Origin of the sequence: Clostridium sp. AF23-6LB, from assembly GCF_003461085.1 — a bacterium.
GTDB classification, from domain to species: domain Bacteria; phylum Bacillota; class Clostridia; order Lachnospirales; family Lachnospiraceae; genus Coprococcus; species Coprococcus ammoniilyticus.
The window spans coordinates 116,643-174,313 of sequence record NZ_QTWK01000002.1 but is presented as its reverse complement, the minus strand read 5'-3'; the positions used below and the strand labels follow the sequence as shown (position 1 = coordinate 174,313).

The 57,671-nt window shown below is 42.3% G+C and carries 55 protein-coding genes and 1 other RNA gene (1 of these 56 only partly in view); 42 read left to right on the top strand and 14 right to left on the bottom strand.

Going from position 1 to position 57,671, the window contains the following annotated elements:
- Positions 1-1,583, top strand: partial view of a phospho-sugar mutase gene (locus DWY07_RS05265; protein ID WP_021944177.1) — the 3' portion only. 169 nt of this gene lie to the left of the window's left edge; only the last 1,583 of its 1,752 coding nucleotides appear in the window; its start codon lies off the left edge, out of view; it ends in the stop codon at positions 1,581-1,583.
- 470 nt (positions 1,584-2,053) lie between these two features.
- Here the strand turns inward: DWY07_RS05265 and DWY07_RS05260 are convergent, their stop codons facing one another.
- Positions 2,054-2,269: a cold-shock protein gene (locus DWY07_RS05260; protein WP_008402359.1), complete on the bottom strand. Its 216-nt coding sequence runs from the start codon at positions 2,267-2,269 to the stop codon at positions 2,054-2,056.
- 281 nt (positions 2,270-2,550) lie between these two features.
- Between DWY07_RS05260 and DWY07_RS05255 the strand changes: the two genes are divergently transcribed.
- From DWY07_RS05255 to DWY07_RS05245, 3 genes are all read left to right on the top strand, one after another.
- A complete protein-coding gene (locus DWY07_RS05255; RefSeq protein ID WP_117822413.1) occupies positions 2,551-3,612 on the top strand; it encodes a glycoside hydrolase family 5 protein in 1,062 nt (353 codons plus the stop codon).
- A gap of 118 nt (positions 3,613-3,730) precedes the next feature.
- Complete coding sequence (locus DWY07_RS05250; RefSeq protein WP_021944179.1) at positions 3,731-4,843, top strand: SpoIID/LytB domain-containing protein; 1,113 nt, start codon at positions 3,731-3,733, stop codon at positions 4,841-4,843.
- Positions 4,844-5,060: 217 nt separating this feature from the next.
- Positions 5,061-5,789 (top strand): M23 family metallopeptidase, encoded by a 729-nt coding sequence (locus DWY07_RS05245; RefSeq protein ID WP_117784540.1) that lies wholly within the window; start codon positions 5,061-5,063, stop codon positions 5,787-5,789.
- Positions 5,790-5,858: 69 nt separating this feature from the next.
- Here the strand turns inward: DWY07_RS05245 and DWY07_RS05240 are convergent, their stop codons facing one another.
- A complete protein-coding gene (locus DWY07_RS05240; RefSeq protein ID WP_021944181.1) occupies positions 5,859-6,632 on the bottom strand; it encodes an ABC transporter permease subunit in 774 nt (257 codons plus the stop codon).
- Positions 6,625-7,557 (bottom strand): ABC transporter ATP-binding protein, encoded by a 933-nt coding sequence (locus DWY07_RS05235; protein ID WP_021944182.1) that lies wholly within the window; start codon positions 7,555-7,557, stop codon positions 6,625-6,627. The genes DWY07_RS05240 and DWY07_RS05235 overlap by 8 nt, the downstream gene beginning before the upstream one ends.
- Positions 7,558-7,871: 314 nt before the next feature.
- Here DWY07_RS05235 and DWY07_RS05230 point away from each other — a divergent pair, with 314 nt between their 5' ends.
- Positions 7,872-8,600, top strand: a complete 729-nt coding sequence (locus tag DWY07_RS05230) for a hypothetical protein (RefSeq protein ID WP_117822412.1) — start codon at positions 7,872-7,874, stop codon at positions 8,598-8,600.
- Between the two features lie 50 nt (positions 8,601-8,650).
- Complete coding sequence (locus DWY07_RS05225) at positions 8,651-9,091, top strand: DUF6796 family protein (protein WP_117822411.1); 441 nt, start codon at positions 8,651-8,653, stop codon at positions 9,089-9,091.
- Between the two features lie 265 nt (positions 9,092-9,356).
- On the opposite strand, the gene DWY07_RS05220 is transcribed toward DWY07_RS05225, so the two are convergent.
- The 3 genes from DWY07_RS05220 to DWY07_RS05210 are packed head-to-tail and all read right to left on the bottom strand — an operon-like array spanning position 9,357 to position 11,234.
- Complete coding sequence (locus tag DWY07_RS05220; protein ID WP_117822410.1) at positions 9,357-10,325, bottom strand: DUF4097 domain-containing protein; 969 nt, start codon at positions 10,323-10,325, stop codon at positions 9,357-9,359.
- A 2-nt stretch (positions 10,326-10,327) separates the two neighbouring features.
- The gene (locus tag DWY07_RS05215; RefSeq protein ID WP_117822409.1) at positions 10,328-10,921 is read right to left on the bottom strand and encodes a DUF1700 domain-containing protein; all 594 of its coding nucleotides are present in this window, start codon (positions 10,919-10,921) and stop codon (positions 10,328-10,330) included.
- The gene (locus DWY07_RS05210) at positions 10,914-11,234 is read right to left on the bottom strand and encodes a PadR family transcriptional regulator (protein WP_021944187.1); all 321 of its coding nucleotides are present in this window, start codon (positions 11,232-11,234) and stop codon (positions 10,914-10,916) included. Before DWY07_RS05210 ends, DWY07_RS05215 begins: the two co-directional genes overlap by 8 nt.
- A 429-nt stretch (positions 11,235-11,663) precedes the next feature.
- On the opposite strand from DWY07_RS05210, the gene ileS reads away from it, so the two are divergent.
- From ileS to DWY07_RS05135, 14 genes are all read left to right on the top strand, one after another.
- A complete protein-coding gene (gene ileS / locus DWY07_RS05205) occupies positions 11,664-14,834 on the top strand; it encodes an isoleucine--tRNA ligase (protein WP_117822408.1) in 3,171 nt (1,056 codons plus the stop codon).
- Between the two features lie 194 nt (positions 14,835-15,028).
- Positions 15,029-16,747 carry a sodium:alanine symporter family protein gene (locus tag DWY07_RS05200; RefSeq protein ID WP_117822407.1) on the top strand — a complete coding sequence of 573 codons (1,719 nt, stop codon included), beginning with the start codon at positions 15,029-15,031 and terminating at the stop codon, positions 16,745-16,747.
- A gap of 577 nt (positions 16,748-17,324) precedes the next feature.
- A complete protein-coding gene (locus DWY07_RS05190; protein WP_117784524.1) occupies positions 17,325-17,615 on the top strand; it encodes a GIY-YIG nuclease family protein in 291 nt (96 codons plus the stop codon).
- 57 nt (positions 17,616-17,672) lie between these two features.
- Positions 17,673-18,236: a flavin reductase family protein gene (locus tag DWY07_RS05185; RefSeq protein WP_117808016.1), complete on the top strand. Its 564-nt coding sequence runs from the start codon at positions 17,673-17,675 to the stop codon at positions 18,234-18,236.
- Between the two features lie 5 nt (positions 18,237-18,241).
- A complete protein-coding gene (gene ispE, locus DWY07_RS05180; RefSeq protein ID WP_021944190.1) occupies positions 18,242-19,105 on the top strand; it encodes a 4-(cytidine 5'-diphospho)-2-C-methyl-D-erythritol kinase in 864 nt (287 codons plus the stop codon).
- 59 nt (positions 19,106-19,164) lie between these two features.
- The gene (locus DWY07_RS05175; RefSeq protein WP_117808017.1) at positions 19,165-19,842 is read left to right on the top strand and encodes a GntR family transcriptional regulator; all 678 of its coding nucleotides are present in this window, start codon (positions 19,165-19,167) and stop codon (positions 19,840-19,842) included.
- Positions 19,843-20,053: 211 nt separating this feature from the next.
- On the top strand, positions 20,054-20,401 hold the full coding sequence (locus DWY07_RS05170; RefSeq protein ID WP_021944192.1) for a PadR family transcriptional regulator: 348 nt from the start codon (positions 20,054-20,056) through the stop codon (positions 20,399-20,401).
- A complete protein-coding gene (locus tag DWY07_RS05165) occupies positions 20,376-20,852 on the top strand; it encodes a hypothetical protein (protein WP_117822406.1) in 477 nt (158 codons plus the stop codon). The genes DWY07_RS05170 and DWY07_RS05165 overlap by 26 nt, the downstream gene beginning before the upstream one ends.
- 21 nt (positions 20,853-20,873) lie before the next feature.
- Positions 20,874-21,338 carry a hypothetical protein gene (locus DWY07_RS05160; RefSeq protein WP_117822405.1) on the top strand — a complete coding sequence of 155 codons (465 nt, stop codon included), beginning with the start codon at positions 20,874-20,876 and terminating at the stop codon, positions 21,336-21,338.
- 4 nt (positions 21,339-21,342) lie between these two features.
- Complete coding sequence (locus DWY07_RS05155; protein WP_117822404.1) at positions 21,343-21,897, top strand: hypothetical protein; 555 nt, start codon at positions 21,343-21,345, stop codon at positions 21,895-21,897.
- A 293-nt stretch (positions 21,898-22,190) separates the two neighbouring features.
- On the top strand, positions 22,191-22,583 hold the full coding sequence (locus tag DWY07_RS05150; RefSeq protein ID WP_117822403.1) for a hypothetical protein: 393 nt from the start codon (positions 22,191-22,193) through the stop codon (positions 22,581-22,583).
- Between the two features lie 98 nt (positions 22,584-22,681).
- Positions 22,682-23,929: a hypothetical protein gene (locus DWY07_RS05145; RefSeq protein ID WP_117784518.1), complete on the top strand. Its 1,248-nt coding sequence runs from the start codon at positions 22,682-22,684 to the stop codon at positions 23,927-23,929.
- A 16-nt stretch (positions 23,930-23,945) separates the two neighbouring features.
- Positions 23,946-24,668 (top strand): ATP-binding cassette domain-containing protein, encoded by a 723-nt coding sequence (locus tag DWY07_RS05140; RefSeq protein WP_021944196.1) that lies wholly within the window; start codon positions 23,946-23,948, stop codon positions 24,666-24,668.
- Positions 24,669-24,730: 62 nt separating this feature from the next.
- Positions 24,731-26,917, top strand: coding sequence for a hypothetical protein (locus DWY07_RS05135; protein WP_147340243.1), 2,187 nt, complete (start codon positions 24,731-24,733; stop codon positions 26,915-26,917).
- A gap of 110 nt (positions 26,918-27,027) precedes the next feature.
- On the opposite strand, the gene DWY07_RS05130 is transcribed toward DWY07_RS05135, so the two are convergent.
- A complete protein-coding gene (locus DWY07_RS05130; protein ID WP_117822401.1) occupies positions 27,028-28,089 on the bottom strand; it encodes a Gfo/Idh/MocA family oxidoreductase in 1,062 nt (353 codons plus the stop codon).
- A gap of 501 nt (positions 28,090-28,590) precedes the next feature.
- Here DWY07_RS05130 and DWY07_RS05125 point away from each other — a divergent pair.
- The 6 genes from DWY07_RS05125 (at position 28,591) to DWY07_RS05100 (ending at position 35,077) form a co-directional block, all read left to right on the top strand.
- Positions 28,591-30,171 carry a spore germination protein gene (locus tag DWY07_RS05125; RefSeq protein WP_117822400.1) on the top strand — a complete coding sequence of 527 codons (1,581 nt, stop codon included), beginning with the start codon at positions 28,591-28,593 and terminating at the stop codon, positions 30,169-30,171.
- Positions 30,172-30,195: 24 nt separating this feature from the next.
- Complete coding sequence (locus DWY07_RS05120) at positions 30,196-31,899, top strand: hypothetical protein (protein WP_147340242.1); 1,704 nt, start codon at positions 30,196-30,198, stop codon at positions 31,897-31,899.
- Between the two features lie 130 nt (positions 31,900-32,029).
- Positions 32,030-32,824, top strand: coding sequence for a hypothetical protein (locus tag DWY07_RS05115; RefSeq protein ID WP_117784513.1), 795 nt, complete (start codon positions 32,030-32,032; stop codon positions 32,822-32,824).
- A gap of 108 nt (positions 32,825-32,932) precedes the next feature.
- A complete protein-coding gene (locus tag DWY07_RS05110; RefSeq protein WP_021944201.1) occupies positions 32,933-33,991 on the top strand; it encodes a D-alanine--D-alanine ligase family protein in 1,059 nt (352 codons plus the stop codon).
- A gap of 3 nt (positions 33,992-33,994) precedes the next feature.
- Positions 33,995-34,432, top strand: coding sequence for a DUF1934 domain-containing protein (locus DWY07_RS05105; RefSeq protein ID WP_021944202.1), 438 nt, complete (start codon positions 33,995-33,997; stop codon positions 34,430-34,432).
- Between the two features lie 6 nt (positions 34,433-34,438).
- Positions 34,439-35,077, top strand: a complete 639-nt coding sequence (locus tag DWY07_RS05100) for a hypothetical protein (protein WP_021944203.1) — start codon at positions 34,439-34,441, stop codon at positions 35,075-35,077.
- A gap of 190 nt (positions 35,078-35,267) precedes the next feature.
- Here DWY07_RS05100 and DWY07_RS05095 read toward each other — a convergent pair whose 3' ends face one another.
- The 4 genes from DWY07_RS05095 to malQ all read right to left on the bottom strand — a co-directional run bounded on the left by DWY07_RS05095 (position 35,268) and on the right by malQ (position 39,165).
- Positions 35,268-36,053, bottom strand: coding sequence for a CPBP family intramembrane glutamic endopeptidase (locus DWY07_RS05095; protein WP_117822398.1), 786 nt, complete (start codon positions 36,051-36,053; stop codon positions 35,268-35,270).
- Positions 36,054-36,055: 2 nt separating this feature from the next.
- On the bottom strand, positions 36,056-36,613 hold the full coding sequence (locus tag DWY07_RS05090) for a hypothetical protein (protein WP_021944205.1): 558 nt from the start codon (positions 36,611-36,613) through the stop codon (positions 36,056-36,058).
- A 269-nt stretch (positions 36,614-36,882) separates the two neighbouring features.
- Positions 36,883-37,620 (bottom strand): lysophospholipid acyltransferase family protein, encoded by a 738-nt coding sequence (locus DWY07_RS05085; protein ID WP_021944206.1) that lies wholly within the window; start codon positions 37,618-37,620, stop codon positions 36,883-36,885.
- Positions 37,621-37,635: 15 nt separating this feature from the next.
- Positions 37,636-39,165, bottom strand: coding sequence for a 4-alpha-glucanotransferase (malQ, locus tag DWY07_RS05080; protein ID WP_117822397.1), 1,530 nt, complete (start codon positions 39,163-39,165; stop codon positions 37,636-37,638).
- A gap of 783 nt (positions 39,166-39,948) precedes the next feature.
- Here malQ and DWY07_RS05070 point away from each other — a divergent pair.
- From DWY07_RS05070 to DWY07_RS05055, 4 genes are all read left to right on the top strand, one after another.
- Positions 39,949-41,172 (top strand): ATP-binding protein, encoded by a 1,224-nt coding sequence (locus tag DWY07_RS05070; protein WP_117784507.1) that lies wholly within the window; start codon positions 39,949-39,951, stop codon positions 41,170-41,172.
- A gap of 242 nt (positions 41,173-41,414) precedes the next feature.
- Positions 41,415-42,611 carry a pyridoxal phosphate-dependent aminotransferase gene (locus DWY07_RS05065; protein WP_008402408.1) on the top strand — a complete coding sequence of 399 codons (1,197 nt, stop codon included), beginning with the start codon at positions 41,415-41,417 and terminating at the stop codon, positions 42,609-42,611.
- A 15-nt stretch (positions 42,612-42,626) separates the two neighbouring features.
- The gene (locus DWY07_RS05060) at positions 42,627-43,244 is read left to right on the top strand and encodes a Maf family protein (protein WP_117822395.1); all 618 of its coding nucleotides are present in this window, start codon (positions 42,627-42,629) and stop codon (positions 43,242-43,244) included.
- Positions 43,245-43,330: 86 nt separating this feature from the next.
- The gene (locus tag DWY07_RS05055; protein WP_117822394.1) at positions 43,331-44,782 is read left to right on the top strand and encodes a nicotinate phosphoribosyltransferase; all 1,452 of its coding nucleotides are present in this window, start codon (positions 43,331-43,333) and stop codon (positions 44,780-44,782) included.
- 30 nt (positions 44,783-44,812) lie between these two features.
- On the opposite strand, the gene DWY07_RS05050 is transcribed toward DWY07_RS05055, so the two are convergent.
- A complete protein-coding gene (locus DWY07_RS05050) occupies positions 44,813-45,466 on the bottom strand; it encodes a hypothetical protein (RefSeq protein WP_117822393.1) in 654 nt (217 codons plus the stop codon).
- Between the two features lie 329 nt (positions 45,467-45,795).
- Between DWY07_RS05050 and DWY07_RS05045 the strand changes: the two genes are divergently transcribed.
- The 9 genes from DWY07_RS05045 (at position 45,796) to DWY07_RS05005 (ending at position 52,527) form a co-directional block, all read left to right on the top strand.
- On the top strand, positions 45,796-46,674 hold the full coding sequence (locus tag DWY07_RS05045) for a DegV family protein (protein WP_117822392.1): 879 nt from the start codon (positions 45,796-45,798) through the stop codon (positions 46,672-46,674).
- A 204-nt stretch (positions 46,675-46,878) separates the two neighbouring features.
- On the top strand, positions 46,879-47,277 hold the full coding sequence (locus DWY07_RS05040) for a hypothetical protein (RefSeq protein ID WP_117784502.1): 399 nt from the start codon (positions 46,879-46,881) through the stop codon (positions 47,275-47,277).
- Between the two features lie 19 nt (positions 47,278-47,296).
- Complete coding sequence (locus DWY07_RS05035) at positions 47,297-48,085, top strand: TatD family hydrolase (protein WP_242997307.1); 789 nt, start codon at positions 47,297-47,299, stop codon at positions 48,083-48,085.
- A 57-nt stretch (positions 48,086-48,142) separates the two neighbouring features.
- A complete protein-coding gene (rsmA, locus tag DWY07_RS05030) occupies positions 48,143-49,006 on the top strand; it encodes a 16S rRNA (adenine(1518)-N(6)/adenine(1519)-N(6))-dimethyltransferase RsmA (RefSeq protein ID WP_021944635.1) in 864 nt (287 codons plus the stop codon).
- A gap of 125 nt (positions 49,007-49,131) precedes the next feature.
- Entirely contained in the window at positions 49,132-50,232 is a 1,101-nt protein-coding gene (locus tag DWY07_RS05025; RefSeq protein WP_117822390.1) for a DUF6128 domain-containing protein, read from the top strand.
- A 50-nt stretch (positions 50,233-50,282) separates the two neighbouring features.
- A complete protein-coding gene (gene tadA, locus DWY07_RS05020; RefSeq protein ID WP_347465211.1) occupies positions 50,283-50,900 on the top strand; it encodes a tRNA adenosine(34) deaminase TadA in 618 nt (205 codons plus the stop codon).
- A gap of 82 nt (positions 50,901-50,982) precedes the next feature.
- An RNA gene (gene ffs / locus DWY07_RS05015) (signal recognition particle sRNA large type) lies at positions 50,983-51,246 on the top strand.
- A 189-nt stretch (positions 51,247-51,435) separates the two neighbouring features.
- Positions 51,436-52,026, top strand: coding sequence for an HD domain-containing protein (locus DWY07_RS05010; protein ID WP_021944638.1), 591 nt, complete (start codon positions 51,436-51,438; stop codon positions 52,024-52,026).
- Between the two features lie 33 nt (positions 52,027-52,059).
- Positions 52,060-52,527 (top strand): hypothetical protein, encoded by a 468-nt coding sequence (locus DWY07_RS05005; protein ID WP_021944639.1) that lies wholly within the window; start codon positions 52,060-52,062, stop codon positions 52,525-52,527.
- Positions 52,528-52,661: 134 nt separating this feature from the next.
- Here the strand turns inward: DWY07_RS05005 and DWY07_RS05000 are convergent, their stop codons facing one another.
- Together DWY07_RS05000 and DWY07_RS04995 are read right to left on the bottom strand one after the other, a co-directional pair.
- Positions 52,662-53,732 (bottom strand): undecaprenyldiphospho-muramoylpentapeptide beta-N-acetylglucosaminyltransferase, encoded by a 1,071-nt coding sequence (locus tag DWY07_RS05000; protein ID WP_117822389.1) that lies wholly within the window; start codon positions 53,730-53,732, stop codon positions 52,662-52,664.
- A gap of 4 nt (positions 53,733-53,736) precedes the next feature.
- Positions 53,737-53,982 (bottom strand): TIGR03905 family TSCPD domain-containing protein, encoded by a 246-nt coding sequence (locus DWY07_RS04995; protein WP_008402427.1) that lies wholly within the window; start codon positions 53,980-53,982, stop codon positions 53,737-53,739.
- A 223-nt stretch (positions 53,983-54,205) separates the two neighbouring features.
- Here DWY07_RS04995 and DWY07_RS04990 point away from each other — a divergent pair, with 223 nt between their 5' ends.
- The 3 genes from DWY07_RS04990 to DWY07_RS04980 all read left to right on the top strand — a co-directional run bounded on the left by DWY07_RS04990 (position 54,206) and on the right by DWY07_RS04980 (position 57,628).
- Positions 54,206-55,159 (top strand): hypothetical protein, encoded by a 954-nt coding sequence (locus DWY07_RS04990; protein WP_117822388.1) that lies wholly within the window; start codon positions 54,206-54,208, stop codon positions 55,157-55,159.
- 133 nt (positions 55,160-55,292) lie between these two features.
- Positions 55,293-56,198 carry a polysaccharide deacetylase family protein gene (locus tag DWY07_RS04985; protein WP_242997306.1) on the top strand — a complete coding sequence of 302 codons (906 nt, stop codon included), beginning with the start codon at positions 55,293-55,295 and terminating at the stop codon, positions 56,196-56,198.
- Between the two features lie 74 nt (positions 56,199-56,272).
- Complete coding sequence (locus DWY07_RS04980) at positions 56,273-57,628, top strand: glucose-6-phosphate isomerase (RefSeq protein ID WP_008402430.1); 1,356 nt, start codon at positions 56,273-56,275, stop codon at positions 57,626-57,628.
- Positions 57,629-57,671: the final 43 nt, after the last annotated feature.

Genomic DNA, 57,671 nt, shown 5'->3' with positions numbered 1-57,671 from the left:
GTGCCGGAACAAACAGAATGAACAAGTACGTTGTCCGTAAAGCAACACAGGGTCTTGCAAATTATATCATCAAGCAGGGCAAACAGGATAAGGGTGTTGCTATTGCATATGATTCCAGAAGAATGTCACCGGAGTTTTCCATGGAAGCAGCATTATGTCTTGCAGCAAATGGAATCAAGGCATACAGATTCGAGTCTTTACGTCCGACACCGGAGCTGTCATTTGCAGTTCGCTATCTGGACTGTGTAGCAGGTATTAATGTAACAGCCAGCCACAATCCACCGGAGTACAATGGTTATAAAGTATACTGGGAAGACGGTGCGCAGATCACACCTCCACATGATACGGGAATCATGGCAGAGGTTAAGGCCATTACAGATTTTGCAGATACCAAGACAATGGAAATGATCGATGCGATCAAAGCAGGACTTTTGGTAACGATCGGTGCAGAAGTTGATGATGCATATATGGGCGAACTGAAGAAGCTGGTTCTTCATCAGGATGCTATTGATAAATATGGTAAGGATCTGAAGATCGTATATACCCCACTTCATGGTACCGGAAATATTCCTGCAAGAAGAATTCTTTCTGATCTTGGATTTGAAAATGTATATGTTGTTCCGGAACAGGAACTTCCGGATGGTAACTTCCCAACAGTTGATTACCCAAATCCGGAAGCAAAGGAAGCATTTGCCCTTGCTCTTGATCTTGCAAAGAAAGTAGATGCAGACCTCGTTCTTGCAACTGACCCGGATGCAGACAGACTTGGTGTATATGCAAAGGATTCCAAGACAGGCGAATATAAGGTATTTACCGGTAACATGTCAGGAAGCCTTCTGTGTGAATATGAAGTAAGTCAGATGAAAGCACGCGATGGCAAACTGCCGGAGGACGGTGCAATCATTAAGACGATCGTTACAACAAATATGGTTGATGCGATCGCAAAATATTACAATACAGACCTGATCGAGTGCTTCACAGGTTTCAAGAACATCGGACGTGAGATCTTACGTTTCGAGCAGGAAGGAAAGGGAACTTACCTCTTTGGTTTCGAAGAGAGCTACGGCTGTCTGATCGGAACACATGCAAGAGATAAGGATGCCATCGTAGCAACAATGGCACTTTGCGAAGCTGCTGCATTCTATAAAGGACAGGGTAAGACTTTATGGGATGTTATGATGGATATGTATGAGAAATACGGCTACTATGTAGATGATATCAAGACTGTAACTCTGAAGGGAGTAGAAGGTTCCAAGAAGATCGGACACATCATGAATGTACTTCGTGACAATACACCGGCAGAGATCGCCGGATATAAGACAAAGGTTGTCCGTGACTACCGTCTGGAGACGATCAAGAACCTTGAGACAGGCGAAACTGTTAAGACCGGTATGCCGAACTCAAATGTTCTCTACTATGAATTAGAGAATGATGCATGGCTTGCAGTAAGACCATCCGGTACAGAGCCAAAGATCAAGTTCTACTATGGAATCAAGGGCAGCTCATATGATGAGGCTCAGAAGATGTCCGCAGAAGCAGGCGACAAGATCATGGATCTGATCTATGATATCTTAGAGAAATAATAAAAGCTTAATTTAAATATAAAACACAGGAATTGCCCCTGTACAGACTATAAGCCCCATTATAAATGACTCGCTACGGTTTCTGTTCAATGCATATGCCTGATTCGTAAATACTCCTGCGCTAACTCGCCAACTAAACGTTGGCTCAGACAAGCGCTCGTATTTACTGGCAATATGCATTTCACGACGGAACCTTCGTTGATGTCATATTATAATGGGGCTTATGGTCTGTACAGGGGCAATCCCTGTGTTTTCTGTTAAAAAAGAAGGGCACAATGTCCCTAAAATATCAAAATGAAAATAGCCTTGATCTGTAAATGTTAGATATCGATATCTTAGAGAAATAATAAAAGAAAAACTTAATAAAAGACTGAGGCTCTATATAATTTATGAAGCAGACCTGTTCGAACGAAAGTGTTCTGCGGAATAAATTGATATAGAGCCTCAGCCTTTTTATTCAAAGTAGAAAATTATTTAACGATTACAACGTTAGTAGCTCTTGTTCTTGAACCACCCTTAGGATCTTCCTCTGTGTCGAATGTAACCTGCTGACCTTCAACAAGTGTCTTATATCCTTCACCCTGGATAGCTGAGAAATGAACGAATACATCTCCGCTTCCATCATTGTTTGAGATAAATCCATAACCTTTTTCTGCGTTAAACCATTTTACTGTACCGTTGTTCATGTGGGTACCTCCTTATATATTTCTTGCTTGTACCCAATGAAAACGTGCATCATTTATGAGAGAAATACGATTAAAACCTTAATCCATACGTCCGCTTAAAAGCGATTACATAGTTAATCTTGAATACGCTCTCATAATAGTATGGGCGCACCTATTTGTCAAGAAAAACAAGGTAAAAATAATGATCAAATCCGGTAAAAAATGATCCATGGGTTCTTGGCAGAAAAGGAAAAGTAGGATACTATAAATACAGGAAAAATGCAAAAACAGGAGGAGAGCGTATGAGAAAGGGAAAACGTCTGATTGCATGGATCATGGCAGTTGTTATGCTGTTTACAATCTGTGTATTTGGTGGAAATGGAACGGCGGAAGCGGCAGCTACAACACCGGTTGCAAAGCATGGAAGACTGTCTGTAAAGGGAGCAGACCTGGTCGACAGTAAGGAAAATAAATTCCAGCTTCGCGGTATCAGTACACATGGAATCAACTGGGATGTCGGATCGCCATATGTGAATAAGAAAGCATTCAAGACACTCCGTGACGATTGGGGCGTGAATGCGATCCGGCTGGCAATGTATACTGAAGAATACAATGGCTATTGCAGTGGCGGAAGTCAGGCAAAGCTTCGGAAACTGGTGGATAAAGGTGTCGGGTATGCGACTGATCTTGGTATGTATGCGATCATCGACTGGCATATCTTAAGTGACGGAAACCCGAATAAGAACAAGTCACAGGCGAAGAAATTCTTTACCACGATGGCAAAGAAATATAAGAACAATAAAAATGTTATTTATGAGATCTGCAATGAGCCAAATGGCTGTAGCTGGAAAGAGATCAAATCCTATGCGACAGACATTATCAAAACGATCCGCAAATACGACAAGAAAGCAGTTATTATCGTGGGAACACCAACCTGGTCACAGCTTGGAACGGATGGAACGTCAAATGAAGTTGCAGACAGCCCAATCAAGGGATATAAGAATATCATGTACTCCCTGCATTTCTACGCAAGTGAGTGGGCGCACAATGAATATCTTCCGGCAAAGGTTGCTTATGCAAGAAAGAAGAAGCTTCCGATCATTGTATCTGAGTTTGGTTTATCACCGGCCAGTGGCGACGGAGCCATTAACAAGGCATCCGCAGACAAATGGATGAAGCTGCTTAACAAATATAACATCAGTTATTTCTGTTGGAGCCTCAGTAATAAGAACGAGTCGGCATCTTTGCTTAAACCATCAACAAAGAAAACCTCCGGCTGGAAGTCAGGTGACTTATCCACAGCAGGAAAGTATATCAAGAAGAAATATCTTGCGAGAAAGAAAGCTCTTGGCAAGAAAGCATAGTGATTATGTATATGAGATAAACAGTAATATCGGCAAACAGCCGGATGGTCTGTTTGTATAATGAATCAATCATATTTTGCACCTGTGCATCATAGAATAAATAATACAGGAAAATCGTATGAAGCGAATCGGGTTTTTCCGGAATGATGACAGGACAGGATGTGATGGTATGAAGAAAAATAACAGGATTCTAGCCTGGTTCACCATGGTTTTGTTAGCATTTGCAATTCCATATGTGGGAACCAGGCTTTTTGTGCGTTATCGGGATGTGTCGGATGCACGGATCGCGGCACTTAGTAGCAGCCGGGATGTGTGTATCCTGCAGAATGGCAATTACAGGCTGATCGACTGTGAAGAATATATTTTGTATGTCCTTGCCGGATTGTATGATCCGTCGTGGAATGTGGAGATGGCAAAGACAATGGCAGTTCTGACCCGGACTGCGATCTATTATGAAATGAACGATCAGGCGGATACTGCTAATGGCGGAGGCAAGATCATCAATGAAGGAGACTTGAAAGAGATCCGGATAGAGAAAGATGAATTAAAGCAAAAATGGGGGAAAGAATATAAGCAGAATATGGAAATGGTATATCAGGCTGTGAAGGATACAATGGGACAGGTTATCGTTTATGATGGCAGGCTTATTATTCCTGTCAGTCATGCAGTCAGCATCGGTGTGACCGTCAGTGCAGAGGAATTATATGGTACTGCGATTCCATATCTGGTATCCGTTGACAGCAGCCAGGATATCCAGTCACCGGAATTCTCATCGACAAAGATCTACAGTGCGCTTCGTATAAAGAAAGAATTTGGCATGAATGGAGAGGGGAAAGCGTTCGACGGATCGGAAAATCTGGGTCAGACCGGCGTGGATGGTGAAAAAAACAAATCAGAGACGGCTGGTTCAGCACAGAACGAGGAACAGGCAGTGGATGCGGATGCACTGACTGTGCTTGAGGCGACGAAATCAGGATTTGTCCGAAAGGTAAATGTATTCGGTACGGTCGTGACGGGAGAGACATTTGCACAGACCCTGTCACTTGGAACGACAAATTTTCATATCGATCAGGTCGAGGAGGGATATCGGATCATCTCGATCGGTAAAGGCTCATCCCTTGGAATGTCGATGTACGGAGCCGGATGGAAAGCCGATCAGGGCAGTACATATCGTGAGATCATCACATATTATTACCCGGAAACTTCGATCGCAGATGGGGCGGCATATTAAATATCCGCGAAAACATATAAGGATAATTACCAATATATTAAGGATATTTGAAAGCATACAGATGGAATTGCAAAAGTGGTTGCTTTGCAAATCATTTCATTTCGCTGGTGGCAGGATACGACAAAATGCATAAGATATAAATAAAAAGCTTGTGGAAAATATTTGCCTGTGTATATAATCCGGAAGTTCAGGCAACAATATCCATGAGGTGATAAACATGAAGAAATTTTTGAATGTTATTAAGAGAAATATTTTCTACATTGCCCTGATCGCCGGAATGGTGGCACTTGTAGGACTTGTAGCTCTATATAATGTGAAAACCCAGTCAGATGATGAAAATGCTGTCAGCTCGGAGGCAGTAGAAGAAACCGCAGACAGAAGTAATCTCGGAACAACAGAAGCAGTAAAGGAAACACTTGGCGGTACCGCCAAAGCAGAGGACAAGACAGAAGCAACAACAGAGAAAAGCTCAGAAGTAGAAACCGGAGCAAATGCTGCCAAGGTGGAAGAACAGATCGAACTGAATTATGACGGCAGTACAGCTCTTATGTGGCCACTAAACGGAAATGTGATCATTCCATTCAGCATGGACACCACAGTATTCTACGAGACATTAAACCAGTACAAATGTAATGCCGGTATTGTATTGGAAGCAGCCGAAAATGATAAAGTATCAGCCGCTTACAAATGTAAGATCACAGAGATCACAAGCACACCGGAATTTGGAAATGTGGTAAAGGCATCCCTTGGAAATGGCTATGAAGTCATGTATGGACAGCTTAAGGATATCAATGTATCCGTTGGTCAGGTGGTAGATGCCGGCTGCACCATCGGCACTGTAGCAGAACCAAGCCGTTATTATTCAAAAGAAGGAACAAATCTGTATTTCGCAATCACCAAAGATGGCAAACCGGTCGATCCTGTATCATTGATCGAAGGGGAATAATCAGAACAATCCATATAAAGTATAAGAACAGATGCATGTCGTGCCGCAGGGTAGGGTGTGTGTCTGTTTTTATTTTATCTCCTTCCTCTGGAACACCAACAGGGAAATAACAGTTGGCAGGATCAGAAGTACAGCGGCGATCTCCATAGCGTGAACAATCAGGCTGGTGGTTAGTGTCTGCCATGCAACAGCGGTCAGGCAGACGGTAGGAAGATTGGTGTAGATGATACGGAGTGCTTCTACTTCCGGGAAAATAGCATAGAAAAGCATGATGCCATTTGGCAGCAGGGCAACGACTACAGCATAGATACCGCACCACAGAAGGTCTGTGGAGAAGAACATGCACAGGGAGGATGCCATTGTCTGTCCGGCGATGATCATAGGAAGCATGATCACAAAACGCAGAAAATAATTCTGATATGCCGAAGCGGTCAGACTTCCATCATGACGGAAACAGATGTAATTCGTCAGCAGATAGGCTGCAGATACCACAACGATTCCGATAAGCAGCAATAGTGTATTCACGATACATTTGCCAAAAAAAATTGTGTTTCGGCTGGTTCCGAATGACACGATATTCTTCATCGTATTATTTCTCCATTCACCGGAGAAACCGATATCGGTGGTGAAAATAATGCAGTACCAGACGATCGTTGCCATCATATACAGACCGGCATTCATAATATCTGCACCTTCAATCGTAAATGGGATTCGGATGACATGGATGGCATACCAGACAGATACGTTGATCAAAATAGCAATGACCACTCCGATTATGAGCAGGGTATATGGATAAGCCCGATGACTTACTTTGTAACATTCGCTTTTGAGGAAATTATTCAATCGTTGTCCCTCCTAACAGTTCAATAAAGAAATCTTCCAGTGTGGTTTTCACAATCTCCAGTGAGTACAGATCATATCCCTTTTCAAATAAGAAACGGCTGATCTTCTCAGTTGGGTAAACCGTGTTGTTTTCAAAATAAATATAAATGGTATCATCATCTGCATTGTAGGATGCGTCGAGTTGGAGCTCTTTTGAAAGACATTCAGCAGCTTTTTCACCATTACTGGTACGCATCTTTACATAGCTTTTTTCTTTTGCTTCTAGTTCTTCAGCAGACATTTCCTGTAAGATCTGACCATGATCGATGAATCCGTAGCAGGTTGCCATATTTGCAAGCTCGGATAGAATATGGGAGGAAATGATGATTGTGAGTCCGTTCTCTTTGTTTAGTCGCAGCATCAGCTTTCGCATCTCGACGATGCCGGCAGGATCCAGACCATTGATCGGTTCATCTAAGATCAGAAATTCCGGATCGTGCATGAGCGACAGGGCGATTCCCAGACGCTGCTTCATGCCGAGAGAGAAATTTTTGAATTTCTTATCCTTAGCTTCATAGAGTCCCGTTTCTTTCAGAACCGTTTCTACAATGGATGGATCGTCGATTCCACGCTGGATACGATAATATTCCAGATTGCGTTCCGCAGAGAAAAATGGATAAAATGCCGGAGTTTCGATGATAGCACCGGTTCTTTTCCGGGCTTCATTTAACCCATGTGTACCTTTCTTTCCAAAAAGTTCGATGCTGCCATAATCAGGGGCATTCTGTCCGGTAAACAGGCGGAGAAGTGTCGTTTTTCCTGCACCGTTTTTACCGATCAGAGCATAAATGTCGCCCTTTTTCACGGACATATTTATCTTATCAAGTGCAGGCTTATCACCGTATATTACTTCTACATCTGTTGCTTTTGCAATGACTTCTGCCATGGAACAGCACCTCCTGATTCAACCGAATTTTCCTATAATCAGCATACTGTTTTGCCGCAGGAAAGTCAATTCATGGAGCAGACTCCAAGTTGAAACATTTTTAATTTTTTTCAAAATTAAAAATGTGCAGTTTGTAAGTTTATATATGTGCTGGTACAAGGTAACAATTATACAGAATCATCTAATGAAAGTGCATAATGAAAAATAGTGAAAATTAGTGAAAAAATAGTGAAGATATAATGGAGAAAAAAGCCCATATTTATTATAATAAAGAAAATGTCCTGCCAGACAGGACGACAAGGGGAGAGCTGCAAATGATGCAAATGTTAAAAATCATGTTCATTATTCTAGTGGGAATTGGCATGTTGATCATGGGGATATACACATTTATCCGGTTGAAAAAACGACGCAGGAAATTAAAGCGGCTGTTGGATAATATTGCTTCGGGATCAACGGTGGATCAGTTGTTAAAGGAAAACCATCCGAAGCTGTCAGCTATGGATGAGATGGAAAAATATATCTATATCATAATGGGACTTGGAGCCGGGTTTGTTTTGTTTGGAGCATTTTTCATGGCGCAGGAGCTGATGGAGAGAAATGTCATACCGGATATGACAGGAACGACCGGGTGGATGCTTGTGCAGCGGCTGGTTGCATTTGCATCTGGCATCATTCTCCTTTTTACAGGAAGTGGCATGAAGAAGAAACAGGTAAAAGAAAATGATTACATGGATATGATGATTCCGGGGAAGGTAGTCGGAGAAGTGCCGGGTGCTAAGACGCTGACACCGGGAAAGGCGATCCTTACGATCCAGTATACCGATCCTTATGATAGCAGTGTGCATAACTACCAATTGGCGCAGGAATTAAGCCGGAAGAAGCATCCGGTTGGCAGCGAATATCCGTTGTACTATTCCAGAGAGCAGCGCAAGGTATATGATCCGGGATCAAACAAAGTGAACCGGAAAACAGAACTGTTTCTCAAATGGCTGGGGATTATCATATGTCTGGTGTCCGTGTTGAGTATGTTCACGGCATTTTGACGAGGATAAGATAATATGCTAGAATGACATTGGTTAGCAAACACTAACCGATGCCATTTTACGTTAAAGGAGAGAAAATTTATCATTATCTGAATGCATTTGGTCTGACACCATGGATGTGTCTGCACTTGTTCTATATTATGATCCTGTATCTGTATACATGGATGACCGGATATGGATATGCCGATGCTGCACTTCCGGCATGCGAAGCCTTATTTGATCACCTGTCATGGGTTATCATAGTAAGCGAAGTCGTTATGCTTCCGGTATTCTTATACTGGTTTTATGTGGTCGTGTGTGGCAAAACCACATTGCCAAGATGGATGGCAGCAGGAAATGTACTTGTATTCTACTGCATTCTCTATGTTATAAAATCAATACTTCCGGATACAGCATTCCGCCTTGGTTTCACAAACGGCTTGATGAGCGAAAGCATGATTTTCTTCTTCATCCTGATATGGATTCTGGGAAGCAAAACTGCGGAGAAATAATAAAAAGGGATTGCCCTGTTAATCAGATTTACTGCTGTCTCTGAAATGACTAACTGCGGTTTCTGTTCGATGCACATGTCTTATTCGTAAATACTCCGGTGCTAACTCGCCTTCGGCTCAAACAAGCACTCGTATTTACTGACAATGTGCATCTCTCAACGAAATCCTCGTAATGTCATCTACAGAGACAGCGGTAGATCTGTTTTAACAGGGCAATCCCTTTTTCGTTTTTATAGACTTTTTTTTAAAATAATATTCACTAATATTACTTCTGTCTGATGCTAATATCGCCGCTGGTTGTGCTGACGCCACATTCATATTCGGAATAATTTGCGCCATGTGGAATATCAACATCGCCATTTTGTGTATCTGCTAAGAAACTGTAGTTTCGGTCAGAAGCAAGAGCCAGATCAATGTCGCCGCTCGTAGCAGAAATGCTGATCGTATCAGCGGCCGTGATGGACATATCAATATCGCCACTCGTCGTATTACTGGAAAGACTGGTATTAGCAGTAATGTCACTGGCTGATACATAGCCGCTTGTGGTATAGAATTCTGCCTGATCTGTTGTTATGCGGTTCAACTGGATATCACCGCTTGAGGCATGAAGCTCTAGCTTAGTTGTAAATGAACCATTGCTGATAGAGATATCACCCGATGTAGTTTTGACTGTGAGGGTATTAGCTTCGATATCTGCGATATGGATGTCACCGCTGTTTGTCTTAAGACTGGTATATGAAGAGTTAAACACTGGCTTGCTATCAGTCTTGTGAGAATACAGATAGTCGATATCTCCACTTGCTGTGGTTACCTGGATAGATTCGTATTCTTTATCTGCCAGATAAACAACGGTAGTAGTATCCTGACCAAATCCGAGTGAGATTGTCGGATGGTGGGTACGTTTGTCTTCGCAGCGGAAGGTGAGCACGCCGTCAACAACCTCTGCATGGTTGGTCAGACCATCTGTATCATAATATTCGATGTAATTCGTTCCGTTGTCGGAGTTTTTGATTATGACGTCGGTAGATGCTTCGCCTGCGATGTCAACGGCGTTGAAATCATCTTTGATCTGAACTGTTTTCTTCACATAGTCCGGCAAGGCTTTCATACCGAGCAGGTCGACAGAACCATTTGGAAAATGGAATCCGTTAATTGCAAAACTTAAGAATGCGATAATGACGCCGACCACTATAAATATAGAAGCAACAATAACTGCTTTTTTGGATTTACTCATAATTATCTCTCCTTTACAAACATTCTCTTAATTCCATTGATGGATGCCTTGTACAGCTTGAAAATGCCGATCGTAACAGGCTTCACGGCTACGACGAACAGGATCGCAAGTCCGATTCCGGCAAATGCAGCTCCAAGCATGAAAAGGGCAGCCGGAACATTCTGTGTAATGAAAAACGGAATGACGCCCAGCAGTCCGCCGATACCTGCAACTGCCATCGAGAGTACGATCGCATAGAAGGACAGAAGAAGTGCCAGTATGACAACCGCCATGGTGATGATCAGAACGATCGCGGTCAGTAACAGTGGAGCCCATATAGGAGAACCAAGAATCAGCAAAATGATCTCCCATGCTTTTAACCGGTGGGATGGTTTGATCTTTTCTTTTACAAGTTTCGTCAGTGGCATATCTGCCAGAATCTGATCAACGACATCGTCCGGGGCATCCATATCGGCAACCGCATCTTCCTCCGACAGACCATCTTCCATACGGTCATCGATCATTTCACTATAATAATCCATAAATTTATCAATATCGTCTGCCGGCATTTTCCGGATCTTTCCCCGGATCGCTGACAAATATTCCTGTTTAGTCATTGTCATTCTCCTCTCTGATAATAAAACGATATATAGATTCAAGTTCTTTCCATTCTTCTTTAAATTCCTCGATTCGTGCTTTGCCTGCATCGGTAATATGATAGTATTTCCGAAGTCGTCCGTTGTGTTCTACGGAGCGAACGGTGAGGAATGCGCCGGTTTCCAGTCTTCGCAGGATCGGATACAATGTAGATTCTGATATCGTTACAAAGGGTTTCATGTCCTTGATGATCTGATATCCATAAGAATCTTCATCCTTGATCGCAGCCAGTACACAGACATCCAGCATACCGCGTTTTAATTGAATATCCATATGTATACCTCCTTATGCACTATACTATATGACGTATAGTATAATATGTCAAGAGGTATTTTATAAAAAATAATTTGACAAGAACGCTCATGGTTGCTATACTCAAGGTTGATAAAAATAAGAAGAAAAGCGATGACAGAGACAGTAGATCATGTTTGAAAGGCAGAGCGAGCCGGAGATGGTGCAAGACCGGTGCGAGTAGAAGATGATGGAAGATCACTCTTAAGCTTCAGACCGAAAACGACAGCCAGTAGGCTCTGACGTTATTCCCTCGTTACGGGAAGCACATATGTTAGTATGCAAGTAATAGGTGGTATAACGAGAACTTTGAGCCTTCGTCCTTTTTGCGGCGGAGGCTTTTTTTACTTTATAGAAAAGTTTGTCTAATAATATTTTGCATACATTGAATAAAAAGAAAGGAAGAACAACATGTACGAAAAAGTATCGACCAAATTGAATTTCGTAGACAGAGAACAGAAGGTTCTGGATTTCTGGAAAGAAAATCAGGTATTTGAGAAGAGTGTGGAAGAAACAAAGGATCTTCCGACTTACACATTTTATGATGGACCTCCAACAGCAAACGGTAAGCCACATATCGGCCATGTGCTTACACGAGTTATCAAGGATATGATTCCAAGATATCAGACAATGAAGGGTCATAACGTAGTAAGAAAGGCAGGATGGGATACACACGGCCTTCCTGTAGAGTTGGAAGTTGAGAAACTTTTAGGAATCGATGGCAAAGAGCAGATCGAGGAATACGGTCTGGAGCCATTTATTCAGAAATGTAAAGAATCCGTATGGAAATACAAAGGTATGTGGGAAGAATTCTCCGGCAAGGTAGGATTTTGGGCAGATATGGATGATCCATATGTAACATACCACAATGATTTCATCGAGTCCGAGTGGTGGGCACTGAAGAAGATCTGGGATCAGGGACTTTTATACAAAGGCTTCAAGATCGTGCCATATTGTCCACGTTGCGGAACTCCACTATCAAGCCACGAAGTAGCACAGGGTTATAAGACTGTAAAGGAACGTTCCGCAGTTGTAAGATTCAAGGTTATCGGCGAAGATGCATATTTCCTTGCATGGACAACTACACCTTGGACACTTCCATCAAACGTAGCCCTCTGTGTAAATCCGGATGAGACTTATGTCAAAGTAAAGGCAGCAGACGGATATACCTATTATCTGGCAGAAGCACTGGCAGACAAGGTGCTCGGCTCTCTTGCAAAGGAGGCTACAGAAGATGCACCTGCTGTACCTGCATATGAAGTTCTGGAGACATACAAAGGAAAAGATCTGGAATACAAAGAGTACGAACCATTATATGAGTGCGTAAAGCCTGTATGCGAGAAGCAGCATAAGAAGGGTCACTACATCACATGTGATTCTTATGTAACTATGACAGATGGTACAGGTATCGTTCATATCGCACCTGCATTTGGTGAGGACGATGCAAATGTAGGAAGAAAGTACGATCTTCCATTTGTACAGTTCGTAGATGGCAAGGGTGATCTGACAGAGGAAACCCCTTATGCGGGAATCTTCGTAAAGGATGCAGATCCAAAGGTATTGGTTGACCTTGACAAAGAAGGACTTCTGTTCGACGCACCAAAGTTCGAGCATGAATATCCACACTGCTGGAGATGTGATACTCCGCTGATCTACTACGCAAGAGATACCTGGTTTATCAAGATGACAGCAGTCAGAGATAAGCTGGTTAAGAATAACGACACCGTAAACTGGATCCCTGAGAGCATTGGTAAGGGACGTTTCGGTGACTGGTTAAAGAATGTACAGGATTGGGGACTTTCCCGTAACCGTTATTGGGGAACTCCGTTAAATATCTGGGAATGTGAATGCGGATGCCGTCATGCGATCGGTTCGATCGAAGAATTAAAGAGCATGAGCGACAACTGCCCGGATGAGATCGAGCTGCACCGTCCGTTCATCGACGCTGTAACGATCAAATGTCCGGAGTGCGGTAAGCAGATGCACAGAGTATCTGAAGTTATCGACTGCTGGTTCGATTCAGGTTCCATGCCATTTGCACAGTGGCATTATCCGTTTGAGAATGCAGACATCTTCGAGAAGCATTTCCCTGCTGACTTCATCAGCGAGGCAGTTGACCAGACAAGAGGATGGTTCTATTCTCTGATGGCGATCTCAACCCTGTTATTTGACAAGGCTCCGTTCAAGAATGTAATTGTCCTCGGACATGTACAGGATAAGGATGGACAGAAGATGAGTAAGTCCAAGGGAAATGCAGTAGATCCAATGGATGCACTGAACAAATACGGTGCAGATGCGATCCGGTGGTATTTCTACAGCAACTCTGCTCCATGGCTTCCAAACCGTTTCCATGAAGATGCGGTTATCGAGTGCCAGAGAAAGTTCCTCGGAACCTTATGGAACACTTACGCATTCTATGTATTATATGCAAATATCGACAACTTCAATCCACTTGAGCATGAGCTGGATTACGAGAAGCTGTCACTGATGGATAAATGGTTATTATCAAAGCTGAACTCAACCGTAAAGGCTGTTGATGAGAACCTTGCAGCATACAAGATCCCTGAGACAACCAGAGTATTAGAGGAGTTCGTAGATGACCTTTCCAACTGGTATGTTCGTCGTGGACGTGAGAGATACTGGGCAAAGGGTATGGAGCAGGATAAGGTAAATGCCTACATGACACTGTATACAGCCCTTGTTACGATCTCCATGACAGCAGCTCCGCTGATTCCGTTTATGGCAGAGGATATTTACCAGAATCTGGTAAGAAGCATTGATAAGGATGCTCCATTATCTGTTCATCTGTGCGAGTTCCCGAAGGTAGAGGAGAAGATGATCGACACAGACCTTGAGGCAGCTATGGATGAGATCTTAAAGATTGTTGTTCTTGGACGTGCAGCCAGAAATACTGCAAATATCAAGAATAGACAGCCGATCGGAACCATGTATGTAAAGGCAGCAAAAGAGCTGACAGAGGATGAGACAGCGATCGTCAAAGACGAGCTGAACATCAAGAACGTAGTATTTACAGAAGATATCGCAAGCTTCAGTTCTTACACATTCAAGCCACAGCTTCGTACCGTAGGACCAAAGTACGGCAAGCAGTTAGGCGGAATCAAGGCATATCTGTCATCTGTTGACGGAAATGCAGCTATGGCAGAGCTGAAGGAAAAGGGTGCTCTGACATTTGACGTAAACGGCACAGAGGTATCTCTGGCAGAGGAAGATCTGCTGATTGATATCGCACAGACCGAAGGCTACGTTACAGAGGCAGACGGTGCGGTAACAGTTGTTATCGACACAAATCTGACAGAAGAACTCTTAGAGGAGGGATTTGTCAGAGAGATCGTATCCAAGATCCAGACCATGAGAAAGGAAGCCGGCTTCGAAGTAATGGACAAGATCACAGTCTATGCAGAGGGAAGCGACAAGGCAACCGGACTTATGAATGCAAATGCTGACAGCATCAAGTCTGACGTTATGGCAGATGCACTGGTAACCGGAAGTGTAGATGGCTATTCCAAGGAATGGAACATCAACGGCGAGAAGGTAACACTTGGTGTAAAGAAAAACGCATAAGTAATACAGGGCGATGACCGATGCCGAAAAAAGCAAATTTATACTTGCTTTTTTCGGAAAGCGTCTGTATTATAGATAGCATATTAAAAGGTGCAAGGAAGTACTGGAGATAGCAACTTCCCTGCACCTTTTTCTCGTTAATGAAGTTGTCAATTACACAACAAGAAATAGGAATGAATATGGAGGCGATGGGTATGGAAAAACTCAATCAGATTGTAAGCGCAGTTGATTCATTTGTGTGGGGACCGGTGATGCTGGTGCTTCTCGTAGGAACCGGTATCTTTCTGACGATACGGACGCGATTCCTGCCGTGGAGGAATCTCGGATATGCGATCAAGAGCACACTTAGTAAAGAAGCAAGAACAAAGAACAGAGGAACCGGTGATGTATCCCCATTCTCGGCACTGACGACAGCACTTGCCGCAACGATCGGAACCGGAAATATCGTAGGTGTGGCGACAGCAATGGTATCCGGTGGTCCGGGTGCTCTGGTCTGGATGTGGATCTCGGCGTTGTTCGGAATCACATCGAAATTCTCAGAATGTATGCTGGCAATCAAATACCGTGAGGTAAATGCCAAAGGAGAGATCTCAGGTGGACCGATGTATACGATGAAGAAAGCATTGAAACACAAAAGATTCGGAAGTGTGCTCGGTTGGCTGTTTGCATTCTTTGCGGTTGTTGCATCCTTTGGTATCGGAAATATGACACAGGCGAACTCGATCGCATCTTCCATGAATGAGACCTTTCACATCAATCCGATCATCATCGGTGTGATTCTTACGATCCTTGCCTTAATGATCATTATCGGTGGTATCAAATCCATATCAAAGATCTCCGCGATCGTTGTTCCGTTTATGGCAATATTCTATGTGCTTGCAGGACTTATAGTAATTATCGGAAATATATCGAATGTGCCGGAAGGCCTGCGTGAGATCTTCACAATGGCATTTTCCATGAAATCCGTATCCGGCGGTGTGCTTGGTACCGTAGTTGCATCTATGACAAATGCAATGCGGTTCGGTGTTGCCCGTGGTTGTTTCTCAAATGAAGCAGGTATGGGATCAGCAGCGATCACCGCAGCAGCAGCTACAACAGATAACCCGGTTCGTCAGGGATATATCAACATGACAGGAACCTTCTGGGATACGATTGTTGTATGTACGATCACCGGTCTGGTAATCGCAAGCTCCGGTGTGATCGGTAAAACATCGACAACGACGGAAGGTTCATATGTGATCACTTCTGAAGCCGAAGATACACTGGCTCTGACACATGAAGAAAAGGGTAAGATGGTGACGATAGAATATACCGTTACATACCAAGATGGAACATTGACTTTGTCCGGTGGAGCAGAGGATATCGTTCTGACACCATATGCAGACGCTTCCGATAGTGAAGCATTTGCAAAACTTCAGCATCAGCCGGATAGTCTGGAAGCAGTTTATGAGAATGGCGCGATCACAGGTGCATGGACCTCTGGCTGCAATGCTTATATTTTTGATGAAGATGGTACATATTATTATGAAGAAGCCTATACAGGATCGGCGCTGACGATCAAAGCATTTGAGACAGTTCTGGGTAAGGCGGGAGCATGGCTGGTAACGATAGGTATTGCATTATTTGCATTCTCGACAATTCTTGGTTGGGAGTATCATGGAGAGAAAGCCTTTGAATACCTGTTCCATTCCCACAAATACAACATGATCTATCGTATCATATTCTCCCTTGTAGTATACATCGGTGCGACGACTTCGCTGGATCTGGCATGGAACTTCTCGGATATCGCAAATGCACTGATGGCGATTCCAAACCTGATCTGCCTGCTTCTGTTAAGCAAAGAGATTGCAACCGATATGCAGGAATTCCAGAAAGTACTCGCAGAAGAAAAAGCAGCAAAGAAGCGTGCGTAAATAGTCGACCTGCCGGTAAGTTTTTGGAACAAAAATGAAAGATAAAAGATACATTATTAAGATGAAGCAAAACCTGTTTATGTATTGATATATAAAGCAAAAATGGGAAATAGCATTACTATTATGTAGCAAGCCTTTTTCACCGCCGGTTCTTAGTGAGTCGCCACAGGCGAGGAGCTTAGCACCGTTGCGTTGAAATAGAGTGCAAACGACTTGCGAAATAATATGTAATGTATTTTCCATTTTGATTCAAAAACCTACAGACAGGTTTTGCGTCATAATAATGATGTATCTTTCATTTTTTAGTAGCAAAATGACAGTTTATGAGTATAATTATAGTAAACGCGCAGACGGAATAATGAGAGAAAGATGCCGGAATGTGAAGCACAGCCGGATATGAGAGCGCATGAAGATGCGAGACTTACTGATGAAGTACAGGGATCTGTCTGCTTTATTATAATGGATTCAAAAATGAGTTCAGGGGAAAGCTGCCGGAGAAACTCCGGCGGCATACCCGGATACATAGAAAGTCGATATCGGCTTTGGATAAAAAAGAAAACATGTGGGTAAGAACACAATGAGTACGACAGAAGAAAAACACAACTATACTTACATAGTCCGGTGTAAGGACGGAACGTATTACACCGGATGGACGAATAATCTGGAAAAGCGGATGAAAGCACATAATGAAGGACGAGGGGGCGCCAAGTATACCAGAAGCCGGCGTCCTGTTGTCCTTGTTTATTATGAGGAATCAGAGACGCCGGAGGAAGCGATGAGCAGAGAGTGGCACATCAAGCAGATGAGCCGGAGCCGGAAAGAAGAATTAATCAGAAATTTTCAATCAGATAGTATACAGAAGCCATGAAAATAGTATAAAATATAAGAATTGAGAAAATAAAAGTCGAACACCAGGAGGTTATAGATGGGAAGACAATTATGGAAGCCGGGAAATATGTTGTACCCGGTACCGGCAGTTATGGTAACATGTAAGCGGGAAGGTGGACAACCGAATATCATCACGATCGCATGGGCAGGAACGATTTGCAGTTCTCCGGCGATGGTTTCAATATCTGTTAGACCGGAACGCTATTCTTATGATATTATAAAAGCCAGTGGAGAATTTGTGATCAATCTGGTGACTGAGAAGCTGACATTTGCGACCGATTATTGTGGCGTAAAGAGTGGACGGGATATAGACAAATTCAAAGCAACAGGACTTCATACCTGTCCGGGACTTACAGTTGCCACACCGGGTATCGCGGAGAGCCCGGTCAATATCGAATGTAAGGTAAAAGAAGTGATCCCACTTGGAAGTCATCATATGTTCCTGGCAGAGGTGACCGGCGTACAGGTGGATGAAGTATACATGAATGAAAATGGCAAATTTGAGCTTAACCAGCTTGGACTGGTGGCTTATTCCCATGGAGAATATTTTAAACTTGGAAAGAAACTGGGAAAATTCGGATATTCAGTGAGGAAGAAATAAGAAACATGAAGATAGAATTACAGGCATATGGTAAAGTAAATCTGGGGCTGGACGTGCTCAGAAGAAGACCGGACGGTTATCATGAAGTAAAGATGATCATGCAGACAGTAAAGTTACATGACACATTGACATTTGAGACAGTGGATGAGGATGTGATCGTTCTCAGCACAAATGCGGACGAGCTTCCGGTAAATGAAGATAATCTGGTATATAAAGCATGTCGGATGTTGAAACAGGAATATCAGATCACGCGTGGAATCCGAGTATTTCTTCAGAAAGAGCTTCCGGTTGCAGCCGGAATGGCTGGCGGAAGTGCTGATGCGGCAGCAGCGCTGATCGGAATGAATAAGATCTTTGATCTTCAGATTCCGAAACATAAGCTGATGGAATATGGAGTGAAGCTTGGTGCGGATGTTCCATACTGTATCATGAAAGGAACTGCATTATCAGAAGGAATCGGCGAGAAGCTGACGGCACTTGCACCGATGCCGGACTGCTATATCCTACTTGCAAAACCGCCGATCGCGGTATCGACGAAGATGGTATATGAGAACCTGCATGCAAATGAATTAGAAAAACATCCGGATATAGACGGCATGGTGATGGCACTGGAAGAACAGAGTTTACAGGGCATCACGGAACGTATGGAGAATGTGCTAGAGACAGTAACTGAGGTACGGTATCCGGTTATTGCAGAGATCAAAGCTTGCATGAAAGAATGTGGTGCAATGAATTCACTTATGAGTGGAAGCGGTCCGACTGTATTTGGTATATTTACAGAGAAGGAAAAAGCGGAGAAAGCGGCAGATGCGATCCGCAGCCGGAAGCTGGCAAAGCAGGTATTTGTCACACAGCCATATAATGTGTAAGATCAGGCAGGACAGAGGGAGTTGTTCTGCAGAAGAAATAGAGAGAAATGGGGTAACTTATGGAGTTGAAGTTAAATATGGATGAGTATCTTCCGCTTCGGGAGGTTGTATTTGAAGCGTTGCGGGATGCCATCGTACATGGAGAATTTGAACCGGGCGAACGGTTATTAGAAGTGGCACTCGCAAAACGTCTGGGTGTCAGCCGGACTCCGGTGCGTGAAGCAATCCGGATGCTGGAATTAGAGGGCTTAGTCGTGATGGTTCCAAGGAAAGGTGCAGAGGTTGCCCGTATCACGGAGAAGGATCTCCGGGATGCATTGGAGATCCGTCTGAGTCTGGAAGAACTGGCAGTCGAACTTGCCTGCAAGCGGATTGATGAAGACGGCAGACTCAGATTAAGAGAAGCCTGTGAGAATTTCCGTGAGGCAGTCCGTTCCGGTCGTGTGCCGGATATCGTAGATACAGATGTTGCCTTTCATGAGACAATCTGTGAATTAAGCAACAATCCAAGACTTGTGAGTCTTACCAAGAACTTCGGAGAGCAGGTGTACCGATACCGTGTGGAATATGTGCGGGATACCGGATATCATGGCAAGCTGCTTCGTGAGCATGACGAGATCACGGAGGCGATATTGCATGGAGATGTAGAGAAAGCAAAAGCAGTTATGCATCAGCATATTTACGATCAGGAACAGATCGTGATTCAGAATATCAAACAGAAACAGGATACTATATAAGACTGAGTGGTCAAAAACAGGGAGTGGACAGTAAGAAATTTACCGTTCACTCCCTGTTTTTGACCACTCGGTTCATTTTGCAGTTTTTTCAGGAACAATCTGTTATAGTAGAGGTGTTCTGAATACATCAAGCGTGTAAAATAAATTGACAAATACATATGTATGCCATATACTTGGTATTACTAGGTATAAAATAATAGGAAGAGAAATTATGGCAAATCAAAGTATAAATCAGTTTAAAAAAGGCATACTTCCCATGCTTATCCTGCAGATCATAGCAGATGAAAAGGATTATGGTTATAACATTGTCAATCGTTTTAATGCACGATGTGTTGCCGGAATGGATATCAAAGAAGGAACACTGTATCCGATCCTGCACAGATTAGAAGAAGATGGTGCGATCGTTAGTGAATGGGTGATGGCATCCGAGAATGGAAAACCAAAGAAATTCTATAAGATTACAGAAGAAGGGAAGCTTCTATTGGAAGAACAGTGGAGTTGCTGGGCGCAGATAGAAGGAATGGTACGAGGCTTTGAGAAAAAACATATATCTGATTAAAATATTTATTTTACTGCATGCACCATTTGGACAGCGGATGCAGTTTGTAAAAGAGATAAGACGATCTATAGATGATAAATTGGACTCGGGCATGACGATCGATGAAGTGTTTGAGGAGCTTGGTGAAGCTTCCGCACTGACAGAAGAGTATAACGATATCGGTATGCGGCAGCAGACAAAGGAGTATGTATGGATGATGCTCTGGATCCTGGTTGGAATCTGTCTTGGTGTTCTGTTGGTGATTGACGGATATACATTATATACCGGATATCATGAGATCAATCAGTATATAGCACCGACAGGATATGAGTGGATTGATTTTAGACCAAAGGCAGGGGGAACGTGGGGCAAAGTGATTGTGGAAAGCATAGGTTTTTGTATTTGCATGGGAAATGTGATCTATCATTATAAAAGACGAAGAAAAGCAAAGAAAAAAGATAATGAGCTATAAATAAAAAGGGGAACAAAAGAAATGAAAAAGAAGAAATATCTTATGAAGATATTCATGCATCTGCATGCACCATTAAAGGAACGGATACAGATGGTAAAGGATCTGGGACGATCATTAGATGATAAACTGGCAGAAGGAGAAACCATAGAGGAAGCAATCGCAGAACTAGGAGAAGCCTCAGACATTATTCAGGAATATGAAGATCTCGGAATGAGAAAGCGAACGAAAGAATGGGCGCTTGCTGTGATCTGGATATTGATCGGAATCGTGGTGGGATATCTGTTGTTTACGGAATGTAGGATACTGTATAGGGGATACAATTATATATATGTTAGTCCGGGACCTGGAATGCTAGTATATACGGAATATGACCTTAACATAAAGACAGCAATAATAAAAATAGTATTCGAGTCAATGTGTGTTATTGTATGTATAGGAAATGTTATCTGGCATTTTATAAAACAAAAAAGAAAAAAGGAGATGTAAGAAAATGAAGAAAGTAGTGCGAAAGATAATAAGTATGGCATTAGCATGTATGTTAATATTGGAACTTCCAATGTTCGTCCATGCGAAAACAACGGAATCTATAGTAGTGGAAAAAGAAACAGAAAATACAATGGAGCTGATAGGACAGGAAGTTGTACATATAAAATATGATGGAACAGTAGTTTATGAATCGGATAACCAAGAAGAAATTAAAATAATGCCTCAATCAATAGCGAACGATAAGATTACATGCAGCTTTGCATATTATTATTTAGGCAAAAATTCTAAGAAACAACCACAATATCAGGTAGTAATGTCTATATCATCAAGTGTGACATTGAAATCAAGTGTATTAAGTACGCAGGCAGAAGGAATATCAACTTGGCATAATAATGCTGCAACACATTCCGGTAAGACAGGGAAAAATACTAGAACTTTTGTGTATACAAGCAGTAATCCACCGTCAAATCCGTATTGTAATGTGAAAGCAACAATTAAGACAATAAATAGTACACATAATCTTTCTGTAAGAAAGATTACAAATCCAATAAGTAAATAGAAAAATGGAATCGATATACCTTGATCATTATATAAAGATGGTCAATGGATATAGATGTAAGGGCACTGGCTGACGATAGCTCATGTGCTTTACAAAAAGGGAGACTCTGGCACAATTTTGCGAAGAGAACCAGAGCCTCACAGCTATATATACTTATGAAAAAGTACATGAGATAAATATACCGCTTTTTCATATGTATGTAAATACAAAACAAAGGAGGGTAGCATTGCATAAGTAGAAATGTAAATATGCATGTTTGAAGGTATAGGAAAACATACAAAGGAGATTTTTAAATGAGCAAAATGGTAAAGATAATGAAAAATAAATTAATGATTGCAGCTATGGTGGCAGTAATGGTATTTGGAACGGCAATGGTTCCGGTGCATGCTGCTGCTGTAGAGACAAATTATTATGGGGGAGGTGCAACTTATACATATTATATTCGAAAATCGGGAAGTTCCGCTGAATTGGGGTATATGCGTATAACAAGGACAAAGTCGGCAATAAAAAATACATTTACAGCGTCAAATCCATGTGACAAAGTTACATTGTGGATTAGGGAAAGTTCAACGGCATCAAGTGTTGACGATAGTATTGATGATTTAGTACAGGGAAATACATTCTCAGTAAGTAAGAATGGAAGAAATTATACAGCAGCATACGGTAAAGGACGAGTAGAGTATTAATTTATATTGCTGAATAATTTAACAATGATGACATCATAGGAAATTTGCTATAACAGAGCATTTTCCTATGATTTTTAGGATGAAAGCGGGGTTATTAGATGAATAAAACGATGCGCATTATTTGTATTATTTTATGCGTTGGTTTGATTATGGGATTAGGATATGTTGTCATACGAAAAATAAAAAAATATCCAGATGAAGTGGAATATTCTTCATTAAGAGCTTTTGCGGATGATGGTATGTATTATATAAAAAGAAATGTTCTTTATTTTTTGGATTCAAAGACGGGAAAATCGGTAGTGGTTTGCAATAAAGCTAATTGCAAGCATAATACAGAAAACTGTAATGCGTATATATTTGGACTGGGATCTAGTATGCTTTATTATGAAGATAAACTATATATAAGTGAATTTGATTCTGAGGTAACAATTAATGATGAGGATGATGCTGTATATAAAGGGGCTGTACAGATTCGTGAAGTAGAAAAGGATGGAAGTAAAGTGAGTATTCTGTATTCGGCAGATGAAGGCGCTGTTTTTGATATGGAAATGATAGATGGAATATTATATTTTACTACATGGAAATATCATGATGGATTTAAATTGAATCAATATCAGCTTGATTGCACGTTGTATTCATATGATCTGAGATGGAGGCGGTTACGAGTATTGTTAAGTTATGAAGGAGATGCAGAACATGACAATTCAACACTTCATATATTAAATAATAAAAACAAAGAAAAAATTTATCTGACATATGGTTATAAAGATAGCCAGAGAAACAGGCACACTATACTGCTTACATATAATATAGAAACCCATAAAGATGAAATTGTTGCAGATAATTTAAATACAGAATATGGGAAATCCTTTAATATAATCAGTACTGCAAGTGGCATTTATATAGAAACGAAGGAATTGGATAATGGTGTAGAATGGACTGTGATATATTCGTGTGATGCAGACTTGCAGAATCAGAAAGAAATTTTTCGGATTGTAGATGGAGATATTTATTGTATGGACCGATACTTGTATGCAATTAATACAGATTACAATAAGTTTTTTTATCAATGTGATACAGGAACTGTTTATCTGGCAAATACCTGTTTTACAGAAGAAGGAACTTATATATCCGATATTTATGGCTTGGATGAATCAAGTGACAAGATATATATAGATGGACATGATTATACTGGTATGAAGCCAGGAGATGTAATCACATCGGATCAGAGTGAACAGACGGTGACAGGATGGACAGAATTCCGGGATACATATTTTACAAAACTGGAGAATGCAGATCAGAATACTGTGGAAGCATTTGACTGGGTGAAATGGCCGGAAGAGTGATAAAGGGGATGAGGATATGGAATTAAAACTGGAGCATATCTCGAAAGAATATAAGAATACAACGGCGCTTGATGATTTTTCCATGACATTCTCAGAGGAAATTTATGGATTGTTGGGGCCCAATGGTGCAGGAAAAAGTACCTTGATGAAGTTGATTACAAGAAATATCAAACCGACAGCAGGAGAAATTTATCTGGATGGAACAGATATTCATACCCTGAAACGGGAATATCAGCGGCTGATCGGTTATATGCCACAGCAGCAGGCGATCTATCCGTTTTATACCGGACGGATGTTCCTTGCATATATGGGATTGTTGAAAGGAGTAGAGAAAAAAGTACTGAATGATGAGATCGAGAAATACGCATCAAAGGTAAATCTTCTTGATGTACTGGATCGAAAGGTCGGAACATATTCCGGCGGTATGAAGCAGAGACTGCTGATCGCGCAGGCATTTCTTGGGGATTCAAAGATCATTATTTTTGATGAGCCAACAGCAGGACTGGATCCGAAGGAGAGGATCCATGTACGGAATCTGATTCATGATAATTCTGCAGGGAAGATTATTTTGATTGCTACTCATGTTGTTCAGGATATTGAGGATATAGCAAGTCAGATCATGCTGCTGAAAAAAGGTGTGTTGATCGAGATGGCAGCACCAGAGATCCTGACCGGAAGAATCACGGATAAAGAGAATCCGGATCTGGAAGATGTATATTTAAGTATATTTGGAGAGTAGCTTTTTGCAGGTTGGTCATTTCCGGATAGAGAAAGTGGCTGCCTGTGGAAATGGAGGACGATATGAGTAGATCAAAACAAATGGAAAAAGCTGCTACCATCAGTCATTCCGGACGAAGAGGTGGATTTTTTCGATTTTTTATAAATGAAATACGGGCTATTTTATATAACCGGAAATTAATATTATGTTTTTTGTTGTTTTTAGTTATGAATGTGGGCCTGTTGATCGTAGCCTTTGCTACTGATGAGGTGGATAGTACACAGTATGCAAGGCTTCGGACAGATCCGGATTCCATTATGGATATGTATATGGAAGATCCGGAATCAGAGACATATAAACAGTTGTTTGATGAATATATGGCAAGCACAACGTATGACGAATATCTGCAGAAGGTTATAGAAGATGCAGAGATGAATCAGTCGATTTCCATATTTCAGACAAAGTTCTCGATCAGTAATCTGGAACGGACAAAGAGGGATTTTGAAAGACTTGTGGGAACAGAAGCATCCTTTGTTGGCGGATATGGAATCTGTAAGGCATTGAATTTTACCGGAAGTTATGTTCTGATATTTTTCCTGCTGGTTGTTCTGGTGCTGGAACTGGTGCTGCGGGATAAGAAGAATGGTCTGGCAAATCTGTATAAGACAACGTGGAATGGAGACAGTCGTTTATTGTTGTCTAAGTATGCGGCAGCATTTGTCTATATGGCATTATTTGTGGCGGGAGTATTCTTAAGTAATATTTTGATTGCCGAATGGAAGTTTGGAGCTGTAGATCTGTCAGCACCGGTACAGAGCCTGATGGATTATATTGGATATGGCTTTTCCTGCAGGATCAGTACATTTGTTGTTCTTGTCTGTTTGGTAAAGATTCTGATCTTTGCAGTGATCCTTGCAGCATTATTTACATTTGCAGTTGTTTCTTCAAATGAAGTTATGTTGTGTGTATGGTCGGCGGTTGCCATGTTTGTAGAATTGCTGTTTTCCGTATTGGGAGAGAAACTGAATCTGACATTTTTATATCGATTCTCTATTTTTTCAATGCTGGATACAACCAGATTTTTTCAATATGAGAATTATAATCTGATATCTCATGCAGAGCCTGCAATCTATCTGGACTGTATTATCTGTGCAGTGTTGTTGGCAGGATTTCTTATCATATCGTCGGTAATCTATCTGGAGGGAAGCAGTGATTATCGGGAGAGTCGTATACGATTACGAAAAAAAGGTACAAAATCCCGCAGGATATTTTCCTCAGTATGGAGACTGGAAGGCTATAAGTTATGGTTGGGATATAAGATGATATTTGTTATTTTTCTGTTGGTTGGATTTCAGGTGTACATTTATCAGAACAAATCTGTACGGTGGAGTGCAAATGAATATGCATACCAATATTATATCAGTCAGATTGAAGGTGTGGTTACACAGGAAAAGCTGGATTATATAGCCTCAGAGGAAGAATGGTACGAAAAACTTCACGAAGAAGAAGATCGGGTTGACCGGGACTACGCTGCAGGGAAGATAACTGAAAAAGAGTATAATGATAAATGGGATGAGATGAATAAGCAGCTTGCAAATGAGGAGAGTTTCTTTCGCTGTCTGGAATATGTGGATTATATTAAGCAGCAATGTGGAATCACGTCACAGGTTTCGGAAGCCGATCCTGCTGTACTGGAACGGATAGGATTTGTCTATGCCAGAGGCTGGAATATCCTTGCCGGAAGCAAAGACTATAAGGATGACGTGATGAATGCAGCGAAGGTAATCGTTGTACTGATGCTTACAACTGCATTTCTGTATCTGGAGGATTACAGATATAAGATCAATGGCATTATTGATATTACAGAGAATTACAGGAAACTTCATGTGATCAAGGCATTTCGGATGCTGCTTATTATTCTTGTTGTATACATGATCGTTTATCTGCCTGAACTTATGTGGGTGAAAAGAGAAATTGGGCTGGCAGGAGGAAAATATCTGGCACAGTCTCTTCCGTGTCTGGAACAGGTTGGCATATCAACCAGTATTACCGGATATTTCCTGCTGGTATCTGGAATTCGGTTGATCACGATTCTGGTACTGACTGTACTCTATGTTCTAGTTGGAAAGCTGATCAGGAGCACAAATGGTGCGATATTCTGTGCGGCAGCCGTTGCGCTTTTGCCATTGCTGCTGTACCTGTCAGGATTTACTGCAGCAAAGTATTATCCGTTGGTTCAGCTATTATCAGGCAATATGCTGCTTAGATAAATGAATATTTAAAGAGATCCCACTGTGACAGATGATAGATGTCCCCTTTTTATTGGACAATCAGTGAAAGAGGTGCATATCATCTGTTATAGTGGGATTTTTGTATGCTGTTACCAGCTCTTTCGTATCTCGTCAAATAGCCGCATGATATATAAAGTATGTTCATGTGGCATTTCCAGACATTCAGTCAGACCTTTTTCAAGTGCTCTCTTACAGGCGAGCACTTCATATTCGTAGCCGCTGATCTGGGCAGGACAGTTGATCGTCTGAACCAGTCGGCGGTCATTTTCATATATACGGAATGCCTCGTAATTATTGATATTGTCAACCTCGATGTAACCTTTTGTTCCGTAGATCACGCCGCGGCGGTCGGTGGCTGATTCCATAGTTGTGAACAGACCAGCGATCGCACCGTCCGGGTATGTCAGGTTGATAAATTCTGTTTTGTCTACGCCTGTTTCGTGTGGAGTCATCGTTGTGTGGATTGTTGATACGTTGTCGCCAAGCACCCAGGTCGCAAAGTTTAAGGTATATGGTGCAAGATCTAAGAGAGCACCTCCGGCAAGCTCCGGGCGAATCAGACGTTCTACCTGCATCAGGGAATAACCAAGATTTGCGGTCAGCCCTGTTATTTTTCCGATAACGTCGGAATCTATAATTTCTTTTAAAGTAAATGACATTGGCATATAGCGAACCCACATCGCTTCCGCCAGTAATATATTTTTCTCTTTTGCAAGCCGGATCATATCTTCGGCTTCTTTTGTATTTACGGCAAATGCTTTCTCACACAGAACAGCCCGGTTATAATTCAGACACAGCATCGTATGCTCTTTATGGTGGGAGTGTGGAGTTGCAACGTAGACAAGATCGATCCCGTCATCGGCAACCATTTCTTCATAAGAGCCATACCATTTGGATGCATGATAAGTATCTGCAAACTGTCTGGCTTTTTCTTCCGTTCTGCTTGCTACAGCATAGAGTTCCACATCTTCCATCTGGTTGACGGTTTCCGCCATTTTGCGGGCGATACCGCCTGCACCGAGGATGGCAAGGCGTAGTTTCCTGTTTTCTAATCTGGCGTGTGGGGTTGCCGTAGCATTTCTGTTGTCTGATTTATAAATTGGATCTGTTGTATGTTTTTTGTTGTCGGATATATTATCTGATTTTATCATTTTTTTGTTTCCTTTCTGGGTGGTTTGTGAAGCCATGGTATTTCTATATTTCCGGTTAAGATTCTATATGGCGCTGATGAAACGGAAGCTATTTGAATGTTGTCGGGTTTCGTCATGTGTGAGCAATTCTATGATTTTATGTAATTACTATAGAAGCTTTTGGGGATTTGTGCAAGCGCATCCCATCGTAATGATCATTATATCGTACTCGTTCAATGCATTCGAAAAATCGACCCTTGCAAGCAAGCGATTTTTCATCATTATATCATGTGCTTCGCACATTCTATGCATTCCGCAAAAACAGCATCCTTGCAAGCAAATAATTTTGCGTTCATTATATCATGATTCAATGTAACATTTTATGTATAGTTCAGAGAGTTGCTGGTAATACTGGAAATAGTAAGAAGATAAAACAAGTAATAGTTAGATCATGGAGGAATAAGGTTGGGGTAAGTCGGTCAGAGTCGTAAAAAATATAAATATACATAGGAGCAGCGGGAGGTGGAACGTTTGGGGAAAGACAGAGATGCGGAAGGCGGAATTTATAGTGCAGACAGCCGGATCGATAAAGACATAGATGCAAATATCAGCCGGGTAAAGGCACTGTTTGCTGATTGGGGAGACGTCGTGGAACGTCGATTTACTGTAAGAAGAACCGGAATGGATGTGTATGCAGAAGATACCATCGGATCAGCAGATGAGACATCCGCTTCGGTAGGAGCAATCTATGTAGTGTACATTGATGGGTTATGTGACAATGGTCTGATCGAGGATACGATCATTAAGCCTGTGACCTGGGAGTGGCGGCATGAGCATGGCAGTTCCCTGTGGGAGGCAATGGATTCATTTGAGACACAATCGGCGGATATAAAGGCAGAAAATGACTTCAAAAATGTGATGTTTTCGATATTAAAAGGAGACACAGCGGTATTTGTATCGGATGCAGATCAGGCGTTTGTTGTGTCTTCCAAGAAGCTGCCGGTACGTGGGGTGGAAGAAAGTTCTACCGAGGGTGGAATGCGTGGTCCTAGGGATAGCTTTAATGAAAGTATCCGTACATCGACAGCCCTTATTCGGCGGAGAATTAAAGATACAAGATTAAAATTGATCCAGAATACGATCGGTGTTCGTTCCAGAACCGAGTATGGAATCATGTATATTGAGGATATTGCAGAGAAGAAGCTGGTTGAACAGGTGAAAGAACGGATGAATGAATATGAGATAGATGCCATATTTGACAGTGGCATGGCAGAACATCTGATGGAGAAGAAATGGTACCGACCGTTTCCGGTATTCCAGTCAACAACCAGACCGGATAAAGCGGCAGCAGCACTGGCAGATGGCAGGGTAGTAGTTGTATTTGACAATTCACCGGAGGTTCTGATCGCGCCGGCGACGATCAATACATTATTCCAGACTGCCGATGATTATTATAACCGTTGGCCGGTTGCAACTTTTGCCAGAATCATTCGTTATATAGCGGCATTTATCGCGGTGGGGTTGCCGGGCTTCTATATAGCTGTTACCTGTTATCACCGGGAGGTGATACCGGATAAACTTCTCTATGCGATCGCAGTTGCAAGAAATCAGTTGTCTTTTCCGATCGTGTTAGAGGTTTTGATCATGGAGTTGTTGTTTGAATTGCTGCGGGAGGCAGGAATCCGTCTGCCGAGTCAGCTGGGAAATACGATCGGTGTTGTTGGTGGTTTGATCGTTGGACAGGCTGCGGTGGAAGCAGGGATTGTCAGTACCATCGTGGTGATCGTAGTTGCGCTGACAGCGATTGCTTCTTTTGCAATTCCAAATGAAGCTTTTGCGTCGGTGTTCCGTCTTTTAAAATTTCTAACTATACTGGCGGCTGCTTTTTTTGGACTGTATGGCTTCCTTCTGGTGATGCTTTTATTGATCTATCATCTTGCCGGTCTGAACAGCTTTGGTGTTCCGTACATGGCACCGGTCGTAACCTGTGGCTATGCAGAGGATGGAATGGAAGATTTTGTCATTCGTAAGCCAATCAAAAAAATTATCTTTCGACCGGCATGGGCGAACCATAGAGAACGCAGGAGGCTTCGCAAAAAGTAATGATGAATGGGTGTGAATCAATATATGGATTATAGAAATGTGACGTTCCGACAGCTTTTTATAACGGGAACTTGCCTGATTTTCCCGATTACTTTCTGGAACATGGTACAGATTATGACGGATTTTTCCAAAAACAACGGTGTTTTATCACTTTTTTTGATGCTAATACTTGCTCTGGTTTATGTGGTGCTACTACATCTTGCGCTTTCTGGTGTAGTGAAATTGTCAGATCCCGCTAAAGAAAAGGCAGAGATAACGGGTGCAAAAGTATGGAATAATAAGAAAAAAGTGGCTATTGCATCTATTTATGTGATCAGATATGCAATTCGGGTTCTTTTTTTGCTTTATTTCTTTGTACAGGGGAGCCGGATCCTGATGCTGCCGGATTATGCAGGAATGGTTCTGGTTGTTCCGGTATTACTGACACTTTTCTATATGGCAGGAAAGGGACTGCGTGGTTATATCGGATTTGCGGAAGCAAGTGTGATCGGAATCGGGATCGCATTGGTGCTGTTTGTCATTTGTGGATTCTGGAATGCTGATTTTTCCCGACTAAAAGAATATGCAGAATTTCAGATGCAGGCATCTGTATGTAACACGATATGTCAGATTTTGATAAAAGGATATCTGATGATGGTAGGGTTATGTATGCTGGAATTTGTCATGTATCTTTATCTGAGAGTAGAGAAACGAAGACGAGGGATACTGGTGTGGACGGTATCTGTTCCGGTTGTGTTAGCCCTTGTTGCTTCCTGTTTTGTGATATCACTACTTGGCTTGCAGAGCAAAACAATGACTTCAAAGGGAATACTAAATGTTGTGGGTGCGATGATGTTCCCCGGAGGTGCAAATGCGAGGCTCGGTTTACTCGCCTGTTATCTGCTTATAATCTTCGGACTCTTGCTTCTGGCTATCCACATTGTATTCATTTGTCAGTTTGTGGATGAGATCTGGAAGATCATCTGTGTATGGAAAAAGAGCGGCGGGATGAGAGCAGCCGGGAATGATAAGAGTACAGAGTTTCATGGACGTGATTCTGATAATGCAATGGATAAAAAAGTGATGGAAGAAAAAAGAAGCCTGTGGATAAGAAGCGGCTGCGTGGTTGTTTTGTTTCTGTTGTTTTTGTGGATGGGCAGGTTCCTTGGAGAACGGGATGCCGGCCGGGCATTCATGATCTACATTGCTGCTGTGGATATTCCTTTGTCTGTTCTTGTACCGGCATTTGCAGGACGGAAACGGACGAATCCGGGGAAGCTTGCAAAGATGGCTGCAGAAGTGATCGGTGGAGTTCTGATTGCCTGTATGTTGTCCGGATGCATGGACAGATCCATTGAAGCGGTAGACTATCTCCGTGTGGTTATGATCTCTGAGACAGAAGGAGGCTACGAGTACACATTTGTTACAGACAGTCTGGAGGGAGCGGAGTCAGCAGCCGAATCGGAGGAGCGGGAGTATCCGGTTGTTGCGGAGAGCCTGCAGCAGGCACGGGCTGAATATGATCAGGCGCATGACCGGAGCCTTGATCTGAGCCATGTTGAATATATCGTGGTGGATTCCGAAGAAACCCTGCGACAGATGTATCCGGAGCTGATAAAAGAATTTGTAACGAATTATGTAGAAGTGATCTGCACCGATTCGCTTTATCAGGGTGAAGCGTCCGGCAGCATCCGGAAATATATCGCAACGCATTACAAAGGAGAGTGTCTGGCGACACTGGGGGAGTAGACATTCGTTTAAAGTATTAGTTATTGATAAAGAGTGTGAAACAGAATTTGTTTCAATAATAAAGAAATTTAAATATATCAGATATAGACTATTTCGTTAATGTAGATAAAGAAAAATGGAGGTTATGGAAATGGGTAGAGCAGTAAGGGCGGCAGTTGCCGGAATCCTGATCGGTTTATTTTGTGGAACATTATATGTGGAAATGGGAGCACTGAAAAGATTATATAGCGCGAAAAACAGCGTAGAGCAGGTGATGAACCTGATCGAATATGCGGAAGAAAATGAAGATATAGCCTGTGACAGTACAGAGGAAAATTATGCTGGAATAACCAGTGACAAAACTTCACAGGCAGACGGTAAGAATGATGGATCGAGCCAGCAGGTGGTAAATGGTCTTGAGCCCTCGGATGGTCAGGATACAGAACGGTCAAATGATATCCAGACTGCATTTCGGATTCTGGATGGCACAACATTAAATGCGTATGAAACACAGAAGCAGTTACAGGAACTGGAAGCAATGTATGATGATATAGCAGGAAATGCAAGTGCGGAGAGTCAGATGAATGCTCAGAATAAGACATCAGATGTTATCCGTATTCGAATAAGATATGAGGGAAATGAGAATTTATCGGATAAGCAATTGGATGAATTTACTTCATATGTTGAGCAGGCGGTACTTTACGGTATAGCCGAGAAGCTTGGCGCAGACTATAACGATCAGGAGAAAAGCATTGTGCGAAAGAATCTGATACTGAGCAAAGAATATATCGATGCCTGTGCAGAGGAAAGCGCAGAAGAATACGGCATCCCGGTTACTGCATGGTCAGCTTTTGAGTATCTGAACCTTCCGGCAGCAACCTTGAATGGCGTTGCTTATCCGGCCGGGTATTATGAAACTTTGTGTGTGACGTTGAAAAGATTATGACTGACTTTTCCATCTACCCCTAAATCCCCGGAATCCTTGAATTATATAGGTGGTTGTGGTATGATATGAGATATTTTGATTATATATTTCAAAGGAGCTCAAGGGAATATGACTAAGAAAAAACTGGTAGTTATTTTTGGAGGAAGATCATCGGAACATGAAGTTTCATGCATTTCAGTTCAGACAGTTGCCAAAGCGGTGGATACGGACAAATATGATATGACACTGATCGGAATCACAAAGGATGGCAAATGGCTGAAGGCTGACAGCATTGAGAGTATTGCTGACGGAAGCTGGTACGACAGTCAGGTTCGTGCAGTGATTTCACCGGATTCTGCAAAAGAGATTATCATAAAAGATGGCGACAGAATCTATGCGGAGCCTGTAGATGTTATTTTCCCTGTTTTGCATGGTTTATATGGAGAAGACGGTACGATTCAGGGATTGTTTGAGATGGCGGACATTCCATATGTGGGCTGCGGCGTATTTGCATCGGCTGCTGCAATGGACAAATTCCATACAAAGATCATTGCTGATCATATCAATGTAACACAGGCAAAATTTGTTCCTGTAGTAGAAGATGATTTTGATGATCTGGATGTTGCGATGGATCGGGTAGAGAGCGAGTTAAACTATCCGGTATTTGTAAAACCATCATCCGCAGGTTCATCAAAGGGTGTTACAAAGGCACATGACAGAGCCGAGTTAGAAGCTGGTCTGCATGAGGCACTCAACCATGATTCCAAGATCCTTGTCGAGGAAACGATCGTTGGCAGAGAGTTGGAATGTGGTGTACTTGGATATGGCAATCATACAAAGGCATCCGGTGTTGGAGAGATCCTTGCTGCCGCAAATGCAGATTTCTATGATTTTGATGCAAAATACAACAATGCAGATTCCAAGACGATCATCGGGGCAGATATACCGGAAGAAGCTGAGGACGAGATCCGTGCAGAAGCAATCCGTATCTTTAATGCGATTGACGGCTTTGGACTTGCCCGTGTGGATTTCTTCCTTGAGAAAGACACCAATCGTGTAATATTTAATGAAGTAAACACATTGCCGGGATTTACATCGATCAGTATGTATCCGATGCTGTGGGATGCAGAGGGATATGATATCAAGACCCTTGTAAATACCTTAATTGAGATGGCATTTGAAAGATAATTTATGACGACGAGAGATATAAAGATAAAAGTAACGGGTGTGCAGAGTGTTGCCGGAGCGGATGATGAACCGGAGGTTCTGGAGCTTGAGACGCGGGGAACATACTCTGAGAAAAACGGAAACCGCTATATCAAATATGACGAATTTATTGAAGATGTGGAAGAACCGGTGAAGAATCTTCTGCGGTTCGATGAGCATGCATTACAGCTTACGAAACGTGGCAGCGTGAACACGGTTATGTTATTTGACCGGGAGAAGAACAGCTCGGTGCATTATGCAACTCCGGTTGGACCGATCTGTATGAATATCTGTACGGAGGAATATCATATGGAGCAGTCAGAGAAGGGAATCCGGATTGATATTCGTTACTGTATTGACTTTAACAATGATTATATTACGGATTGCAGTCTGAATGTGACTGCGGACTACGAAGGGGTATAAATATATATGGGTAGTGAGAAATCCTTCGACAGCTTTCTGGGGATTGAAACGATCGCGGAGACAGCATTTGGAGATATGGATGTATGTCTTCCGGTGAACGAAGAAGATAATAATTATGAGGTTACATATTATAATGATCTGGTGACGATGTTCGACGAGATCAGCATGGAGCCGGAAGATACGCTTGTGGATTTTGGTTGCGGACTTGGCAGAGTGCTTTTTTACTGTAATTCCAGACATTACTGCCGGACGGTTGGAATCGAGAACAATGCCAGGGTCTATGACAGACTTCTGACAAATGCCGCAAGCTATCAGAGCAAATTCCTTGATCAGGAGGAACGGATGCAGTTCCTGAATGTGGAAGCGGAGGCATATGAGATCGGAGATGAAGACAATTATTTCTATTTCTTCAATCCATTTTCCGGCGCGACCTTCAAAAAGGTGCTGGATAATATCATCGCATCGGTGCGGAGACAGCCGAGAGATATTGAACTTCTGATCTATTATCCGACATTTGAATATCAGAAAGCAATCCGTGACTGCAACCTGTTCGTTTTAAAGAAGATGATCAAATTATCCGGTTATGAAGAAGACCCGGATGAGAAGGTTCTGGTATATCATTTGTCACGATATTTTGTAGCGTAGAATAAATAAGGCGGTCTATCTGGCGGACTAGCTTTATATTGACTTGCTGCGATTCCTATTCAATGCACATGTCTGATTCGTAAATACTCCTGTGCCAACTCGTCCTTCGGACTCAAACAGGCACCCGTATTTACTGACAATGTGCATTTCATTACGGAATCTTCGCTAATGTCAATATAAAGCTAGTCCGTCAGATAGACCGCCTTATTAATTTCATACAAATCATAATCAGGATACAGGTGATTCCGATGATTCCCCACAGTATAGAGGGGGAGATCGCTATACTTCCGATCACATAGGAAGAAGCGTTTAAGATTATATGAAGGATCATGCCTGGGATCAGGGAGCCTGACCATACGGCAAGACAGCCCAGAATGATTCCGGCCGGAACGCTGTAGCAGAACTGAACGACATTTCCATGATAACAGCCGAAACAGAATGCTGTGAACAGGATCGCACAGAGGGTGGCATGCTTCGTGTGAAATGCAGAGACAGACAGCTTCAGTGTCACTCCCCGGAAGGCGAATTCTTCTGCGATCGGTGCGAGAAGTGTGACTGTACAGATACGGATGATTCCATTGTTGATGGAAAATGACCGCTGTACCCGTTCATGGTATGAGGTTAGGAGCTCCGGCCTATAAGTGTCGATCAGACGAAGAATACAGGTTGTTAAGAGCTGAAGACTGATACCAAGGATCAGCAGTAAAATAAAGATAACAAAAGCACGCAGGAAAGGATTTTTCTTTCCTGCGTGCTTTGTTTTTGAATGATCGGACAGATAAAAATATCCGAAAATACAGATACAAAGAATATATGAAATACATGATGTGATACTGCCGACAGAATCAGTCTGACTGCCTGTAAGATCACAGATCCGGGTGCCTGCAAGATAGACAATATTATGTATCAGTAATGCGGTAACCGGAACCAGACAGGTAATAACTAATTTTCTGAGGTCGACACGAGTATTTATCATGATTACTGGATCTTCTTTGCCCTTTCTTTTTCTTCCTTTGCCTTTGCTTTTCTTGCGGCTTTTTCTTCTTTGCTGAGTTTCATGCTGGCAGTTTCCTGCTCATAAGTCTGCTCGTATTTCTTCTGTTTTGCACGAAGCTTCTGGCTGAATGATTTCTTTGCAGGCTCCGGTGCTTTCTTACCACGAACATTCTTAACGCTTGTGATGTAGATACCGCTGACCATAGCTTTAACTTCGCCACGGACAGGCATAACATCAAAGATTCCATCGTCGCAGATCAGATTGATGATCTGTGGGCCAATCTTGGCTTTAACGATAGGAAGCTTGGCTTTCTGGTAACGCTTTGGAGTTGATTCCAATACCTGTTTCGGAAGATTTGCATCTTTCATAGGCAGCATCTTTTTATCGATGACCAGCATCGTGACAGGCTGTGCGGCCTGAAGCATAGCTTCTTTCTGTGCGCTCTGCTTCTTCTGCAGGCGGTTTCCTACTATGTAAAGTACTACTAAGATTACAACTAATATTGCGATGACGATTAACATCCATCCCCACCAAGGCATAATAAGTTCCTCCTTATATTTCATTATTTGTCTGTGATTGCAAATTGTATATATTATGATTACTTTTGACCTTACCAATCAGGGAACGCTTCCGCTCGTTTCTGCGCTGCATAACTTCGAACTAAGCTCGAAAATACCTCGCTAAGATCTCAGTTACCCCTGCAGCGGTACTAAGATGCCGCTTCTGCGCCATCTAAGGACCGGCGGACTCAAATGTCCCTGTATTGGCAAGTCAAAGTAATCAAATATATATACAATTTGCAATTATATTATTTTTCAATCATAGGCAGATTTTTTAACCGGGCTGCCTGAATCTTACCTGGGATTGCATCCAGAACCTCTTTACGTTCCTTCGGCTTCAATCCACGGATATCAACCGGCTCTAAGAATTCGATCACAACTTTGCTGCTGTGAAGGAAATTATGTTTATTTGCTTCCATACATTTGTCTGTTCCGCAGATAGCAACCGGAATGATCAGACATCCGGCTTTCTGAGCGATCTTGAATGCACCGTCTTTAAATGGCAGCAGTTCGTCGCCCTTATTTCTTGTTCCCTCCGGGAAGATCATCATGGAGTGACCGGATTTGATGATATCAGCAGTCTGCAAAATCGTTTCCAGACCCTTTTTCAGATCGGTACGATCCAGATAGGTGCATCCGATATCATCCATGTATTTGTAAAGCAGAGGTATATCCTTGATATTGTCCTTGGACATGAAGCCAAGCGGCATATCGATTGCATTGTGACAGGATAAAATATCAAAATAGCTTCGATGATTACCAACGAACATGACCGGTTGGTCGGCAGGAATGTTTTCCTTGCCGATAACTGTTCGCTTACATCCGGTTAAGAACATAACTGCTCCGAAAAATCCTTTTACCAGCTTCTGAGCCTTGATGTAAGCTTTGTCCTGATCCTTTTTTGCAAGCTGCTTCAGATACAGATGATATGGAAAACAAAATATGATTCCAAGTACTGCAAACAGTACAGTAATAATGGTTCTCAAATATATCCTCCTGTTCTATCTGCCGTAGAGTTTTGCTGTCTCAAATAGACGTTCTTCTAATTTAGTATCCATGTCTTTATCCTCAAAGCGCCAAGCCCAGTTGCCTTCCCCTACACCCGGAGTATTCAGACGAGCCCATGAATCTAATTTCAGAACATCCTGCATAGGAACAACAGCCATATTTGCGACAGATGAGAAACATGCACGGATCATAACCCAGCAGATATCACTGGCATCTGTGCTGAAATAGCGGCGAAGCTTGTCCTTGGATGCTTCGTATGCTTTCTGATACCAGCCAAGTGTTGTGTCGTTGTCATGTGTTCCTGTGTAGCATACGCAGTTTCTTGTATAATTATGCGGAAGGAAATCATTTTCTTCCGGATTTTCAAATGCAAACTGTAAGATCTTCATGCCCGGCAGATTGAATTTGTCACGCAATTCGATAACAGAATCGTCAATCTCACCCAGATCCTCAGCGATGATCGGAAGGTCATAGCCAAGATTTGCTTGTAACTGTGTGAAGAAGTTGATACCGGGAGCGGGCTTCCATTCTCCGTTGATGGCGGTTTCTTCGCCATAAGGTACAGCCCAGTACCGGTCAAATCCTCTGAAATGGTCAATCCTTAAGAAATCTGTCAGAGTGAACTGGTATTTGATTCGCTCAATCCACCATTCATAACCGGTAGCGGTATGCTTTGACCAGTTATACAGTGGGTTGCCCCACAACTGTCCGGTCTCTGAGAAATAATCAGGTGGTACACCGGCAACCTCTGTTGGGTATCCCTTTGAATCCAGCATGAAAAGCTCCTGATGGCTCCATACATCGGCACTGTCCCATGCAAGGAAGATCGGAGCATCACCTACGATGCTGATGTTCTTTTCATTTGCGTATTCCTTGATCGCCATCCACTGTGTATGGAATAAGAACTGGATGAAATCATAGTAACCGATCTCATTTGCAAGCTTCTTTTCCCATGTGGTACGCTGTCTTTTGGTAGGTGCTTTCAGGGAATCCTCCCACATATACCAAGGCATTCCTTCATGGAAATCCTTACCTGCCATAAACAGGGAGTAGTCAGCGAGCCAGGAGGAATCCTTTTTGAAAGAAGCAAATGCTGCCATCTGTTCCTCGTCTGTTGATAATCCGTCCTCGTAGTCAGGATCAGTAAAACGTTCGTAAGCGAGCTTTAACAGCTTTGTCTTAAATGTGATCAAGGTTCCGTAATCGATGTGAACGGGATCCCATTCCGGCATATCAGTAAAATCATCTTCTGACAGAAGCTTGTATTCTTTTAATGCATCAAGGTCAATAATTAACGGCTGACCGGCAAATGCGGAGAATGGCTGATATGGTGAATCACCAAATCCGGTATGTCCAAGTGGAAGTACCTGCCACAGATTCAAGCCCGAATTTGCCAGAAAGTCTATAAACCGGTATGCACCTTTGCCGAGATCACCGATTCCGTAAGGACTTGGAAATGAAGTCGGATGTGCCAGAATACCAGCGTATTTCTTTGGCTTTTTTTCATGGTTGTTTTCTAACATGTTTATCCTCTTTTCCTATTATTATATTGACGTTTTTGGTCTGGTCAGATATATCTGTCTGCCCGGACATCATAAAACCCCATTTTTCCTTGAAAAATCAAGGCGGTGTGGAAAAAACACCGTACGTTTTATTATACATAAAACGAATTATTCTTACAAGTCTGAAATTGGGGGAAGTCGCAGTACGCCTGCCCGCCTCTGTCGGTCTCCTTGGCTGGTATGGGCAGTTGGTCTCCCCACTATAATATGGCATCAGCGAGAATTTCGTCGTGAGATGTACATTGCCAGTAAATACGGGTGCTTGTTTGAGCCGAAGGCGAGTTAGCACAGGAGTATTTACGAATCAGGCATGTGCAACGAACAGAAATCGCAGCAAGCCATTTATAGTGGGGAGGCCAACTGCCCATGCCAGCCACCCATACCAGCCAAGGAGACCGACAGGGGCGGACAGGCGGTTGGTTTATATGTTTTGTAATGCTGTGTTAGTTTTATAAAGTTTTGTTTATGATCTTCATAAATACATCAGAAAATAAACACAGTTTAGACACACTTCCCTTATATACTGTGTATTGTAAGAGTTTTTCATTTATTTGAATCCTCTCTCCCCTCATTTTTTGCAAGTGGTAATAAATCTTTCCCCGGTTTGTTACCACTTGTTTTTTGTTTTATAATATTGTTTGGGTGCAAAAGAGTCGTATGCGGCTCTTTATTCTTGATAAATTATTACTTTTCGGCTAAAATAAGATTTGATCTTATTTTGGCCGAAAAAAGAGGTGCAGATATATGGAATATATTCATAGAGATTTAGAAAAAAAGATAAAAGAATTAGCAGAAGACTATTCCTGTATATTAATTACAGGACCGAGGCAGGTTGGAAAAACAACTTTATTTAAAAAATTAATGGATGAGAATAGGACAGTGGTGAGCCTGGATGATCTGGAAGAAAGGAAACTGGCACAGACAGATCCTGCTATGTTTTTGCAGATGCATGATCTTCCGATTTTAATAGATGAGGTACAATATGCTCCGCAATTATTTCCATATATTAAGATGGCGATAGATAATGGAGCACCGGCATCATCATTTTGGTTGACCGGATCGCAGGCATTTCGGATGATGGAGCTTGCACAGGAATCTTTGGCGGGAAGAACTGCTATTATTCACATGTCATCTTTGTCACAGCATGAGTTGTATGGAGCAGGCGAGAATATTAAGTTTAGTGTTGATCTGGAAACATTAAAGCATCGAAGCAAAAATGGAACAAAGGTGGAGTTGCCGGAGCTATATGAGAGAATCTGGATGGGATCTATGCCGGGTTATAGAAGTGGACGATACAAAGACAGAAATGTTTTTTATTCCAGTTATATTCAAACATATATTGACAGAGATGTATCAGAGTTGATTACAAATGTTGATAAACTTGTATTTATGGACTTTGTAAGAGCTGCAGCATGCAGGTGTGCACAAATGTTAAATATACATGATATAGCAAATGATGTTGGCGTTTCAGATGAGACAATTAAACGATGGCTGCAGGTGCTTGAGAAGTCCGATATTATTTTTTATTTACGTCCTTATTCTAATAATCTGTTAAAGAGAACAGTTAAGACACCAAAATTATATTTCTTTGATACAGGCCTGGTTTCGTATCTCACAAAATATACAACTCCGGAAATACTTGAAAACGGGGCGATTAATGGGGCAATACTGGAAAATTATGTTGTTTCCGAAATTCGGAAGACATATCAAAATGAAGCGGATGAATGCCTTATGTGGTATTACAGAGATAAAGACAGTAATGAAATTGATATGGTGATTGAAAGTGATGGTATGGTGCATCCGTTAGAGATAAAACGCTCAGTAAATCCAGGAAGTGAACTGACCAGGGCATTCAGAATTCTGGATAAAGGAGCAGTTCCAAGAGGAAAAGGAGCAATCATCTGTATGCGTCCGAAACTTTCAGCTGTTGATTCAGAAAATTACATTGTTCCGATCTGGACAATATAATAAAGAATTTGTAAATAGAATGCAGAATCTGTTTATAAACACATCAGAAAATAAACACAATTTAGACACACATCCCTTATATACTATGTATTGTAAGAGTTTTTCATTTATTTGAATCCTCTCTCCCCTCATTTTTTGCAAGTGGTAATAAGTCTTTTCCCCGATTTATTACCACTTGTTTTTTTGCCTTTTCGGCGGTATACTTCCATTATTAAATTCACAACAGACGGAGGATAACAGGTATGATTTCGGAAAAATATGCAGATATGACAACCAAAGGTTCTATAATAAGAGAATTTGCGCAGTATGCATCAAAACGTGCTGCAGAGATCGGAAAGGAAAATGTATATAACTTTACGATCGGCAATCCTTCTGTTCCGGTATGTCCGGAGTTTACAGAGACATTGGAACGGATGTTAAAAGAAGAAAATCCTTTGACGCTTCACGGATACAGTCCGACACTTGGTATTATGTCCGTCAGAGAAGCGGTTGCAGATTCTTTAAATAGAAGATTTGGAATGGAATATACAGCAGATGATATTTTCATGACCTCCGGTGCAGCAGGTGCGATCGCACATGCAATTCGTTGTGTAACAAAGCCGGGAGATGAGGTGATCACATTTGCTCCATATTTCCCTGAGTATGTTCCATATGTTGACGGAACAGGTGCGGTGCTTAAGATCGTGCCGGCGGATATTACATCCTTCCAGATCAATTTTGATGCATTTCTGGAGCTTTTAAATCCAAATGTACAGGCAGTTCTTATTAACTCTCCGAATAACCCGTCCGGTATCGTATATTCAACAGAGACGATCAAGAAGCTGGCTGCAATTCTGGAAGAAAAGCAGAAGGAATATGGACATGATATCTATATTATCTCCGATGAGCCTTATCGTGAGATCGTATTTGAAGGAACGGATTCGCCATTTATTTCATCCTTCTATGACAACAGTATCTGCTGTTATTCATTCAGTAAGTCACTTTCCCTTCCGGGTGAGCGTATCGGATATGTAGCGGTAAATCCGAAATGTAAGGATGCGAAGCTGATCGTTCTGATGTGTGGTCAGATCTCCAGATTTACAGGACATAACTGTCCGCCATCCATGATCCAGCTTGGTGTGGCAGAAGTGATCGATAAGACAGCTGACCTGTCAATCTATGAGAAGAATAAGAATATTTTATATAAAGAGCTTACAAATATGGGATATGAGTGTGTAGAACCGGGCGGAACCTTCTATATGTTTCCAAAGACTCCGATCGCGGATGCAAATGCATTCTGTCGTATGACAGCCAGCAAGCTGGATCTGATCCTGGTACCGGGAGACAGCTTTATGTGTCCGGGACATATGAGACTTGCTTACTGTACCACAACAGAGATGGTAGAACGCGCACTTCCGTTATTTGAAAAAGCAATGAAGCTTGCAAAAGAGATGGAGTAATCAAAGGAGAACATCATGGTTACACAGATTCCGATCATACTTGCATCGAATTCACCGAGAAGAAAAGAGCTGCTTGAAAGAGCCGGTTATACATTTACTGTTATGCCAAGTGACTGCGATGAAGCTACCGATATCCGTTTTCCAAAGGATATGGTAATGGAGCTTGCCGGGAGAAAGGCAGAAAATGTATATAAAAAGGTATGTACAGATCGTGCCGGTACGGAAGCAGAGACACAGCCGTTTATCGTGATCGGTTCCGATACGGTCGTCGCATTAAATGGCAGGATCCTTGGAAAACCGGTTGATTATGACGATGCATATAATACGTTGAATAGTTTGTCAGGACAGACACATAATGTATATACAGGTGTTTCTATTATGTACTACGACGGAGAGAAATGCCGGACAAAGACATTTTACGAGAATACAGAGGTTACATTTTATCCGATGACGCATGAGGAGATTGTCGGATATCTTGCGACGGGAGATCCGTTTGACAAAGCAGGAAGCTATGGGATACAGACACAGGGTGGCCTGTTTGTGAAAGGGATCAAGGGCAGTTATGACAATGTTGTCGGACTTCCGCTTTCCCGGTTGTACCATGAGTTAAATGAGATGTTATGTGGGCAGTAATGTGTGAGAAAACGATGCGCCGATCATGTATGACAGAATAGTAGAGATTATAAACTGCTAAAAAAGAAAGGCAGGAGGACAGAGATATGGAAGAAAAGAGAAATTTTACCTTATTAACAGACTTCTATGAATTGACGATGATGCAGGGATATTTCCGTGAGAAAGCAGATGATATCGTTGTATTTGATGCATTCTACAGAAAAAATCCATCCGGAAGCGGCTATGCGATCGCCTGTGGTCTGGAACAGGTGATTGACTATATCAAGAATCTGTCCTTTTCCTATGAAGACGTTGATTACTTAAGAAGTCTGAATATGTTTGATGAAGAATTTCTGAATTACCTTGCAGGATTTCATTTTACAGGTGATATCTATGCGATTCCGGAAGGTTCTGTAGTATTTCCGTATGAGCCACTTGTGAAGGTGGTTGCACCGATCATGGAAGCGCAGTTGGTTGAGACCGCATTATTAAATATCGTGAACCATCAGAGTCTGATCGCTACAAAGGCATCCAGAGTCTGCTATGCAGCAAAAGGGGATGGTATCATGGAATTCGGACTTCGCCGTGCGCAGGGACCGGATGCCGGAACCTTCGGTGCGAGGGCGGCAGTTATCGGTGGCTGTGTCGGAACCTCAAATGTAATCTGCGGTAAGCAGTTCGGCGTGCCTGTACTTGGGACACATGCACATAGCTGGATCATGAGCTTCCCGGATGAATATACAGCATTTAAGAGATATGCAGAATTATATCCGGATACATGTACATTGTTGGTTGACACATATGACACATTGAAATCCGGTGTGCCAAATGCAATCCGGGTATTTGATGAGATGAAGGCAGAGGGAAAGATGCCGACCAGATATGGAATCCGTCTGGATTCCGGTGACCTTGCATATCTGTCTAAGAAAGCCAGAAAAATGTTGGATGCAGCGGGATATCCGGATGCAGTCATTGCAGCATCCTCTGATCTGGACGAATATCTGATCAACAGTTTGAAGAATCAGGGTGCAGCGATCACGTCATGGGGCGTTGGAACCAATCTGATCACATCAGCAGATAATCCATCTTTTGGCGGTGTTTATAAGCTTGCGGCGATCAAGAAGCCGGAGGATGAAGAATTCACAGCGAAGATCAAGATATCAGAGAATCCGGCGAAGATCACAAATCCAGGAAATAAGACGGTATTCCGTCTGTATAATAAGGAGACCGGAAAGATCAAGGCGGATCTGATCACACTTTCCGATGAGACATATAATGAAGCGGAGGATCTGGAGATATTTGACCAGATGGCTACATGGAAGCGTTCGACACTTCCGGGTGGTTCTTATGAGATCCGTGAGATGCTTGTCCCGGTATTCTTGAAGGGACAGTGCGTATATCAGAATCCATCCACGATGGAGATCCGCGAGTATTGCCAGAAAGAACTGAATACACTCTGGGATGAGACCAGACGACTGGTAAATCCACAGGAGGTATTTGTCGATCTGTCAAAACCGTTATATGATCTGAAACAGAAGCTGTTAAACAGCCGACATTGATGCAGAAATGGTCAGATCAGAAAATATATATTATTTTATCGTCCGACCGGCGTTATAATGGAAATCTTTAATATCAAAATTCATAGCAGAGATCTCGCTCATAGCAGCGTTGATCTCTGTTGTTGTTTTCGGAGCTGCTTTTTTGATATGAGCCAGTGTTGTTTCATATGCTAACATCTGTCGGAGAACATTTCTGCAATAAGCTTCTTCCTCCACCATGGTATGGATATTATACTTTTGCAGGTAATCTGTCATAAAATCGGGAAGCATATTGATCTGGTAAAGAATATAGGCACGAATGGTGTGACCGATCATGTATATAGTAGCAAGAATTAAAACACCCAAAGCGATCAAACCTGTGATCGTCCGCAGGATCATTCCTCCACCCATAACAATGACTGTAAGATGAAAATAATCATATCCAAGCAGAAGAATTAAGAAAATCACATTATAGATAAAATGTGTTTTCAGACTGTGCCTCCTCTTAGGAAGTCCGTCGATCTCGGCGGTATATACCATTTTATAATAATCAATCTGTTTATCGGTATTGTCGATCATATCCATCAGATCAAAATATTCCTGTGAATATGGAGGATCAGATTTCTCTGCTGCTTCAGAGAGATCTGTTTCGATTGTCGGTTTATTCTTAGGTGGTTTCTGATCATTTACCTTTAAATTTAACATATGCAATCCCCTTATGTAACCTGCCTGCATGTGCGAATCACATGCAATGCTGCTTTTCAAGTTTGTTTATGGATTTTATTGTAACACAATTTATTGCGGGATAGGGAACTCTGTATGAAAAAGTAAAAAAATATCTAGTCTTTCAAACCATGTTACAAAGCCCCGAAAACCATGGCTTTTCTATATAGAAACTACGATTGACATTTGCTGTTTGAATCATCTATATTATAAAAAGTTAAGGGATACAGGCATTTTTGAAACTTGAAATTAGTAGAGTGTATAAGAGTTTTGAAGTGCCGGTTTACAAATAGAAAGATGAGGTTTTACCTATGAGCAAGATCAGGATCATAACAGATTCAGCTAGTGATATTTCGACTGCTGAGGAACAGAAATATAATATATTAATCCTTCCGTTTCCGGTAACGATTGGTGACAAATCTTATATGAGCAGAGTCGATTTTGACAATGACGGTTTTTATAAGTTAATGGAGGAAAATCCAAACGAGCTGCCAAAGACGGCGCAGATCACAGCATTCCAGTTCGACGAGCTGTATAAGGAGCAGTTTGATGCAGGATATACAGATATTATATTTGTCAGCATCAATAAAAAGGGTTCTGCTACCCATGATAATGCAGTCATGGCAAAGAATGAATTCTTTGAGGAGCATCCGGAGTATGCAGGAAAAGGAACGATTCAGATCTTTGATGGTGTTGGATATAGCGGTCAGTATGGATATCCGGTTGTGCAGGCAGCAAAGATGGCAGAAGAAGGAAAAACAGTGGATGAGATCACTGCTTATCTGTCAGACATTCTTCCGAAGCGACGGATCTACTTCGGTATCTATGGATTGAAATATGCAGCAAAATCGGGACGTATTCCAAGTGCAGCAGCACTGGTCGGTGATGCACTTGGCGTAAAACCGATCATGAAGATATGGGCAAATGAGATCGTTACAGCATTCAAATGCCGCGGCGAGAAGAAATTACTGGCAAAAATGGCAGATGTCTCAGCAGCAGAGATGCTTCCGGGTTCGCCATATCAGATCGTATATGGATGCGATGATGTATGCAGGGATGAACTGGCTGCCAAGATGACAGAAAAGGTTGGTTATGCGCCGGACGATTTCTTCCAGATCGGAGCAGCGGTTGCTTCGAATGCAGGACCAAAGGTAGCCGGAGTTATTTTTACGGTAAAAGACGAAGCATAAACAGAATATAGATTTTCATAGAAAAGACCTTTGTTCACAGAAGCGGAAGCAGATATACAAGAACCGATGTGGATAAGGGTCTTTTTGCATGGGGATTGACTGGCAAGAAAAAGATGAATTGTGCGGCATAAAGGAAGCCGATTGGCGTAAAGAATGACAACAGTTGGTTGCATATGCTGATCTTAGTAGTGTATACTTAAAAGAATGAAGAAAAATGTGCCGGCAGATGAAAGGCAGATGAGAGATATGGGTGACACACCAAAGATTGAAGAAACAACATTTTATCATATTAATTATTATTTGTATGGAAAGGCATTTAAGGGAAGTTATCAGGGCATGCGGTTCCGCCTTGCCAGAAATCCGCTTGAAAATGTATTTTTTAAACCGAAAGAAGTACAGGATGCCGGAACTCTGATGGCAACGGTCTGGCCGGAACCGTTCAGTTACGAGAATACGGATGATGAAAAGAAGCTGACAAAGGAATTTCCGTTTTCGGAAGAAGGAAAACTTGCAGCGGTAGACTGGCTCAATGAGCAGTACGAGAGCCGGAAAGAAGAATGGGATGCAGCGAAGCATACAGACTGGAGCAGTTTGAGAAAATAAATGACCGAGGAATATGAAGATGATATTTGAGACACATGGACATTACGATGATGAGCAGTTTGATACAGACAGAGAGCAGTTATTAGAAGAATTTCAGAGACAGGATATCCGGTATGTTATGAATATAGGAGCTAATATTGCGACTTCAAAGGCATCTGTCGAACTGGCGCATCAATATGATTTTATCTATGCAGCGATCGGAACGCATCCGGATGATGCACCGGAGCTTTCAGATGCGGCGATCGAGATGTATCGGCAGATGGCAGTAGATGAGAAGGTAAAGGCGATCGGAGAGATCGGACTGGACTATTTCCATGAGGATGTTCCCAAAGAGGTGCAGATCCACTGGTTCCGAAAGCAGTTGGAGCTGGCAGAAGAATTGAAGCTTCCGGTTGTGATCCACAGCAGGGATGCGGCAAAGGATACCATGGATATCATGAAAGAGATGCAGGGAAGACTTTGCGGTGGCGTCATTCACTGTTTTTCATACAGTACAGAGATTGCAAGAGAATATATTAAGATGGGATATTATATCGGCGTTGGCGGCGTAGTGACATTTAACAATGGACGTAAGCTGAAAGAAGTAGTGGAAGCCATTCCGCTTACCAGTATCGTATTAGAAACGGATTCGCCGTATCTGTCACCTGTACCATTCCGTGGAAAACGGAACTCTGCCCTTAATATTCCTTATGTGGCAAAAGAGATCGCAGCATTAAAGGGAGTTACGGAAGAAGAAGTGTATGACGTGACATTTAAGAACAGTCTGAAGTTGTACAGAATGGAAGAAAATATGCAGGCAGAGGCGTAGAAAGAATGACTGCGTGATAAGATGAAAGCGTAAGAATGCATAGATGGAGGACAAGACATGGAGAAATTAAGTAACCCGCAGGTTACGATACAGACAATAAAGAAATATGAGTTTGCATTTCAGAAGAAATTCGGTCAGAATTTCCTGATCGATGACCATGTGATTACAAAAATTATAAATGCGGCAGAAATTACGAAGGACGATCTGGTACTGGAGATCGGACCGGGAATCGGAACAATGACACAGTATCTGGCAGAGTCAGCCAGAAAGGTGATCGCAGTTGAGATTGATAAAAACCTGATCCCAATCCTTGGAGAAACATTGGCAGAATATGATAATGTAACCGTTATCAACGAAGATATATTGAAGTTAGATATCAACCGGCTGGTGGAGGAAGAAAATGCAGGCAAGCCGATCAAGGTCGTTGCCAATCTGCCATATTATATTACAACTCCGATCATTATGGGCTTATTTGAAAGTCATGTACCATTACAGTCAATTACGGTCATGGTACAGAAGGAAGTAGCAGACCGGATGCAGGTAGGACCGGGATCGAAAGATTATGGTGCATTGTCACTTGCAGTCCAGTATTATGCAAAACCGTATATTGCCGCAAATGTGCCGCCAAACTGTTTTATCCCAAGACCGGGTGTAGGATCTGCGGTGATACGGCTGACCAGATATGAGGAGCCGCCGGTGACAGTAAAGGATGAGAGTCTGATGTTCAAGCTGATCCGGGCATCCTTTAACCAGAGAAGAAAGACGTTACAGAATGGAATCGCAAACAGCCCGGAGCTTCCATATTCAAAAGCACAGGTGGAGAAAGCTCTGGAAAAAATGGGACTTGCCGCAAATGTTCGGGGAGAAAGTTTAACGCTGGCAGAATTTGCAAAGTTAAGTGATATTATTTCCGAAGAATAAAGGAATAAGTTACAGTAAAAATGCATAGATACAAGTAAGGCTTGTCTTTCGGGGAGAATGTCGGACGCAGACATGACTTCCTGTCGGACAAAAATGTCAGATAGAAAAAAGAGACGGAGGTATCTATGGTTTACTGGAACAGATTTATATCATATATTTTCAGGTATCACGAATATGACAAATGCGAGAACACGGGATTTGCGAAGGTGCAGAAGCAGAATGAGAAGGGCAAGATGCAGGTGAATTTTAAGGATCAGGTCAAGAAAGAGGGGTTGTATTCGGTTTATCTGTATCGTGAGACGCTTGCAGATCCGGAGGAATATCCGGAGGCTGTGCCGGACAGCATGATTCCGGTTGTGTTGTATCTTGGAAAATTAAGCCTGAAATCCGGAAGAGGAGAAGACTGCTTTACCTTTGACTGGAATAATGTCAATCATACCGGTCGGCCGATCACAGCATGGAGCGGCATTATCATAAGACGGATGGGCGAAGAAGAAAGTGATATTTTCTGCTCCTCATGGACGGATAATATCGTGGATTACAGTCAGGCATTTGCCCGGCGGGAGGCAGCAGAAGCTGAACGGGAAAGAAGAGCAGATGTTGCAGCAACGGAGTATGATCGGAGAAGAATCGTGTCCGAGACGATGGCGGAATCAGAAAACATGGACAGCGAATCTGAGGCGGAGACAATGGCTTCAGAGGTGAAAGAAACGACACATACAGATACAGACAACCCGGAAACCGTTTTGCCGGAAACGGAGGAGTCTCCGGATGAAAAGACATTTTCCCAGACCGATGAGGAAACAGAGAAGCGGGTAACGGCAGCTGAGGTTTTAGAAACAATGAAAGAAGACGGAAGGGCAGCAGAACTGATGGCGAATCGGGAAAAACTTCCGCTTCTGCCGAATTGCCCGGATGGAGAAAATGGAGTGATCGAGTGTGTGAAGATCAATCCGAACGATATCGGACTGCTGAACATGGATAACTGGCGGCTGGGGGTGAACAGCTTTCTGACACATGGATTTTACAGCTACAAATATCTGATGCTCGGCAGGGTGCTGTTTGATGAAGAAGATACGAATGGATACATATTGGGAGTGCCGGGAGAGTATTCATCCAAAGAAAAGTATCTTGCGGGAATCTTTGGATTTGATCGTTTTATACCGGTGAAGGAGACAAGAATCAAGACCGGAAGTTTTGGTTACTGGGTGGTAGATCTGAAATAAAAAGGATTGCGGCAAAAAGCAATGTTGGTTGAATGACGGAGAATGCCGGTGTGGAGAAGAAGATGGAACAGAGTACAGAAGAAAATGTAATAGAACAAAGAATAAATGATGATCAGAATGTACGGAACAGAGAAGACGAAGAAAAAGATATATGTGCAGATCAGCAGGTGACAGAACCGGAGATATCCGATGAAGACAGGAAAATGTATGAAGCATATATGGCAAAGGCGATTAAGCTGGCGCAGAAAGCCTATGTGCAGGGGGATGTTCCGATTGGCTGTGTGATCGTAAAGGATGATAAGGTGATCGCACGGGGATATAACAAGAGAAATCTGAAGAAGACAACACTGGCACATGCAGAGCTGCTTGCGATCGAGCAGGCATCAAAGAAACTCGGTGACTGGAGGTTAGAGGATTGCACGATGTATGTAACATTAGAACCGTGCCAGATGTGTGCCGGAGCTATTGTACAGGCAAGGATCCAGAAGGTTGTGATCGGCTGTATGAATAAGAAAGCCGGCTGTGCCGGTTCAATCCTGAATATGTTTGATATGCCTGCGTTTAACCATCAGGTAGAAACCGTATATGGTATCCGGCAGGAGGAGTGCAGCAGCCTGATGAAGAACTTTTTTGCAGACCTGCGGAAAGGTGTTATCTCAAAAAAATAAACAGGTTGACGTATGTGCGATCGTCATTTATAATCAAGTATGCGTCAAAATATGGCGTACAATTTAATATGTTATAAAGTTTCCATGCAACCGGGGAAGTAGCGGTGCCCTGAACCTGCAATCCGCTATAGCAGGGGTGATAGTTTTCTTGAGGGATGTCCACTGTAGGGCTGCCCTTAGTAAGTGGCGTTGATGTCTGGGTCTTGCGCAACAGGACTCTTCGAACCGTGTCAGGTCGGAGACGAAGCAGCACTAAGGAGAATCTCCTGTGTGCCGCGAGGGTGCCTGGGCTGAGCTAACTGCTAAGGTAACGCTTATGGCGGCATTTCGAGAGAAAACTGCATGGATTTTTTTGATAAAAATATTTATAAAATTTTCAAAAAAATATAGCAAATCTATATAAAAGATGCTATCATAGATAATGATACTTTCTTTTTTTATGGGAAAGTTCTGGAGAAATGATATTTAGTAGGACTTCAGATATTCTGACAGTACGAAAGATACAAAAAAGGTAGATATCAAGGGGCGAACAGAGATGAACTACGCTGATGTAATTGAGTTTGTCAAAACGCAGACCGCGGAGAATGGCAGACCGCCAAATTATGAGTTTAGAAGTAGATTCGAGCATACAATGCGCGTGTACAGATGGGCGATCAAATTACAGTCTAAATTAGGCGGTGATTTGGATATTATTGTACTTGCGGCACTTTTGCATGATATTGGATGGGATGAGAACAGACCTCACGGAGAGGTTGGAGCAGAGATTGCAGTAGAATATCTTGACAGCATAGGAGTTGATCCGGAGAAGATTGCCAAGATCGGAGAGATCATTATGATCCATGAAGAAAAGGATACAGATGCAGACCTGTCATTGGAATGCCGTATCGTTATGGATGCTGATCTTCTGGATGAGGTTGGAGCTGTCAGTGTACTTTGGGATTCAATGGCTACAGCGCTGGAGGATGACGCCAGCTATAAGAGAGCATATTACAGAATTAAAAACTTTTACAGGATTAATAAACCGAAGATCAGACGTTGTAAAACCGATGCAGGAAGAGTGGAATACAATAAGCGTATGCAGCTTCTTGAAGAATTTATCTTTCAGTTGGAAAAAGAGCTATTTTAGATTTAATAGTGTAAAGGAAATGGGAGTGTTAATATGAAAACTTTTTTGAAGATATTAGTAGCAATTATCATTGTTGGAGCATTATGTTTTGGAATTTACTGTATTCTTCCGGAAACATCTCAGATGTATGTAAAGGGAAATATTCAGTACCGTACAAATGAAACAGCTAAGACTCAGGTTGATAAGATCAAGAAAACAAAGATTCCGGGAACTGAGAAGACATTCGGTGCAGGACTTGAAGGACTTTGTAAGAGCTGTGCATGGTACTATGAAGAAGAGGCAAATGGTGACTGGATGGTTACATTCTATGGTTCAAAGGCAACAATGGATCTGACAACAGCAGGTATGGATCAGATGTATACAGAACAGCCGATGAAGGTAACATTTACAGTTCGAAATAATTCTCAGGTTGATATCGTAATGGAGATCAAGGGAGATATTCTTTCTACAGATCAGGCGAAGACAGCCGCGTATGAAAAGATTGCAAATGCAGCGAAGTAATTTAATACATACCATATAAAAAACAGGCATATATCATTTTGATATGTGCCTGTTTTTTATATGCGTTATACCGGCATTTGGTAACTGCAAGCCAACTGGTGCAGCGAACAGTCTGTATTTGACTGCTGCTGTGCTTATTTGTTATTTACCAGCTCCTCAATCATGCCGACTATAATTGAAGTGGAATCTGTAAGATTGCTCTTCTTCATTGTTTCGATGTAAGTCTGTTTGTTGTTGTATACATCATCGATCGCAGCGAATAATGTTTCGGAGGATAATTCCTCTTCCTTTATCACATAGCTGTAGCCGCTCTTTTTGAAGGATTCCGCATTTAAGATCTGGTCGCCACGGCTTGCAGCAGCGGATAACGGGATCAGGATATTCGGCTTGCGAAGGGCAAGTAATTCACAGATCGCATTTGCACCGGCACGGGAGATCACGAGATCGGCAAGAGCGAGCATGCTGCTCAGTTCCTTCTTTATATATTCATATTGAGCATAGCCCGGCTTGTTATCTAAGCTGTGATCCAGATTATCCTTACCGCAGAGATGGATCACGTTGAAACGCTCCAGCAGTTTATCAATATTTTCGCGGATCGCTCTGTTGATTACGGCACTTCCTGAGCTGCCGCCAACGATCAGGATGACAGGCTTGTTGTCTGTAAATCCGCAGAAGTTGATCGCATCAACTGCATTTCCGTTGAAAAGCTCTTTACGGATCGGAGTTCCGGTCACAACTGCCTTGCCCTCCGGGAACATATCCTTTGTCTCCGGAAAGTTACAGCATACACGGGATGCCTTTGGAAGCTCCAGCTTATTTGCAAGTCCCGGTGTCATATCAGATTCATGGATGATGACAGGGATGTTGCAGGATTTGGCTGCAAATACGACAGGAACTGTTACAAAGCCACCCTTTGAGAACACGACATCCGGCTTCAGTTCCTTCATTAACTTCTTGGCTTCGCCCATACCCTTAATAACGCGGAATGGATCCGTGAAGTTCTTAAGGTCAAAATAACGTCTGAGCTTACCGGAGGAGATTCCATGATAAGGAATGTTCAGATCCTCGATCAGCTTACGTTCCATTCCGTTATAAGAACCAATATAATGGATATCATATCCAAGCTTCTGTAATTCCGGTATCAACGCTATATTTGGTGTAACATGTCCGGCAGTTCCGCCACCGGTAAGGATGATTCGTTTCATATATTTATGCCCCCTGAAGATAATTCTTAAGCGCCTTTGCTAACTGATCCGGACAGGATGTTGGCTTAAAGCTGCATGTTGTTCCTTCCAGTTTATCAATGACATCTTCTACTTTCATACCTTCGACTAAGGCACTGATACCTTTCAGGTTACCATTGCAGCCACCGGTGAAAGAAACATTTTTAACTTTTCCATCTTCTACTTCAAAATGAATATTAGTAGAGCAGGTTCCTTTTGTTTTGTAATCCATATTAAATTACCTCTTTTCTATTATAGTCCAAAATAACTATATACATTCTTAAATGGGTTCAAATCGAAACCAGTATACCAAAAATGAAAATAAAGGTAAACATTTGTCGTGTGATTTGGCTTGAAAAATCAAAAAAATCAAAACTATAATGGAACCACCCTGAATCCGGAGCGGGGTATCGGAACTGAAAACATGAAAAATTATTTGAAAAGGGGAAATGGTTATGTTTGGAACTATTTTGGAACAGAGTATTTTTTTGTATGTGATCGCGGCAACGGGAATATGTGGAATTGCAGCAAAGCTGATAATGAATGGATTTTTAAAGGGGCTGGTCAGAGAAGTCGGAAGTATGAAAAGTACAAAAAAGAAAGCACTGGTGGAGATACGAAAAAGGTACGAGGAGTTATCGTATCTTGATGTTGGTATCCGGGATACGAGATCGTTTGTCGAGAAATACATATATAAACTGAAGCTTGGTAAGAGCTACGTCAGCTCCTGGAACAGCTTCTGCAGTAATATGATGATCCTTGCCGCCGGAACAGGGCTGATCGGAACCTGGTGGGAATATCGGACAGGCAGTTCTATATTTGCAAGTACACAGATTGGCATGTGGGGCATTGTTGCATGTGGGGTTATGCAGATGGTCTACAACGTATTCAATACCCGGAGAAAATGTGAAATGCTATCAGCAGAACTTGTCAACTATATGAATAACAGCCTGGCAAACCGCCTGAAACGGGAACAGGAAAAACAGATGGAGAGCAGTAAACAGGAAGCAGAAGACAGAAGCCGGAGTGGTCTGAAACAGACAGCAGCGGCTATTATAGAGCCAAATGTGATCGATATTGATGCGGCACTGGCACAGATGGGAGAGCAGAAGGACAGACGGAGCGAGAAACAGACAGAAGCAGAGCGTAAAAAAGGACGGGAAGCGGATAGCAAGAAGAAAAACATGCAGGAGTCTGATCCTGCACGGGAAAGAATCACGGCAAAGTCGAAAAAAACAATGCGGGCAGAGCAACGCAGATCAGAGAAAAACCGGCGGCAGACGGCATCTGAAGAGCAGCAGCCTCTGAAACAGACCGCAAAGGCTGAAGAGCGGGAGGTAACGGAGGAACAGATTGCGGCGTGTGATGCATTATTTGACAAGCTGCTGCAGGGAATCAGTACAACCTGACAGGTATAGGTATAAACAGTAGAAGAAACAGCATATATTATATCCAAAATAACAATTGGAAGTGGTTGCAGTCAAAAAACTGTATGTAGTTTCGGGAATTATGATGTGTCTGTTTCTGACAGGCTGTGCCGGAATGGCAAAGAGCAGAGCTGGTAAAAACGGAAATGTAGCAACACCGGGAGACTGTCGGGTGCAGAAAGAGGGAAATCAGGAAGCTGATGGTTCCGGTGGACAAAATGACAGTACGGATGGACGAAAAGGAGGAAATGATAATGGAAGTGTAGAAGACCAGACAGAGGCGACGACGGAGGATATGACGCTGCTTCGGGATTATGATGCGGTCAGCAATAAGAAGTTTTCATGGTACATTGTACGGGATAAAAATCATGGGCTCAGTGACTGCGATCACAGTTTTTCGATCGAACAGTATGATGCATATTATGTGGATCAGGATGCAGGAGATGACAAGGTTATGTATCTGACCTTTGACTGCGGTTATGAGAACGGATATACAGAACAGATACTGGACACGTTAAAGAAGCATAATGCAAAAGCTTGTTTTTTTGTTACACAGACGTATATCAGGGATAATGTGGAGCTGGTAAAAAGAATGAAAGAGGAGGGCCACCAGGTTGGCAACCATACCGTTACCCATCCTTCCATGCCCGGTATCAGTGTGGAGAAACAGAAGGAAGAATTGCAGACCTGTGCCGATTATATGAAGGAGGCCACGGGCTACCGGATGGATCCGTATTTCAGACCGCCAAGTGGTGAGTACAGTGAAAGGGTACTCCAACTGGCAAAGGATATGGGGTATAAGACCATCTTCTGGAGCATGGCATATTTGGATTATGATGTAAATAATCAGCCGGGGAAGGATTATGTGATCGAGCATTTTGATAAATATTATCATAATGGAGCGATCCCGCTCATGCATAATGTGTCGGAGTCAAATGCGCAGGCATTAGATACGGTGTTGTCAAATTTAACAGAACTTGGTTACAGATTTGTATCACTTGATGAAATGTTCGAAAAATAGTTGATTATGGGGGTTCCTTTTGCTACAATTATCCATAGCTTTGAAAAATCATATAAGCAAGGAGAGATAATAAAATGGCAAAGACAGTAAGTTTCGATTTTAAGAATGTTGCTGGTATGGCTTCCGCTGAGGACATCGCAGCTATTAAGGAAGAAGTTGTTGCAGCAAAATCAACACTTGTAAACAAGACTGGTGAAGGAAACGATTTCCTTGGATGGATCGATCTTCCGGTTGACTATGATAAGGAAGAGTTCGCCAGAATCAAGAAAGCGGCAGCTAAGATCCAGTCAGATTCAGATGTTCTGGTAGTTATCGGTATCGGCGGTTCTTACCTTGGTGCAAGAGCAGCGATCGAAGCTTTAAGACACAGCTTTTATAATTCAGTAGATAAAGAGATTCGTAAAACCCCTGAGATCTATTATGCAGGAAGTAATATCAGCAGTACCTATATGGCACATCTGTTACAGGTGATCGGAGACAGAGATTTCTCTATCAACATTATTTCCAAGTCAGGTACAACAACAGAGCCTGGTATTGCATCCAGAATTTTCAAGAAGAAATTAATTGAGAAATATGGCAAAGAAGAAGCAGCTAAGAGAATCTATGCTACAACAGATAAGGCAAAGGGAGCATTAAAGACCCTTGCTACAGAAGAAGGATATGAGACATTCGTAGTACCTGATGATGTAGGTGGACGTTTCTCAGTTCTGACAGCAGTAGGTCTTCTTCCAATCGCAGTAAGCGGAGCAGATATTGATAAGCTCATGGAAGGTGCTGCATCAGCAAGAAAGGATTGCCTTGCAGAGAACTTCGACGACAGTGATGCTATGAAGTATGCAGCAGTTCGTAATATTCTGTACAGAAAGGGCAAGTCTATCGAGATCCTTGCCAACTTTGAGCCGGCATTACATTTCGTAGCAGAATGGTGGAAGCAGTTATACGGCGAGAGCGAAGGAAAAGATGGTAAGGGATTATTCCCAACAGCAACTGACTTTACAACAGACCTTCATTCATTAGGACAGTTTATCCAGCAGGGTTCACAGAACCATTTCGAGACAGTAATCAATGTGTTACATCCAACATGTGAGATCGTTATGGAAGAAGAGGATTGTGATCTTGATGGTCTGAACTACCTTGCAGGCAAGACAGTAGATTTTGCAAATAAGAGTGCTATGAACGGAACAATTCTTGCACATGTTGATGGTGGAATCCCAATCATCCAGATTAACATCGACAAGATCGATGAGTTCACATTAGGTGAGTTGTTCTACACATTTGAGTTTGCATGTGGTATCAGTGGATACACACTTGGTGTAAATCCATTTAACCAGCCAGGTGTAGAAAGCTACAAGAAGAACATGTTCGCATTACTTGGCAAACCAGGAAACGAAGAACTTGGCAAAGAGCTTCTTTCCAGAATCAATGGTTAATAAAGTTAGATAGAAGATGACGATAAGCCGGCGGCATACGCAT

Coding starts and splice junctions, on each gene's coding strand:
- DWY07_RS05260 (WP_008402359.1), bottom strand. CDS start 2,269: ATGAACAACGGTACAGTAAAATGGTTTAACGCAGAAAAAGGTTATGGA.
- DWY07_RS05255 (WP_117822413.1), top strand. CDS start 2,551: ATGAGAAAGGGAAAACGTCTGATTGCATGGATCATGGCAGTTGTTATG.
- DWY07_RS05250 (WP_021944179.1), top strand. CDS start 3,731: ATGAAGCGAATCGGGTTTTTCCGGAATGATGACAGGACAGGATGTGAT.
- DWY07_RS05245 (WP_117784540.1), top strand. CDS start 5,061: ATGAAGAAATTTTTGAATGTTATTAAGAGAAATATTTTCTACATTGCC.
- DWY07_RS05235 (WP_021944182.1), bottom strand. CDS start 7,557: ATGGCAGAAGTCATTGCAAAAGCAACAGATGTAGAAGTAATATACGGT.
- DWY07_RS05230 (WP_117822412.1), top strand. CDS start 7,872: ATGATGCAAATGTTAAAAATCATGTTCATTATTCTAGTGGGAATTGGC.
- DWY07_RS05225 (WP_117822411.1), top strand. CDS start 8,651: ATGCCATTTTACGTTAAAGGAGAGAAAATTTATCATTATCTGAATGCA.
- DWY07_RS05220 (WP_117822410.1), bottom strand. CDS start 10,325: ATGAGTAAATCCAAAAAAGCAGTTATTGTTGCTTCTATATTTATAGTG.
- DWY07_RS05215 (WP_117822409.1), bottom strand. CDS start 10,921: ATGACTAAACAGGAATATTTGTCAGCGATCCGGGGAAAGATCCGGAAA.
- DWY07_RS05210 (WP_021944187.1), bottom strand. CDS start 11,234: ATGGATATTCAATTAAAACGCGGTATGCTGGATGTCTGTGTACTGGCT.
- ileS (WP_117822408.1), top strand. CDS start 11,664: ATGTACGAAAAAGTATCGACCAAATTGAATTTCGTAGACAGAGAACAG.
- DWY07_RS05200 (WP_117822407.1), top strand. CDS start 15,029: ATGGAAAAACTCAATCAGATTGTAAGCGCAGTTGATTCATTTGTGTGG.
- DWY07_RS05190 (WP_117784524.1), top strand. CDS start 17,325: ATGAGTACGACAGAAGAAAAACACAACTATACTTACATAGTCCGGTGT.
- DWY07_RS05185 (WP_117808016.1), top strand. CDS start 17,673: ATGGGAAGACAATTATGGAAGCCGGGAAATATGTTGTACCCGGTACCG.
- ispE (WP_021944190.1), top strand. CDS start 18,242: ATGAAGATAGAATTACAGGCATATGGTAAAGTAAATCTGGGGCTGGAC.
- DWY07_RS05175 (WP_117808017.1), top strand. CDS start 19,165: ATGGAGTTGAAGTTAAATATGGATGAGTATCTTCCGCTTCGGGAGGTT.
- DWY07_RS05170 (WP_021944192.1), top strand. CDS start 20,054: ATGGCAAATCAAAGTATAAATCAGTTTAAAAAAGGCATACTTCCCATG.
- DWY07_RS05160 (WP_117822405.1), top strand. CDS start 20,874: ATGAAAAAGAAGAAATATCTTATGAAGATATTCATGCATCTGCATGCA.
- DWY07_RS05155 (WP_117822404.1), top strand. CDS start 21,343: ATGAAGAAAGTAGTGCGAAAGATAATAAGTATGGCATTAGCATGTATG.
- DWY07_RS05150 (WP_117822403.1), top strand. CDS start 22,191: ATGAGCAAAATGGTAAAGATAATGAAAAATAAATTAATGATTGCAGCT.
- DWY07_RS05145 (WP_117784518.1), top strand. CDS start 22,682: ATGAATAAAACGATGCGCATTATTTGTATTATTTTATGCGTTGGTTTG.
- DWY07_RS05140 (WP_021944196.1), top strand. CDS start 23,946: ATGGAATTAAAACTGGAGCATATCTCGAAAGAATATAAGAATACAACG.
- DWY07_RS05135 (WP_147340243.1), top strand. CDS start 24,731: ATGAGTAGATCAAAACAAATGGAAAAAGCTGCTACCATCAGTCATTCC.
- DWY07_RS05130 (WP_117822401.1), bottom strand. CDS start 28,089: ATGATAAAATCAGATAATATATCCGACAACAAAAAACATACAACAGAT.
- DWY07_RS05120 (WP_147340242.1), top strand. CDS start 30,196: ATGGATTATAGAAATGTGACGTTCCGACAGCTTTTTATAACGGGAACT.
- DWY07_RS05115 (WP_117784513.1), top strand. CDS start 32,030: ATGGGTAGAGCAGTAAGGGCGGCAGTTGCCGGAATCCTGATCGGTTTA.
- DWY07_RS05110 (WP_021944201.1), top strand. CDS start 32,933: ATGACTAAGAAAAAACTGGTAGTTATTTTTGGAGGAAGATCATCGGAA.
- DWY07_RS05105 (WP_021944202.1), top strand. CDS start 33,995: ATGACGACGAGAGATATAAAGATAAAAGTAACGGGTGTGCAGAGTGTT.
- DWY07_RS05100 (WP_021944203.1), top strand. CDS start 34,439: ATGGGTAGTGAGAAATCCTTCGACAGCTTTCTGGGGATTGAAACGATC.
- DWY07_RS05095 (WP_117822398.1), bottom strand. CDS start 36,053: ATGATAAATACTCGTGTCGACCTCAGAAAATTAGTTATTACCTGTCTG.
- DWY07_RS05090 (WP_021944205.1), bottom strand. CDS start 36,613: ATGCCTTGGTGGGGATGGATGTTAATCGTCATCGCAATATTAGTTGTA.
- malQ (WP_117822397.1), bottom strand. CDS start 39,165: ATGTTAGAAAACAACCATGAAAAAAAGCCAAAGAAATACGCTGGTATT.
- DWY07_RS05070 (WP_117784507.1), top strand. CDS start 39,949: ATGGAATATATTCATAGAGATTTAGAAAAAAAGATAAAAGAATTAGCA.
- DWY07_RS05065 (WP_008402408.1), top strand. CDS start 41,415: ATGATTTCGGAAAAATATGCAGATATGACAACCAAAGGTTCTATAATA.
- DWY07_RS05060 (WP_117822395.1), top strand. CDS start 42,627: ATGGTTACACAGATTCCGATCATACTTGCATCGAATTCACCGAGAAGA.
- DWY07_RS05055 (WP_117822394.1), top strand. CDS start 43,331: ATGGAAGAAAAGAGAAATTTTACCTTATTAACAGACTTCTATGAATTG.
- DWY07_RS05050 (WP_117822393.1), bottom strand. CDS start 45,466: ATGTTAAATTTAAAGGTAAATGATCAGAAACCACCTAAGAATAAACCG.
- DWY07_RS05045 (WP_117822392.1), top strand. CDS start 45,796: ATGAGCAAGATCAGGATCATAACAGATTCAGCTAGTGATATTTCGACT.
- DWY07_RS05040 (WP_117784502.1), top strand. CDS start 46,879: ATGAAGAAAAATGTGCCGGCAGATGAAAGGCAGATGAGAGATATGGGT.
- DWY07_RS05035 (WP_242997307.1), top strand. CDS start 47,297: ATGATATTTGAGACACATGGACATTACGATGATGAGCAGTTTGATACA.
- rsmA (WP_021944635.1), top strand. CDS start 48,143: ATGGAGAAATTAAGTAACCCGCAGGTTACGATACAGACAATAAAGAAA.
- DWY07_RS05025 (WP_117822390.1), top strand. CDS start 49,132: ATGGTTTACTGGAACAGATTTATATCATATATTTTCAGGTATCACGAA.
- DWY07_RS05010 (WP_021944638.1), top strand. CDS start 51,436: ATGAACTACGCTGATGTAATTGAGTTTGTCAAAACGCAGACCGCGGAG.
- DWY07_RS05005 (WP_021944639.1), top strand. CDS start 52,060: ATGAAAACTTTTTTGAAGATATTAGTAGCAATTATCATTGTTGGAGCA.
- DWY07_RS05000 (WP_117822389.1), bottom strand. CDS start 53,732: ATGAAACGAATCATCCTTACCGGTGGCGGAACTGCCGGACATGTTACA.
- DWY07_RS04995 (WP_008402427.1), bottom strand. CDS start 53,982: ATGGATTACAAAACAAAAGGAACCTGCTCTACTAATATTCATTTTGAA.
- DWY07_RS04990 (WP_117822388.1), top strand. CDS start 54,206: ATGTTTGGAACTATTTTGGAACAGAGTATTTTTTTGTATGTGATCGCG.
- DWY07_RS04985 (WP_242997306.1), top strand. CDS start 55,293: ATGGCAAAGAGCAGAGCTGGTAAAAACGGAAATGTAGCAACACCGGGA.
- DWY07_RS04980 (WP_008402430.1), top strand. CDS start 56,273: ATGGCAAAGACAGTAAGTTTCGATTTTAAGAATGTTGCTGGTATGGCT.